We start from the raw sequence: 55,413 nt of genomic DNA on the forward strand, positions 1-55,413 counted from the left end.
CGGCCGAGCCGGCTGCGCCACCGGCGGCAGGGCAGGCCTCTCCATCGGCCGAGAAATCTGCTGCGCCTCCTGCGGAGGCCCCCGCGGCACCTGTCGAGAAGCCCGCGGCGGCAACCGACAAGCCCGCGGATGATGCGCGTGAGAGCGACACCCGCGAGGCGATGTGCCTGATGATCGAGTCGGCGGCGCGGGCGAACGATCTGCCGCTCGAGTTCTTCGCGCGCGTGATCTGGCAGGAGAGCCGCTTCCAGGCCGATGCGGTCGGTCCCATGACCCGGAGCGGCCAGCGTGCGCAGGGCATCGCGCAGTTCATGCCGGGCACCGCAAACGAGCGCGGGTTGCTCGATCCGCTCGATCCGGTGCAGGCGCTGCCGAAGTCGGCGGAATTCCTCAGCGAGCTGCGCAACCAGTTCGGCAATCTCGGCCTTGCGGCCGCCGCCTACAATGCCGGCCCGCGCCGGATCCAGGACTGGCTCGCCGGCTCCGGATACATGCCGCAGGAGACGCGCAACTACGTCTCCGCCATCACCGGCTCCAGCGTCGACGACTGGGCTGCTGCCGCCCGCAACAAGGGCAAGATGCCGGAGCGTCCGCCGACCAAGAGCTGCCGCGAGCTGATGGCGCTGTTGAAGCGCGCGCCCAATCCGTTCGTGGCCGGGCTCGAACAGCACATCACGCTGTCGGCGGCCAAGGTGTGGGGCGTGCAGCTCGCCGCCGGCTTCAGCCGCGACAAGGCGCTGGCGATGTATGCCCGCGCCATGAAGCGGTTGTCGAACGTGATCGGCGATCAGGATCCGAGCCTGCTCGGCTCACGGCTGCGCAGCCGCGGCAGCGCGACGTTCTACCAGGTGCGCATCGGCGCCGACACGCGCCCCGAAGCCGACGGCCTGTGCAGCCGCATCCGCAAGGCGGGCGGCGCGTGCTTCGTGCTGAAGAACCGGGCGTGATCTCTCCGCGTCATTGCGAGCGAAGCGAAGCAATCCATGCTTCCGCGGAACGGATAGATAGATGGATTGCTTCGTCGCTACGCTCCTCGCAATGACGCTTGGGGCTACTGCATACCGGCCCTGTGCAGCCACTTGCTTGACCCTGCGTTGTCAGCGCCCTAAGCCGCCGACATTACAAAACCATCCGGCTCCCCGTGGCGCTTCCTCCGCTCGATTCTCCGCAATGGCAGACTTCGTTCCGCGCCTTCCTGTGGGGCGCGCGATCGATCGGCGCGACGGTACTGACCCTCGTGCTGTTTGCGACCTATCTCGGCATCGGCGCGCTGGCGCATGATTCCGGCTTCTCGCTCGGCTGGACCCTGGCGAGCACCGCGTTCGTGTGGGCGGGGCCCGCGCAGATCATCGTGATCACGACGCTCGGCTCCGGCGCCACCGTGCTGCAATCGGCGATCGCGGTCACCGTCAGCGCGATCAGGCTGTTTCCGATGGTGGTCTCGGTGTTGCCGTTGATGCGCACCGAACAGACCAAGCGCCGGCATCTGATCCTGGTGGCGCATCTCACCGCGGTGACGCTGTGGGTCGAATGCTACCGCTTCCTGCCGCAGGTGCCGCGCAACCGGCGGATCGCCTTCATCCACGGGCTCGGCTTGGGGCTGGTCTCGGTCTGCCTGATCGCCAACACGATCGGCTATGCGCTCGCGGCCAACCTCACCCCGCTACTGGCCGCCGGCATGCTGATGCTGACGCCGCTTGCGTTTCTGTTCTCCACTGCGCGCAACTGCCGCGAGCTCGCCGACGTCATCGCGCTGGTGCTCGGGCTCTTGCTGTTCCCGCTGGCCGCGATGCTGAACAGCGGCGTCGATATCCTGGTCAGCGGCGTCGTCGCGGGAACAATCGCCTATGGCGTGCACCGGGCGAGGGCGGGCATCGTGAGGGCGCGCGCGTGACCGGCTTCATCGGAGACTGGCACGCGCTTGCTATCCTGTTCGTGGCGGGCGTCATCCCCAACCAGATCTGGCGCATGCTCGGCCTGTGGTTCGGCGGCGGCATCGACGAGAATTCCGAGCTGCTGGTCTGGGTGAGGGCGGTCGCCACCGCGATCCTCGCCGGGATCATTGCGCAGATCGTGGTGCAGCCGCCGGGCGCGCTTGCCAGCGTGCCGGACTGGCTGCGCTACAGCGCCGTCGCCGCAGGCTTTGCGGCGTTCATGCTGGCGCGGAAATCGATCTTCGCCGGCGTGATCGTGGGCGAGGTCGTCGTGATTGCGGGCAAATACTGGCTCGGCTGATTGCGGCGAGCGCATTATCCGCTACTCTCATTCCCCAAGAACAAAACAATGGGGAAACGGCATGCAGCGGCGCGCATCATCGCTATTCATTGTTGCTCTGACAGCGTTGCTGACGGTGGCGTTGCCGGTGCACGCCGCCGACTATCCGACGCGACCGATCAAGCTCATCGTGCCCTATGCCGCGGGCGGACCGACCGACGTGCTGGGCCGCATCGTCGGCGAATATCTCGGGCGCGATCTCAAGCAGGTGGTCGTGGTCGAGAACAAGGCCGGCGCGCAGGGCGCGATCGGCGCCGAGGCCGTGGCGCGCTCCGATCCCGACGGCTACACGTTGTTCGTGACGGCGGCCTCGATCTTCGTGCTCAATCCGCTGCTCTACAAGAAGCTGCCCTACGATCCGGCGAGGGATTTTCGCCTGCTGTCTGTGATCACGGACGCGCCGATGATCATGGAGGTGAATCCGGCCGTGCCTGCCAAGACCATCGCGGAGTTCGTCGCCTACGCCAAGACGAATCCCGGCAAGCTCAATTTCGGCTCGGCCGGCACCGGCGGCACGGTTCATCTCGCCGGCGAAATGTTCAAGCAGATGGCCGGCGTCGAGATGACCCACGTGCCCTACAAGGGCGCCGGACCCGCGCTGCAGGATTTGCTGTCCGGCAACATCCAGCTGATGTTCGACACGCTCGGCACCGCGCTGCCGCCGGTCAAATCGGGTATGCTGCGCGCACTCGGCGTCAGCTCGACCGAGCGCATTCCAGACTTGCCCGATCTGCCGACGATTGCCGAGAGCGGCTATCCGGATTATGCGGTCAGCGTCTGGTATGGTATCGCTGCGCCGTCGAAAGTGCCTGACGAGATCGCCGGCAAGATCAAGGCGAGCCTCGATCGGGCCTTGAACGACGAGGCGTTCCGCGCTTCGCTGGTCAGGATCGGCTTTCCGCCGCTGCGCGCGACGAGCCAGGCGGAGATCGGCAAATTCGTGGATGCCGATCGCGCGCGGTGGGCGGGCGTGGTCAAGGCGCTGAACATATCGCTGGATTGACACATGGTACGTGAAATGGAATTGCGCCAGGGCGAGGTTTCCGTCGACATGCCGTCGGCGCGCGACGCCGGGCTTGTGTTCATCGGCCGCATCCGAACGCCCTGGACCTCACGGCTGGCGACGCCGCGACAGGGGCGTCATGACGGTCCGGTGTGCCGGCTCGAGATTTTCGAGCCGTGGGTCGCTGCGATCAAGGGCGTCGATTTCTACTCGAATCTCGAGGTGCTGTACTGGCTGCACCAGTCGCGCCGCGACATCGTGCTGCAAAGCCCGAAGAACAACGGCAACACCCGCGGCACCTTCTCGCTGCGCTCGCCGGTGCGTCCGAATCCGATCGGCACCTCGATCGTGAAGCTGGTCGGTGTCGAGGGCAACGTCATCCTGGTGCGCGGCCTCGACTGCCTCGACGAGACGCCGCTGATCGACGTCAAGCCCGACCGCTGCGAGTTCACGCCACTGGCGCCGCCGCAGGCGGGCGATTTCGAGACGGAGTAAGTCGTCATTCCCCGGTGCGCAATTGCGCACCTGAGGGCGTCGCGTAGCGACGAACCCGGAATCCATCGAACCGCAAGTGCGGTCGCTTGTTAGTTCAATATCTGGGGAGGAATGGATTCCGGGTTCGATGCTTCGCATCGCCCCGGAATGACGCCGATGGCTTCACTTCAACGCCGCGATCAGCTTCGCGGCATTCGCCTCCAGCACCTTGCCGTCTTCCTTGTGGCTCGCGGGCGGCAGCAGCGCGACGCCATCCTTGCGCGGCATCACGTGCATGTGGAGATGGAAGACGACCTGGCCGCCGGCGGGCTCGTTGAACTGCTGCACGGTGATGCCGTCGGCCTCGAACGCCTTCATCGATGCAGCGGCGATCTTGTGCGCGGCGCGCGCGACATGGGCGTAGTCGTCGGGCGTGATGTCGAGGATGTTGCGGGCAGGGGCCTTCGGGATCACCAGCGTATGCCCGGGCGAGCGCGGCATGATGTCGAGGAAAGCGAGCACGTGCTCGTTCTCATAGACCTTGTAGCAGGGAAACTCGCCGCGCAGGATCTTTGCGAAGGGATTGTTGTTGTCATAGGCGGCGGGCATGGCGGCGGCTCCTCGATTTTTTAGAAGGCTAATGTCCCGGTCGCGGCTGAAACGTCAAGCGTCGTCCTCGACGGTCTTCCGGAACGGACCGGCCTCGGTGAGCTCGCGGCCGACTTCGGCGACGTAATCGCGCTCGCGCTTGAGGTAATCGGCGATGGCGCGGCGCAATCCCGGATCGGCGATGAAATGCGCCGAGTGCGTCGTCTGCGGCAGGTAGCCGCGCGCCAGCTTGTGCTCGCCCTGCGCGCCGGCCTCGACCACCTTGAGCCCGCGCTGAACCGCGAAATCGATCGCCTGATAGTAGCAGACCTCGAAATGCAGGAACGGGTGGTGCTCGATCGCGCCCCAGTTGCGGCCGAACAGCGTGTCCGAGCCGATGAAGTTGATCGCACCGGCGATCCAGCGGCCGTTGCGCTTGGCCATGACAAGCAGGACATCCCGGCTCATGCTCTCGCCGATCAGCGAGAAGAATTCCCGGGTGAGGTATGGCCGGCCCCATTTGCGCGAGCCCGTCTCCATGTAGAACTCGAAGAACGCGTCCCACGCGTCCTCGGTGATGTCGGAGCCGGTCAGCCAGTGGATGGTGATCCCGGCCGCAAGCGCCTCGCGGCGTTCGCGCTTGATGCCCTTGCGATGACGGGAGTTCAGCGAACCGAGAAAATCGTCGAAGGTCGTGTAGCCCTGATTGTGCCAGTGGAACTGCTGGTCGGTCCGCTGCAGGAAGCCGTGCCCGCCGAGAAACTTTGCCTCGTCCTCGCGGGCAAAGGTGACGTGGACCGAGGAGGCTTCGGTGGCGTTGCAGAGCGCCCGCAGGCCGCGCGCCAGCGCCGAGCCGATCACTTCGCGGTCGACGCCGTCGCGGATCAGAAGCCGCGGCCCGGTCGCGGGCGTGAAGGGGACGGAGACCTGGAGCTTCGGATAGTAGCTGCCGCCGGCGCGGTGATAGGCCTCGGCCCAGCCTCGATCGAACACGTATTCGCCCTGCGAGTGCGATTTCAGATAGCAGGGCACGACGCCGACGACCCGGCCGTCGAGCTTTGCCACCAGATGCCGCGGGCCCCAGCCGGTCCGTGGGCAGGCCGAATTGGAGGCTTCGGCGGCAGCGAAAAAGGCATGGGAAACGAAGGGGTTATAGCTCGAACTTGCGGCGGTCTGGCAATCGCCTGCGGCAGCGGGCGAAGCCAGCGTGTCGAGGTTATGGATGCTGTCCGCATCCGCCTTGGGATTGGCGCAGGCGTCCCATTCGGCGGCTGGAATGCCGCCGATGTCAGCCACGGCCTCTAGGGTAATTTCAGAAGACGCCATCGAGAATGAAGACCGGTGCCTCTTTTGAGCATGATCTTGCCGGAACAGCTGGCTCCACTTCCGGATCATGCTCTGCATTCCGCCATCGCCGATGACGACCAACCACTGCCAACATCGTGCGTTGCAGCAGCGAGTTCAAGACTGCCGGCAACATGTCAGGTTCCCGGCACAAACCCCTCGAAGATCATCTGATCGGCGTAACGGGCCGCGCGCGCACGCTGTTCCGCGGTCCGCACGGTCCAGGCCAGCAGCGGGCAGCCGAACACGTTGCGGGCGATCCAGGGCGCCGGCGCCGGCAGCTGATTGACCCAGAAGGCAACGAAATGCGGCTCGGTCCTGAAGCCGTGGCGCAGGTACAGCATGCCGTCGCGCTGCGCCCGTGTCAGCTTGGTCCATGAGCTGTCGTCATAGGTGCGCTGGGCCGTGATGCCGCGCCGCAAGGCCGGCATGGTCTCGCGCAACGCCAGCACCTGATCGGGATCAAAGGACATGCCGACGACAGGGCCGGAATAGGACGCCAGCACCTCGGCCATCCGGGCTACCAGCCTGCGGTCGCCGTCGAAATGGCTCTTCACCTCGACCACCAGCGGAACGCGGCCGGCGACCAGCGCACAGAGGTCGCCGAGCGTCATCATCTGCTCGGACGTGTTCTTGAACTTGACTGCTTTCAGCTCGGCCGCGGTCTTGGTCGCGAGCAGGCCCGAACCTTCGGTGAGGCGACCGAGCGCATCGTCATGATGCACCATCGCCTCGCCATCGGCGGTGAGCTGGATATCGCACTCGATGGCGAAGTTGCCGGCAACCGCAGCGTTGGCCGCGGCCGGCATGTTCTCGATGATACCGCGTGCGGCATCATGCAGGCCGCGGTGGGCGACCGGCCGTTTCGTCAGCCAATCAGGGGCGCGCACGATCAGGCGACTTCGAACACGCCTTCGACCTCGACCGCGGCGTCCGCGGGCAGCGAGGCAACGCCGACGGTGGTGCGGGCATGCCGGCCCTTGTCGCCGAACGCCGCGACCATCAGGTCGGAGGCGCCGTTCAGGACCTTCGGTCCGTCGAAGAAATCGGGCGCCGAGTTGATGAAGCCGCCGAGCCGCACCACGCGCACGACCTTGTCGAGATCGCCGAGCGCCGCCTTGACCTGGGCCAGCAGGTTGATCGCACAGCCTTGCGCCGCGGCGACGCCTTGCTCGAGCGTGACGCCGGCCCCTAACTTGCCCTTGGCGATCAGCTTGCCTTCGGCGTTGAAGCAGACCTGGCCCGAGACGAACAGCAGGTTTCCGCTGCGGACGAAGGGGACATAGTTTGCGACCGGGGCGGTCGGTTCAGGAAGTGTGATGCCCTGTGACGCCAGTTTCTGTTCGACGGTACCCGCCATCTTTGTTCCCCAATTGGATTGCACGAAAGCTTGAAACGCGGTCAGGGCCAAGCTTGTGTCGATTGTTTCGCGCATCGTGCCGCCGGTTGCAAGCGACTGTAAGGGTACGCGGAGTGGCGCCGTGACATGCGGAATCGCACGAAAAATTGCCGAAAATGACGGCATTTTTGCTGCGCACATTGCAATTTTGTAAAACCTGCCCCAGTTGCGGCGCAATACCACCGTCACTATTGTGGCGAATCCCTGCCTCCTTGAGGAAAGCCATGACCTTGCCGTTTGGGAATCCGTCGCGTGCCCTGGTGCTCACGATCGCGGTAGCCGCAGGATCCAGTCTGGTTCATGGGTCCGCCGCCGCTACGGCTAGCGGTCCGTTTCTCGCGCATCAGGCGCTGTACGATCTCAGCCTCGTGAAATCGCGCGGCTCCAATTCGGTCAGCGATGCGCGCGGGCGCATCCTCTACAATTTCTCCGGCAACTCCTGCGAAGGCTACACCTCCGAATTCCGCCAGGTCTCCGAACTCGACAGCGGCGAGGGCAAGGTGACGCTGTCAGATCTGCGCTCCTCATCCTGGGAGGATGCGTCGGGCAAGAGCTACCGCTTCAAGATCGACACGCGGATGAACGACAGTGAATCGTCTCCGGTCGACGGCATCGCCGAGCGCGTCGGCGATCATATCACCGTGAAGCTGACCCAGCCGGTGAAGAAGACGTTCAATCTCGACGGCAAGATCGTGTTCCCGACCGAGCAGATCCAGCACATCATCGCGGCCGCCCGTGACGGCAAATCGGTGCTCGAGCAGACCGTCTATGACGGCTCCGACAATGGCGAGAAGGTCTACAACACGCTGACGGTGATCGGCCGGCCGCTCGCAGGCGACCGCGCGCCCTCATCGCCCGATCCGTCGACGGCGAGCGATGCGATGAAAACCATGACGCGCTGGCCGGTGACGGTGAGCTATTACGACAGCGATGCGCGGGCGAAGGACGGCGAGCAGACGCCGGTGTATGCGATGTCGTTCGAGCTGTACGAGAACGGCGTCTCCCGCGCGCTGGTGCTGGATTACAACGATTTCGTGATCTCGGGCGCGCTCGACAAGTTCGACGTCAGGGATTCCAAACCCTGCAAGTGAGGGACTGGCGATCGCCACCCACTCGGCGTCGTCCCGGCGAAGGCCGGGACCCATAGCCACCGACGGTGATTATTGGCGCGACGCGGGGGCCAGGGTTTGCTTCAACAACTCGACCCTGTGGTAATGGGTCCCGGCCTTCGCCGGGACGACGGCGGAGCGAGCCTGCGCACCTTGCCACACTGCTCTGGCCCGAACCACCCGAGACGAGTACGCTTCGCAAAACACGCGTCTCAGGGAGGCACATCATGAGCAAATCAGACCATCTTCGCCCCAGCGGCCTGCATCACAATCCAGCTTACTCCCACGTCGTAGTCGCCTCGGGCGCGCGCACCATCTACATTTCCGGACAGGTATCCACCGACGAGGAGGGCCGGGTGGTCGGCGCCGGCGATCTTGCCGCGCAGACGACCCAGGTGATGCAGAACCTCGGTACGGCGCTGAAGGCGGCCGGCGCGAGCTATTCCAACATCGTCAAGATCACGACCTTCGTCGTCGGCTACAAGCCGGAGCTTCGCCCGATCATCGGCAAGGCGCGCTCGGCGTTCTTCGAGGGCATGGAGCCGCCGGCCTCTACGCTCGTCGGTGTCACCGCGCTCGCGGCCCCGGAGTGGCTGATCGAGATCGAGGCGATCGCGGTCGCGGATTAAGAAGACTCTCTCCGTCATTGCGAGAAGCGAAGCGACGAAGCAATCCATAGCGCCGCAAGCGGCAAGGTGGATTGCTTCGCTGCGCTCGCAATGACGGAGGCCTTACTCCTCCGCGTTCTTTTGCGGTCCCTCATAGGCGATGCCCCGGATCACGGCGGCATTGCCGAACTTCTTGCGCAGATTGTCCATTGCGCGTTCGGCGTGGGCCGAGCGGCGGTCGAGCATGTCGGAATCGTTGGCCTGCGAGCCCGGGCGCAGGGCGCTGACGCCGGCGCCCATCAGGCGGAAGGCGGTACCGTCGATCTCCTTGACCAGCATCTCGCGTGTCACGGCAAAGATCTTTGCGGCAAGCTGGGTCGGGGTCTGGATCGATTGTGAACGGGTGCGCTGGCGGAAATCGGCAGTCTTCAGCTTCAGTGTGATGGTGCAGCCGGAGAGGTCGCTGCTCTTCAGCCGCGCCGAGGTTTTCTCCGACAGCTTCCACAGCAGCTTTTCCAGGGTCGCAAAATCGCGGATGTCGGTCTCGAAGGTGGTCTCGCTCGAAATGGTCTTGGCGCCGCGGTCGGGTACCACGCTGCGGTCGTCGATGCCGCGCGCCAGCCGCCACAACCTGCGGCCTTCGCTCGCGAACTGCTTCATCAGTTCGTTCTCGTCGGCGCGCTGCAAATCGGCGATGACGCGGAAGCCGCGCTGCACGAGCTTCTCCTGCGTCGCCGGGCCGACGCCGTAGATGAAGCCGACCGGCTTGCTTGCCAGCATCTCGCGCGCCTCGTCCTGGTCGAGCGTGGCGAAGCCCCTGGGCTTGTCGAGGTCGGAGGCGATCTTGGCGAGGAACTTGTTGCAGGACAGCCCGACCGACACTGTGATGCCGATGTCGCGCTCGACGTCGCGGGCGAATTTGGCGAGCACCTTGGCCGGGATCATGCCGTGGACGCGCTGCGTGCCGGAGAGATCGAGGAACGCTTCGTCGATCGACAACGGCTCGACCAGCGGCGTCAGCGCCTGCATCGCGTGCCGCACCTCGCGCCCGACCCGGACATATTTCGCCATGTCCGGTGAGATCACGGTCGCATCCGGGCAGAGTTCCAGCGCCTTGAACATCGGCATCGCGGAACGGACGCCGTAGGTGCGCGCGATGTAGCAGGCGGCCGACACCACGCCGCGCTTGCCGCCGCCGATGACGACCGGGCGGTCGGCGATCTCGGGATTGTCGCGCTTCTCGACGGTGGCGTAGAACGCGTCGCAATCGATATGCGCCAGCGCCAGCGCGGGCAGGGTGCGATGCCGGACCAGCCGCGGCGAGCCGCAATGGCCGCATCGCTTCACCTTGATATCGAGATCGCCGAGGCAGTCTCGGCAGAAACTGAGGGGGCCGTCGGATGCCGCCGCTGCCGTCGTCACGGCACGTCGCGCTCCCATCTCGGGTCACCCAGCGCCTGGTGGGCGGCAGCGATGTTGGTCGGGTGCAACTCGGAGGCCGCGGCGAATGCCTTCACGGTGGCATCGTCACGCATCACGAAATCGAGCACGCTCGCAAGAAATTGAGGATTGGACGCCGCGTTCCGCAGCGTCTCCGGACCGATTCCGGTTTCAGCCAGGAACAAGCCCAGCCGCTCGGGATCGCCGGCAATGAAGCCGAGCGCCTGAATCGCAACGATTTCAGCGACTTCCCGCGGGTTGTGAACAGGCTTTTTCAACGCGCCGGTTTGCCTTTCCGTTAACTTATGGTCTCTATTGAGAGACCCATCATGCCCGAGTCTTCCGCGTGTGTTCAAGCAACGGAAACCACGCTACGGAAGTTGGACTTTCGGGTTAACGGGTTAGAGCGATTCTGGCGCTAGTTTGAATTCACATTTTCGACGCGCTCCGCGCGCGGTGCGTGAGGTGCCGCAGCCGGGCCTGTTTCCTAAGTCTGGGAGGGACGGGATGGCCAAAACCGTCCTGATCGTGGAGGACAACGAGCTCAACATGAAGCTCTTTCGCGATCTGTTGGAAGCGCACGGCTATCAGACTTCGGGTACCAGCAATGGCTTCGAAGCGCTCGATCTCGTCCGCAAGCTGCGCCCCGACCTCATCCTGATGGATATTCAGCTGCCCCAGGTTTCCGGCCTCGAAGTCACGCGCTGGATCAAGGACGATCCCGATCTGCGCACGATTCCGGTGGTCGCGGTCACCGCCTTCGCCATGAAGGGCGACGAAGAACGCATCCGCGAGGGCGGCTGCGAAGCCTATTTGTCCAAGCCGATCTCGGTCGGAAAATTTATTGAGACTGTCCGACGCTTTATCGGATAGGGGAGTTGTGGTGCAATGTCCGCGCGTATCCTCGTCGTCGATGACGTTCCGGCGAACGTCAAGCTGTTGGAAGCCCGTCTGTCGGCCGAATATTTCGATGTGCTGACCGCTTCCAACGGGACCGAGGCGCTGGAAATCTGTGCACGCGCCGAATGCGACATCATCCTGCTCGACGTCATGATGCCGGATATGGATGGTTTCGAGGTCTGTCGCCGGCTGAAGTCGAATCCGGCGACCCATTTCATTCCCGTCGTCATCGTCACCGCGCTCGACAGTCCTGCCGATCGCGTGCGCGGGCTGGAGTCCGGCGCGGATGATTTCCTGACCAAGCCGGTGTCCGACGTCGTGCTGATCGCGCGCGTGCGCTCGCTGACGCGGCTGAAGATGATGACCGACGAGCTGCGCATGCGCGCCATCACCTCGCTCGAGATCGGCATGCAGGCGCCCGAGCGCAGCGCGATCGCCGACAAGGGCACCGGCGGCCGCATCCTGCTGGTCGACGACCGGCCGTCATCCTACGAGAAGCTGGCCCCGATTCTCTCCGCCGAGCACACCGTCGACGTCGAGACCAATCCGTCGGAAGCCCTGTTCCACGCCGCCGAGGGCAACTACGACCTCCTTATCGTGTCGCTCAGCCTCGACAATTTCGACGGCCTGCGCCTGTGCAGCCAGGCCCGCTCGCTCGAGCGCACGCGCCAGGTTCCGATCCTCGCGATTTCAGATGCCGACAACAACGCGCGGCTGATGCGCGGGCTCGAGATCGGCGTCAACGACTACCTGCTGCGTCCGGTCGACAAGAACGAATTGCTGGCGCGTGCGCGCACCCAGATCCGCCGCCGCCGCTACACCGATCATCTGCGTGACAACGTGCAGAACTCGATCGAGATGGCGATCACGGATGCGCTGACCGGTCTCAACAACCGGCGCTACATGGAGAACCATCTCGCGACGCTGGCGGAGCAGGCCTCGATCCGCGGCAAGCCGCTGGCGCTGATGATCCTCGACATCGATTACTTCAAGGCGATCAACGACACCTACGGCCACGACGCCGGCGACGATGTGCTGCGCGAATTCGCCGTTCGCATCCGCAAGTCGATCCGCGGCATCGATCTCGCCTGCCGCTATGGCGGCGAGGAGTTCGTGATCGTGATGCCGGAGACCGATCTGCACGTCGCCGGCATGGTCGCCGAGCGGCTGCGCCGCTCGATCGCGGGTGAGCCGTTTGCCGTCGACAAGGGCGGCAAACGGATTACGGTCACGATCTCGATCGGGCTCACCACGCTGGAGCGCAAGGGCGAGCAGGTCTCCGACGTGCTCAAGCGCGCCGACACCGCGCTCTATCGCGCCAAGCACGACGGCCGCAACCGCGTGGTCTCGGCCGCGGCGTAGCGCGCGTCGCACTCTCCGTATCAACAGTCGTCATACCCCGCGAAAGCGGGGTATCCAGTACGCCGCGGCCTCACGTCTCGAGCGTCACCGCCTCTGGAATACTGGGTCGCCCGCCTTCGCGGGCGACGACAGGAACGCTAACGCCCGTGCCTCACTGCGTCATACGCCATTCTCTTGAACTCGAACGAGAATGGATGGACGAACGCCATCTGACGCTGCGCCATCATCACGCCGGCGATGCCCTTTTTGGGAGAAATCCACCACTGCGTGCCTGCGACGCCGCCCCAGTAGAATTCGCCGGCCGCATCGGGATGATCGATCGGCGAGGGGTTGAGGATCAGACCACCGGCAAGTCCGTGCGCCTTGCCGGGCTGTTCGCCCATCATCGCGAAGCGGATCCACTGTCCTTCGGGCAACTGATTGGACGTCATCGCGGCGATCGTGTCCGGCTTCAGCAGCGTCGGTCCTCCCGGCAGCAGGCTGCGGATCAGTGCAACCATGTCGGGCAGCGTCGAGACCAGGCCACCGCCGCCATTGAGCCTCGCGATCGGGCGCAGATAGGCGCCGGGGAAGGGCGCATTGTCGGTGCGGGTGAGGCCGGGTTTCATCGGCTCCATGAGGTCCGCCCCCGCGTAGTACGCGACGAGGCGACGCTGGTCCTGTTCGGGGACGACGAAGCCGGTATCGACCATGCCGAGCGGATCGAGGATGCGCGCCTTGATGAAATTGTCGAAGCGCTGGCCGCTGACGACTTCCACGAGGCGTGCGATCACGTCGATCGCGAGCGAGTATTCCCACGACGTGCCCGGCTGATAGATCAGCGGCAGATCGGCCAGCACATCCACCATCTGAGCCAAGGTCGTATTCGGGTTGTGCACGCCGCGCTCGTTCAGCGCCTTGAAGATGACGGTGCCGGGATCGAAGAAGCCGTAGCTCAAGCCGGCGCTGTGGCTCAGCAACTGGCGGATGGTGATCGAACTTTGCGCCGGCTCGGTGTCATCGATCGACGTCGCGCCCGGGCGCAACACCCTGCGGTTTCCGAGTTGCGGAATGAAGGTCTCGATCGGGTCGTCGAGCCGGAAGCGGCCGTCCTCAAACAGCAACAGCGCCGCGCAGGAGGTGATCAGTTTGGTGTTCGAGAAGACCCGGAAGATGTGGTCGGTGCGCAGCGGCGTTTGCGCTTCCTTGTCGGCCCATCCGACGCAGCCCGTGTCGGCGACGTCGCGCCCGACCAGAACTGTCCAGGAGATGCCGGACAGAAGATCGTTGTCGATATAGCGCTGCATGGCGGCGCGCGCCGGCGCGAAATCGTAGCCGGTGGCCGTCACCTTCAGATCTTCCATGATCGTTCCCCAGTTGTGCCGCAGTTTGTCGTGCGGTCGCCGTCAATCTCGCCGGACGGAATATGCAGATGGAAATGCCGTCGCATGCCGTCAACGCTAACAACCAAACCGGACTTGCCTACGCAACCGGATTTATCAGGTGCGCTTCTTGTCCGCAGGCGCCGGGCTCTCAACCTTGACCCCTGCGTTCGTCAGCAGCACACGGGCGGCTTCCTTGGCCGCGCGCGCCATTGCCGGATCGTCGCGCACCAGGTCCTGCGCGATCGAGCCGTCGACCAAGAGCGTGAGCTGGGTCGCAAGTCCCTCGGCATCGGCGACGCCGAGCTGCCGCAGCAGATCGCGAAACCAGACCCGGCGGCTTTCCTTGAAGGCAATTGCGATATTCCGGAAGGTGCGGTCCTCGTCCTCCGGACCGAGTTCGGCTACCGCGTTGACGAACGGGCAGCCCCGAAAGTCCTTTGCCGAGAAGCGCCGCTCCAGCGAATCGAAGGTCGCGAGAATCTGCTCGGCCGGCGGCTTGCCCGAGGGACGGGGCTGTACGAAGCGGTGCTGCAGATAGGCCTCGATCAGCGCGTCCTTCGACGGGAAGTGATTGTAGAGCGTGCGCTTGCTGATACCGATCTCGGCCGCGATGGTGTCCACGCCGATGGCGCGAATGCCCTGCAGGTAAAACAGTTTGTCGGCGGTCTCGAGGATCCGCTCTTTCATGGTCTGTTTGGGAGGCGGGGAAGCCATGCGCCGGCCGTGATCCTCTTCGCTTGACAGTTGGTCTCCTGTATAGCCTAAGTACACAGGTCTGTGTAACCAAAACATGCGTGAATCGCAGGCCATGGCACTCGTGCCGCGCCGTCATGGGAGAACAAGAACAATGCCCCTGCTGCAGGTCCTGCGTCCCACGCTTCCCATTCTGATCGGTGCCTCCATCATGCTCACGCTGAGCATGGGGCTGCGGCAGAGCCTCGGCATCTTCATGCAGCCGCTGACGCACGACATCGGTATCTCGGTGTCGCATTTCACGCTGGCGCTCGCCGTGCAGAACCTCGCCTGGGGCTTTCTGCAGCCGCTCGCAGGCGCGATGACGGTGCGTTACGGCTTCCGCCCGATCATGGTGGTCGGTGCGCTGGCCTATATCGCCGGCCTCGTGCTGATGACGACGGCGCATGGGCTCGTCGGCATCATGATCGGCGCCGGTGTGCTGATCGGCCTTTCGCTCGCCTGCACCGCGAATGCGATCGCCATGTCGGTCGCGGCGCGCGCGGTGTCGGAGACGGCGCGCTCGACCGTGCTCGGCATGGTCTCCGCCGCGGGCTCGCTCGGTGCACTGCTGTCGGCGCCGATCGGCCAGATGCTCAATGAAGGTTTTGGCTGGCGCGTCGGACTTGCCGGATTCGTGATCCTGTCGATCGGGATGATTCCCGCCGCGTTGTATGCCGGTCGCGTCGACAAGATTCCGCTGCCGAAGCCGGCGGCCGACGATATCGGCAATGCGACTGCGGCGACCGCGGCCAAGACTGCGTTCGGCAACGCATCCTTCGTGGTGATGACCTGTGCCTACATGGTCTGCGGCATGCAGCTCGTCTTCCTCACCACGCATTTGCCGTCCTATCTGGCGATCTGCGGGCTCGACCCGATGCTGAGCGCGCAGACGCTCGGCATGATCGGCGGCTTCAACGTGCTGGGCTCGCTGTTCTTCGGCTGGGCCGGCCAGCGCTGGAACAAGCTGGCGCTGCTGGGCGGGATCTACATCCTGCGTTCGCTGGCACTCGCCTGGTACTTCATGCTGCCGGCGACGCCGGGCTCGACGCTGCTGTTCGGCGCCATCATGGGCTTCCTCTGGATGGGCGTCGGTCCGCTGGTCGCGGGCGCGGTGGCCGAGATGTTCGGGCTGCGTTGGCAGGCGATGATCCAGGGTCTTGCCTTCATGAGCCACCAGGTCGGCAGCTTCCTCGGCGCGTACGGAGGAGGGGTGATCTACGACTCGCTCGGCTCCTACACGATGGCCTGGCGGATCGGCGTTGCGCTCGGCCTCGCCGGCGGCATCATCCAGCTTGCCTTCGCACTGATCCGGCCGGCGCAACCGCCGGTGCTCAAGGCCGCATAGCTTCCGATCCCGGTAAACCGGCAACTGCCCCATGCGTGGGCAGTCGCCGGTTGCTGCCTAATTTTCCATCGAAGGCTTGCTGCGAGAACGTGCAGTGGAGCGCGAAGCCGTTCTGCGCGCGGATCGAATTTGTAGTGTGTTCAACGTGTTGATCGGCATGCACCGGTGGCACGAATCTTGATTGAATTGGCTACAAATCGTGCCGGAAGCCGTCGCTGCGGATTCCGGCGTGGGGACCTATGGGAAGGGCTGGCCACGATGAGGCTAGTCGCCGTCATTCTCCCGCCATCCGCGCACCACGGCCTTCGCCGCGCCGCTGAGCAGTGGCCCGTTGTGCCTCGCATCCGGCCTGATGCCGCAGCGACTTCGCTGCTTCGCGCTTTCAGCGTCGCCGGCGCCGGAACGCGCTGCGCCCATTCCGAACACCAGCATTTCTTGTGATGGGAGGACGATGATGGAGTCTGCGACATACACGCGCCCGAAGCTCGTGAGAATCATGGTTGCGCTGCTGGGAGTGGCGTTTCTCTGCCTGTTGTTCAGCAACCTGGCGCTGGCTGAGGATGCGGCGGCGCCGCCGGCCTGCGGCGGCAAGATTCTCGAGAAATGCACGCCGAATTCCGGCGACACCGCCTGGATGCTTACGTCAGTCGCGCTCGTCCTGATGATGACGATCCCGGGCCTCGGCCTGTTCTACGGCGGCATGGTGCGCAAGAAGAATGTCGGCGATACCGTGATGACCAGCTTCGCCGTCACCTGCCTGGTCACGATCCTGTTTGCGGTCCTGACCTACAGTCTGGCGTTTCGCGCCGGCACGCCGTTTATCGGCGGCCTGGATCGCATGTTCCTCAAGGACATCCTGAGCGACATCGGCAAGGGTGGCATCGGCAATCCCAATCCACTCGCCGCGACCATCCCCGAGTCCGTCTACATCTGCTTCCAGATGACGTTCGCCATCATCACGCCAGCGCTGATCGCCGGCGCGTTCGCCGAGCGGATGAAGTTCTCCGCGATGCTCTGGTTCATCGGGCTGTGGGCGATCTTCGTCTACGCGCCGATCGCGCATTGGGTCTGGGGGCCCGACGGCATATTCTCCGCGGGTAACGATGCTGCGTATGTCAAGGTTCTCGATTTCGCCGGCGGAACCGTCGTCCACATCAATGCCGGCGTCGCCGGCCTGATGTGCGCCATCATGCTCGGCAAGCGCGTCGAGACGGGGCCGGCGCACAACATGGTGCTGACCTTCATCGGCGCATCGTTGTTATGGGTCGGCTGGTTCGGCTTCAATGCCGGCTCCGCTGTCACGGCTGGAATGCAGGCGGGCATGGCGATGCTGGTGACCCAGATCGCGACCGCTGTGGCGGGCTTCACCTGGATGCTGGTGGAATGGGCGTTGAAGGGCAAGCCGACCGTCGTCGGCATCTGCTCGGGGGCCGTTGCGGGCCTCGTCGCGATCACGCCGGCCTCCGGATTCGTCGGGCCGGTCGGCGCCTTCGCCATCGGCATCGCCGCCGGTGTCTGCTGCTACTGGGGATGCACCGGCTTGAAGCGCATGTTCAGCTACGACGATGCGCTGGACTGCTTCGGCGTCCACGCCCTCGGCGGCATCGTCGGGGCGCTGCTGACCGGCGTTTTCGCGGTCGAGCAGTATGGCGGAACGGCCGGGGTTCTGGAGGGAAATGCCGGACAGTTTCTCAATCAGTGCATCGGCGTCGCGACGGTTTTCGTGTATGATGCCGTCGTGAGCCTGATCATCCTGTTCGTGATCAATCTCTTCGTCGGGCTTCGCGTCACACGGGATATCGAGCGCGAAGGGTTGGATCTGGCACTGCACGGCGAGGTCGTGCAGTAGACTTTGGCGGCATTCCGCACGGCCGGCGATCTTCGCCGGCCGGCGCGGATCAAAGCTGTTCGAGGTGATCCGATGAACTGGTTCTATTGGAACACAGCGTGGTCGCTGTTCTTCAGCCTCGTTTGGTTCATGACCATCACGCACAATCCAGATGCACGCATCGCGGACGCGCATCTGCCCGATGAGGCGTTCCGCGGCCGCTAGCTGCGGTAGTAGCGCCACATTCTGAGGAACGTCCGGTGGATCTCGTCGGGCGTCCGGTCGAATGGCTCGAGATCGACGCGGACCACGCCACGATGGTCCATGCGCCATGGCAGGCGCATCAGGAGCCGATAGGCCGGCCGCTTGCGCCAATCGGCCACCAGCGCGCTGCCGAGCGGCCCGCTGAGTGCGATCTGCAACTCGTGAACGGTCATCGCGCGCTCGGCGATCTCGACGAGGTCGATGCGCGTGATGGCGCGCCAGCGGATCAGCCCGAAGGCCTGGATGAAAATGCCGTACTGGTTGGCCCCAATGGTCGGACGACCGGCCTCCAGCAGGGGAATGTTGTAATAGGTGAAGCCGCCAGCCGCCGCTGCCGGCGCCAGCCAATAGATCGCGCCGGTGATCCAGGTCGCGGTCAGAAAGATCGCGGCCAGGGCGGCCGTGGCATAGACCGGAAAGTAGATGTCCTCGCGGCCGTACGCGACCGAGTAGCCGCCGACGTTTCCCTCGTCCAAGCTTGCGATCATGTGAGCCCTGCGCCCGAGGCTTGCCCGGGAAACATGCGGGATGACGCTTGGCTACAAAGCAAAAACGGGGCCGCGAGGGCCCCGTTCGAACACCGAAAGCAAGCGATCTTACTTGATCTTGGATTCCTTGAACTCGACGTGCTTGCGCGCGACCGGGTCGTACTTCTTCTTGACCAGCTTGTCGGTCATGGTGCGCGAATTCTTCTTGGCAACGTAATAGAAGCCGGTGTCGGCCGTCGACACGAGCTTGACCTTGATGGTGACCGCCTTGGCCATGTGCAAAACCTCGAAAATCGGGGGATATCGGGAGCCGGCCAAATCGGCCCGCGTTTGGCCGGGAAACTAGCTGCAAACCGCTCAAAGTCAAGGATTTCCGAGCCAAAACCACCCCGATTCCGGGTCAATTACCCCTCGAAGAACTGATTTTTCGGCCTTGGCAGGCCCAAATTCTCGCGCAGCGTCCGTCCCTCGTACTCCTTCCGGAAAATCCCGCGCTTCTGCAACTCGGGAACGACCCTGTCGACGAAGTCGAACAGGCCCTGCGGCAGATAGGGGAACATGATGTTGAACCCATCACTGCCACGCCCCTCCAGCCATTCCTCCATCTGGTCGGCGATGGTCTGCGGCGTGCCGACGAAGGCGAGCCCGCCATAACCGCCGACGCGCTGCGCGAGCTGGCGCACGGTGAGCTTGTCGCGCGCGGCGACATCGACGAGCCGCTGCCGCCCGCTCTTGCTGGCATTGGTTTCCGGGATCGGCGGCAATTGCCCGTCGGGATCGAAGCCGGACGCGTCGGTGCCGAGGATCACCGAGAGCGAGGCGATCGCGCTGTCGTAGTGCACGCGGCTGTCGAGCAGCGCGCGCTTCTCCTTGGCTTCCTCGACGCTGTCGCCGACCACCACGAAGGCGCCGGGCAGGATCTTCAGATGCTCGGGATCGCGGCCGATGGTCTCCATGCGACCCTTGATGTCGGCATAGAGCTTCTGTCCGTCGGCGAGGCTGCCGCCGCCGGTGAACACGGCTTCCGCCGTCTCGGCCGCAAGCTGCCTGCCGTCATCGGATGCACCGGCCTGCACGATGACCGGCCAGCCTTGCACCGGGCGGGCGATGTTCAGCGGGCCGCGGACCGAGAGATATTTGCCCTTGTGATTGAGCACATGCATCTTGTCGGGATCGACGAACAGCCCGGACTCGACATCGCGCACGAAGGCATCGTCGGCGAAGGAATCCCACAGGCCGGTGACGACGTCGTAGAACTCGCGGGCGCGCTTGTAGCGCTCGGCATGCTCCATGTGGTCGTCGAGCCCGAAATTCAGCGCCGCGTCCGGATTGGATGTGGTGACGATATTCCAGCCGGCGCGGCCGCCGGAGATGTGGTCGAGCGAGGCGAAGCGCCGTGCGACGTGATAGGGCTCGTCGAAGGTGGTCGAGCCGGTTGCGATCAGGCCGATATTTTCGGTGACGGCTGCCAGCGCCGAGAGCAGCGTGAACGGCTCGAACGAGGTCACGGTGTGGCTGCGCTTCAGCGCATTGATCGGCATGTTCAGCACGGCCAGATGGTCGGCCATGAAGAAGGCGTCGAACTTGCCGGCCTCGAGCTTCCGGATCAGCTGCTTGATATGGTCGAAGTTGAAATTGGCGTCGGGCCAGGCCCCGGGATAGCGCCAGGCGCCGGTGTGAATGCTGATCGGCCGCATGAATGCGCCGAGCTTGAGTTGACGCTTCGCCATTGCCCCGTTCCGTTCTTGATGTCGTTAGCGGATCAGATAGGGAGGCGTTTCGCGGCGCGCCATTGGGAAGATTATTTTGTTTTTGCTGGTTGTCTCAGCATCGTCATTCCGGGGCGGCGCGCAGCGACGAACCGGGAATCCATTCTTCAACCGTTGTGCGGCTCGATGGATTCCGGGCTCGCGCCAAGAGGCGCGCCCCGGAATGACAATTGACGGTGTGCGCTCCTCACGCCCCCAACACGTCCTTGTGCATCTTGCCACCATAGAAATGGAAGAACGGCACCGATGCGTCGTGGCGGAGCGGGCCGGTGGCGAGACGGCGGTCGAGCTCGGCGAGCACGTTCTTGGTCATGGCATGCGCGTCGGCGAGCGGCTCGGAGCCGATCTCGACCCAGACGAGCTCGACCAGTTCGGCATCGGCATGCACCACGCCTTCAACGCGATGCGCGATCGTCGAGGCGTCCGCAGTGAAGAAGCGGGTGTCGAAGCGGCGGACGCGGCCGGGCGGGGTGATCGCGCGCGCGATCAGGAACAGCCCGGACGGATCGGGCAACAGACCGGCGTCGGCGAACGGCGCCCAGGGACCGTCGAGCTTCTGCGACTTCTCGACCTTGCGGCCGAGGCAGAGCCCGGTCTCTTCGCAGGCTTCGCGGATCGCCGCGTTGGCGAGCGCGCGTGCGCGGCCGGGCGTGATCTTCGGGCTGCCCTTCAGGAGATTGGCTTCGAGCTCCGGCGTGATTGGGGCTGCGACCGGCACGCGGTTGTCGGCCTTGTCGACGCGGCCGCCGGGGAAGACGAATTTGCCCGGCATGAACACCACCTTGTCGTGGCGCTTGCCGACCAGCACCTTCGGCTTGGCGCCGGAGCGATCGATCAGGATCAGCGTCGCGGCATCCTTCGGCCGGAAATACGCGTGATGATCGGCTTCTTTTTCGCCCTGGTGGACGACGGCGGCGGGTGCGACGGCTTCAGTCATTTCATCCCTTTCATTTCTTCTTGTGGTCCGGTTTAGCTAGACCGGCGGGATGTCGCTAGGGGGATTCTCGTCAAAGCCATGCATGCGCAGGGCCCATTGCAAGCCGATCACGGCTCCTTTCACCGGCTGCAACAATGCGAGCGATGCGAACAGCGTGAGCGGCAGATAGATCGCAAGCTGCAGCCACACCGGCGGCGAATAGTCGGTCTCGATCCAGAGCGCGGTCGGTACCACGATATGGCCGACAATGACGATGACGAGATAGGCGGGCAGATCGTCGGCGCGATGCGGCGTGAAGTCGAGATCGCAGACCGGGCAATGCCCGTCGCATTTGAGAAACTTGCGGAACAGTTTGCCTTTTCCGCAACGCGGACAACGGCCGCGGAACCCGCGCCTCATCGCGCTCCACACGTCGCGCTTCTCGGGCTCGGTCGCGTCGCGAGTCCAGACCACCGTCGGCGGTGTCACGTCCATGACTTCACATCCATGACTTGCCTCGCTTCGATTTGCCGGATTTCTGCTTCGCCGGCTTGCGGTCCTTCTTGTTGCGCGCCTTCCGTTCCTTATGCGCCTTCTTGCCGGAGCCCTTACCGGGTCCCTTGCTGTGTCCCTTGCCAAATCCCGCCGCGCGACGCTCAGGCCGTGAGCCGTCGCGTGTTCTGCCGCGCGGAATTGTCTGACCGTCGGATAATAGCTCAAATCGTAGCGCGCCCGCCACAGGAGCTGCCTCGACCAGCCGCACGTCGACGACGTCGCCGAGCCGATACATGGTGCCGCTGCGCGTCCCGATCAGCGCGTGGCGGGTTTCGTCGTAGTTGAAATATTCGCTGCCGATGGTGCGGATCGGGATCAGGCCGTCGGCGCCGGTGTCGTCGAGCTTCACGAACAGGCCGGCGCGCGTCACGCCGGAAATGCGGCCCTGGAACGAGGCGCCGACCTTGTCGGCGAGGAAATGCGCGATCAGCCGGTCGGTGGTCTCGCGCTCCGCCTTCATCGCGCGGCGCTCGGTGACGGAAATCTGCGCGGCGACCTCGGCCAGCGTCTCCACGCTCTCATCCGTCGGCAAGGCGCCTTCTCCGAGGCCGAGCGCGCGGATCAGCGCGCGATGCACGATCAGATCGGCGTAGCGGCGGATCGGCGAGGTGAAGTGCGCGTAGCGGCGCAGGTTGAGGCCGAAATGGCCGTAGTTCTCGGCGGAGTATTCGGCCTGCGCCTGCGAACGCAGCACCACCTCGTTGACCAGCGGCTCGTAATCCTCGCCCGAGACTTGCGCCAGCACGCGGTTGAATTGCGCAGGCCGCAGCGCGCCCTGCTTGGTAAAGGGCAGGTCGAGCGTCTTCAGGAATTCCTGGAGGTTGTGGACCTTCTCCTGGCTCGGCTCGTCATGCACGCGGTAGATCAGCGGCAGCGCCTTCTTCTCGAGCATCTCGGCCGCGGCGACGTTGGCGAGGATCATGAATTCCTCGATCAGCCGGTGCGCATCGAGCCGCTGCGGCACGATCACCCGATCGACGGTGCCGTCGCCCTTCAGCAGGATCTTGCGCTCGGGCAGATCGAGATCGAGCGGGTCGCGTTCGTTGCGTGCGAGCTTGACCAGCTCATAGGCCGACCACAGCGGCCTCAGAATCGGATCGAGCAGGGGACCTGTCGTGTCGTCGGGCCTGCCGTCGATCGCGGCCTGCGCCTGCGCGTAAGCGAGTTTTGCAGCCGAGCGCATCAGCACGCGATGGAACGTGTGCGAGCGCTTGCGGCCGTCGGCGCCGATCACCATGCGCACCGCGAGCGCGCCGCGCGGCTCGCCCGGCACCAGCGAGCAGAGATTGTTGGAGATGCGCTCGGGCAGCATCGGCACGACGCGATCAGGGAAATACACCGAGTTGCCGCGCTGGAGCGCGTCGCGGTCGAGCGCCGAGCCGGGCCGCACATAGAAGGCGACGTCGGCGATCGCGACATGGACGATGAAGCCGCCCTTGTTGTTCGGATCAGGATCGACTTCCGCATGCACGGCGTCGTCGTGGTCCTTGGCGTCAGGCGGGTCGATGGTGACGAGCGGCACGTCGCGCCAGTCCTCGCGGCCCTGCAAGGTCGCAGGCTTGGCGTCTTCGGCTTCGCGAAGCGCGGAGGACGAAAACACCTGCGGAATGTCGTGGGTGTTGATCGCGATCAAGCTGATCGCCTTCTCGCTCGCGATCGAGCCGAGCCGCTCCTTGACGCGGGCGGAGGCGAGCCCAAAGCTGCGGGTGCGGATCAGGTCGACGCTGATCAGGTCGCCGTCCTGGGCGCCGCCGGTATCTGGCTTGGCGATATTGAGCTCGCGGCCGGCCTGCTTCTTGTCGACCGGGACCAGGCGCCCGCCGCCGTCAGGATTGCGGCGAAAGATGCCGAGGATGCGCGTGCGCCCGTGATCGATCACCTTGATGACGCGGCCGCGATAGGGCGTGCCGTCGTGCTCGCCGGTTACTTCCACGCGCAGCAGCGCGCGGTCGCCGACGCCCGCCGTGGTGCCGGGCTTCGGCTGCCGCGGCGTCTCGATGCGGATTTTGGGAGCGGTGCCGTTCTCTTCGGTGTCCCACTCGGCGGGCGTTGCGATCAACTCGCCGTCGCTGTCGCGGCCGGTGATGTCGGCGAGCACGGTCGGCGGCAGCGCCGCCGGCTCGTGGATCTTGCGGCCGCGTTTTGCAACTGTGCCGTCGTCGGCGAGCTCGCGGAGGATCCGCTTCAGCTCGATGCGGTCGTCGTTCTTCAGGCCGAACTGGCGCGCGATCTCGCGGGTGCCGACCTTGCCTGGATTGGCGCGGATGAAGGCGACGATGGCGTCCCGGCCCGGAAAGCCATGGTCGGGTTTTCGTTTCACTTATCCTCGTGCCTTGCCGGCGCTTTTCTTCGCGGGCGCTTTCCCAGGTGCCGCCGACTTTGCCGCCGTGGTCTTGGCGCCAGAGGCGACCGGCGCGCGCGCCTTGCTGGTCGCATCCGATTTGGGTTTCGCGGCTGCCTTCTTCGAGGCGGCCTTCTTGGCGGGCTTGGCCTCGGCGTCAGCCTCGGTCTTCTCGGCCTTGGCTTTTGCGGCCTTGGCGGGCTTCTCCGCCTTCGCCTTCTTGGCCTTCTTGCCGCCGCCCTTGGCCGCGCGTTCGTCGATCAGCGCGATCGCTTCCGCGAGCGTGACCTCGTCGGGCGTGCGGTCGCTCGGGATCGTCGCGTTGACGCCACCCGCCGCGACATAGGCACCGTAGCGGCCGTTCTTCAGCGCGACCGCGCCGAGCGTCGGATGATCGCCGAGCGGCTTGCCGGGATCGGCGCCGAAGCGGCGGCCGCTCGGACCCTTCGCGATCTTCTCCGCGATCAGCGTGACGGCGCGGTTCAATCCGATATCGAAGACCTCGTCGCCGGCCTCGAGGCTGGCATAGGTCTTCTCGTGCTTCACGAACGGCCCGAACCGGCCGAGGCCGGCGACGATCGGTTCTCCCGTCTCCGGGTGCTTGCCGATCTCGCGCGGCAGCGACAACAGCTTCAGCGCCAGTTCGAGATCGACATCGGCGGGCGAGGTGCCCTTCGGAATGCCCGCGCGCTTCGGCTTCTCGCCCTCGGCGTAATCCTTCTGCTCGCCGAGCTGGATATAGGGACCGAAGCGGCCGGCCTTCACCGTGACGTCGAACCCGGTGTCGGGATCGGTGCCGAGAACGCGGTCGGCGCTTTCAGCGCTGTCGGCCGCGAGCGGCCTTGTGTAGCGGCATTCCGGATAGTTCGAGCAGCCGACGAAGGCGCCGAACTTGCCGGCCTTCAGATTGAGCTTGCCGGTGCCGCAGGTCGGGCACTGCCTGGGATCGCCGCCGTCCGCGCGCGGCGGATAGATATGCGGGCCCAGCATCTCGTCGAGGACATCGAGCACCTCGGAGACGCGCAGATCCTTGATGTCGTTCACCGCACCGGTGAAGCCGCTCCAGAAGTCCTTCAGTACCTGCTGCCAGGAGATCTCGTTGTTGGAGACGCGATCGAGCTGTTCCTCGAGATCGGCGGTGAAGTCGTATTCGACGTAGCGCGAGAAGAAGTTTTCGAGGAACGCGACTACGACGCGGCCCTTGTCCTCGCCGTGCAGCCGCTTCTTCTCCAGCTTGACGTAGCCGCGGTCCTTCAAGACCTGCAGGATCGAGGCGTAGGTCGAGGGACGGCCGATGCCGAGTTCTTCCATCCGCTTCACCAACGATGCTTCCGAGAAGCGCGGCGGTGGCTCGGTGAAATGCTGGTTGACGGCAAGGCTCTGGCGCTTCACGGCCTCGCCTTCGCTCATCGCGGGCAGGCGGCGCGAATCCTCGTCCTCCTCGTCGTCACGGCTTTCCTGGTAGAGCGCGAGGAAGCCGTCGAACTTGACGACCTGTCCGGAGGCGCGCAGCTCCAGTACGCGGGCGCCGGCCTTGGCCTCGATGTCGACGGTGGTGCGTTCGAGTTCAGCGGATTCCATCTGGCTCGCAATGGTGCGCTTCCAGATCAATTCGTAGAGCCGCGCCTGATCGGCATCGAGCCTTCGGCCGATGGTGGCCGGACGGCGCGACAGATCGGTCGGGCGGATCGCTTCGTGGGCTTCCTGCGCGTTCTTGGCCTTGGCCTGGTACTGGCGCGGTGCGTCCGGCACATAGGCGTTGCCGTAATCCTCGCCGATCACCTTGCGCGCCTGCGTGATCGCTGACGGATCGATCTGCACGCCGTCGGTTCGCATATAGGTGATCAGACCGGTGGTCTCGCCGCCGATGTCGATACCTTCATACAGCCGCTGCGCGATGCGCATGGTGTGCGCTGGCGCAAAGCCCAGCTTGCGGCTCGCTTCCTGTTGCAAAGTCGAGGTGGTGAAGGGCGCCTGCGGATTGCGCCGCGCCGGCTTGGCCTCGACGGTTGCAACCTTGAAGAGGGCGGCCTCGATCGCCTTCTTGAAATCCTCGGCTTCCGCGCCGGAGCCGATGTCGAGGCGGGCGATCTTCTTGCCGTCGGCGCCGACCAGCCGCGCTTCGAAGGCCTCGCCGCGCGGCGTCAGCAGCGTCGCGACCAGCGACCAGTATTCCCTCGGCACGAACTTCTCGATCTCGAGCTCGCGGTCGCAGACCAGCCGCAGCGCGACCGACTGCACGCGGCCGGCGGAGCGGGCGCCGGGCAGCTTGCGCCACAGCACCGGCGAGAGGGTGAAACCGACCAGATAATCCAGCGCGCGGCGCGCCATATAGGCGTCGACCAGCGCGCCGTCGATCTGGCGCGGCGCCCTCATGGCATCGGTGACGGCCTGCTTGGTGATGGCGTTGAACACCACGCGCTCGACCTTCTGGTCCTTCAGCGCGCGCTTCTCCTTCATCACCTCCAGCACATGCCAGGAGATCGCTTCGCCCTCGCGATCAGGGTCGGTTGCGAGAATCAGGCGGTCGGCACCCTTGAGCGCCTTGGCGATGTCGTTCAGCCGGCTCGCGGCCTTGGCATCGACTTCCCAGATCATCTGGAAATTGGCGTCCGGATCGACGGAACCGTTCTTGGCCGGGAGGTCGCGAACATGGCCGAACGACGCCAGGACCTCGTACGAGGACCCGAGATATTTGTTAATCGTCTTGGCCTTGGCCGGCGACTCCACAATGACGATATTCATGTCATTCCAATAGCTTACGGGAAAACCTGAAGGCGGGTTCCGCTAGACTCGCGACCTGCCGTGTCGGGGCGAACATGGGTGCTGGGGCGGTCGGTGTCAAATAGCCAGATATTGAAGGGAGAGCCCAAGCTGTGGAGTTCCTATCCCAAGGGTTGAAAAATACGTCCTAGAGTTGCGGCCGGAAACGGCGTATCTCTTTATATATAGGGTGGGAATCGGATTAGGCCTTTTGAGCAGTACAGGGGGCGGCCGGAAGCGCAAGCCGTCCGACCGGCGGCGGCCGGAGGGCGATGAGGCAGGTGGGGAGGGCAGCCCGGATGACGCCCTGGTCCTGATCGCAGCGGCCGCGACCGAACTCGCCAAACTCGCCCAGCGCCACAAATTCGAAGTTCTCGACCATCTGCTCGCGATGGCCCGGCTGGAAGCCGACGAACAGTTGCGCGCGCGCAGCCGGCGGAAGCTGTCGTGAAGACTTGGGTCGCCGGGCACGACTCGTTTCCCACGTCGTTCCTGCGAAAACGTCGTGTCGCATCGTCATTCCCCGGTGCGCAATCGCGCACCGGGGGAATGACGGCGGATAGTGCTACGCCGACGCGCGCCGGCTTGCCTTGCGCGCAGGCCGCAGTTTCAGCGTCGTGTCGGCCGCACCCAGCACGCGTCCGTCCTGCGAATAGAGCGCGAGCTTCTTCACCGGCCTGCCCTTGTCGCGGTCGACATGATGGTCGCGATCTCGTCCGGGTGCTCGTCGAACTCCTCGGTCCATTGCCGCAGCGCGACCAGGATCGGAAAGATGCCGTGGCCCTTCGGCGTCAGCACATATTCCCGATAGGCGCTGCCGTCGGAGGCGGGGACCGTCTTCAGAATGCCGCGCTCGACCAGCGCGCGCAGCCGCGTGGTCAGGATGTTCTTGGCAAGCCCGAGGCTTGCCTGGAATTCGCCGAAGCGGCGGCGGCCGAGGCTGGCGTCGCGGATGATCAGGAGCGACCACCAGTCGCCGAACACGTCGAGCGCGCGCGCCACCGGGCAGCTGTCGCCTGCAAGGCTGGTTCTCTTCACCACGCATCTCCAGGAATTTGGGCCATCACGGCCTTGTGTGGTTGCAATATTAAACCTCTTGCCCTAGGTAGGCAACGAAGTTTAATAATGCAACCAACTGGAGGCGGACATGAGACTGGCAAACAAGACGGCGTTGATCACCGGCGGCAACAGCGGCATCGGCCTTGCGACAGCAAAGCTGTTCGTGGCCGAGGGCGCCAAGGTCGTCATCACCGGACGCAACAAGGAGACGCTTGCGGCGGCGGCCAAGGAGCTCGGGCCGAACGCACTCGCCGTGGTGGCCGACGCCACCGACGTCGCGGCGCTGGAAGCCGCGGTGAAGCAGGGGGCGGAGAAGTTCGGCAAATACGACGTGCTGTTCGCCAATGCCGGCATTCCCGGCCAGACGCCGGTCGGCGGCACTACGCTCGCCGCATTCGAAAACGTGATCCGCACCAATCTCACCGGCGTGTTCTTCACCGTGCAGGCGGTCGCGCCCTATCTCAACGACGGCGCTTCGGTCATTCTCAACGGCTCGGTGATTTCGGTGCTCGGCAATCCCGGTTACTCGGCCTACGCCGCGAGCAAGGCCGGCGTGCGTGCGATGGCGCGCGTGATGGCATCAGAACTGTCGCCGCGCGGGATCCGCGTCAACGTGGTGGCGCCGGGCGCTGTACGTACGCCGATCTGGGGCGCGGCGATCGCAACGCCCGAGGCCGAAAAGGCGTTCGAGCAGCGGATCGGCAAGACTACGCCGCTCGGGCGGATCGGTGAACCCGATCATATCTCGAAGACCGTGTTGTTCCTGGCGTCCGATGATGCTGCGCATGTGCAGGGGCAGGAACTGTTCATCGACGGCGGTGCGACGGCGTCGCCCGCCGGCGCGCCGATCTATCGCGGCTAGAGCCTTTCGGCGCCAGATAAGCCGGAACGAGCTCTTCGCTCGAAGACGCGCTACATTGTTTCTCATTGTAACGAACGGCCGGTGTGAAGCGCTTCACACCGGCCGATTTTGTCCGCGACTATCATCACGCGTATTGAACCTTTGGCGTACTCCCCGGACTCCCGAATGGGCGGGGATTTTTTTCACCACGGAATCATTTTGGAGTTTCTTCATGCCGAAAGCAGCCCGCATTTCGACGCCGGTCCCGGTTTCGTCGTCATCCGAGAATTCAGACTCGGAACAATTTGTAGTAGTCGCGCTGTTTTCTGGAATTGGTTTGTTGATTTCGCTGGTTGCCGTCATCTGCGGCATTCAAGGCGTGTGGTTCTGAGTTCCATCGATGGATGATGCGCGGGGTAAGCCCGTGCATGATGCGCCCCGCCTGGTTCCAGAGATTGCTCCGCCCCAACAACTGTCATACCCCGCGTATGCGGGGTATGCAGTACGCCGCGGCGGCGTGTCACTACGCCGCGTTTGAAATACCGGGTCACCGCTTTCGCTTTCGCGGGTGACGACAGCGGTTCTGGAACTAGGCCGCGTTCAGGCTGCCGGCGACCTGTAGCGCGCCCGCGACTGCTTTCTCGCGATGCTCAGGGCCGACCTGGACGCCGTCGGCCGGGATGAACTCGACATTCCTGACGCCGATGAAGCCGAACACCCCGCGCAGATAGGTCTCAAGATGCTCGAGCGCCGCCATCGGCGTGTCGGCGCCGTAATAGCCGCCGCGCGAGATGGCGATGATGACGCGCTTGTTGCCGGCCAGTCCTTCGACGCCGCCGGCGCCGTATTTGAAGGTCTTGCCTGCGACCATGATGCGATCGATCCAGGCCTTGAGCTGGGACGGGATGGTGAAATTGTACATGGGAGCGCCGATCACGACGATGTCGGCGGCGAGGAACTCGTCCAGCACGGCCTGGCCGGTCGCAATGTCATCACGCACCGACGGGTCCGGGGCCGCGCCCTGGCTGGCGGCAAGGTGCAGGCCGGAGAGGTGGGCAAGCGGGGTCTGGGTGAGGTCGCGGTAGCTCACGATGAGGCCGGGATTGGCTTGGCGCAGCCGCTCGACGGCGGCGGCAGAGACCTGGCGGCTGACGGAGTGGGGGCCGAGGACCGAGGAATCGATGTGCAGAAGTTTCATGGCTGGGGTCACCTTCGGTATAGGTTTGTAACTGGCGCTATATGAGTGACCGTCCTAAATCTCCGCAAGAACGCACATTTTTGAAACCCGAGCACACCAATGAGACCTGAGAACATTGATGTAACCGGCCCGCCGCCGCGGCCCAGTCCCGACCACAGTGATTGCCGCGCGGTCGCCTCCGTGCTGGCGCGGGTCGGCGACAAATGGAGTGTGTTCGTGATCATGATGCTGATCGATGGGCCGAAGCGGTTCAACGAATTGAAGCGCATGATCAACGGCATCTCGCAGCGGATGCTGACGCTCACGCTGCGCGGCCTGGAGCGTGACGGGCTGGTGACCCGCACGGTGTTCCCGACTATCCCGCCGCGGGTCGACTATGAGCTGACCGAACTTGGCCGCGGGCTGGCGGAGCCGGTGAAGGCGCTCGGCCAGTGGGCGTTCACGCATCTGCCGGAGATCGAGGGTGCGCGAAGCGATTTTGATGCGCGAAATGCGGAGTGAATGTCATCCGTCACCCGCGCTTTGTTGAACCGTCATCCTGAGAGCCTGCGTAGCAGGCGGTCTTGAAGGGTGCACGGCCACCAGCCGGGCCGTGCATCCTTCGAGGCTCGCCCAGCGGCGCAATTGCGCCGCAAGGCTCGCACCTCCAGCGACATAGGCAAAGCCTTTGCGCGGGGATGACGGTGACAGAGCGGCGTGAGCCTTTTATTCGCGCGGCTAAATCATCGACACCTGTCCGCCGCCGTGACGCTCGAGCTTGCCGGCGAGCTCGAGCTCGAGCAGCACGGCACGGACAATCGCAGGCGAGACGTCGGCCATCCGGATCAGATCGTCGAGGCTGATCGGGCTCGGCCCAAGCAGATTGATGATGCGGGCGCGATCGCCGCCATCGGTGGCAAAATCCAGCGGCTCGTCGTCTTCGCGCGCGCCGAGCATGACCGGCCGCTCCATGATCGGCGTCACAGCGTTGATGACGTCGGCGGCTTCGGTGACCAGCGTGGCGCCTTGCTTGATCAAATCGTTGGCGCCGGCGGCGCGCGGATCAATCGGCGAGCCCGGCACCGCGAACACCTCGCGGCCCTGTTCGGCCGCCATCCGCGCCGTGATCAGCGAGCCGGAACGATGCGCCGCTTCGACGACCACGACGCCGAGCGATGCGCCCGAGATCAGCCGGTTGCGGCGGGGAAAGTCACGCGCCCGCGGCACGTGGCCGAGCGGCATCTCCGAGATCGCCGCGCCCTGTTCGAGCAGGGCGGCGAGCAGATCCTCGTGCTCCGGCGGGTAGATCCGGTCGTGGCCGCCGGCCAGCACGGCGACCGTGCCGCTGGCAACGGTGGCGCGATGCGCGGCCTGGTCGATGCCGCGGGCAAGGCCGGAGATCACGATGAAGCCGGCGTCGCCGAGATCGCGTGCCAGTTGTCCGGCAAATTTCAGTCCCGCGCCGGAAGCATTGCGGGAGCCGACGATTGCTATCATCGGGCGCATCAGGGCGTCGCGCGCGCCGCGCACGGCAAGCAGCGGCGGCGCGTCGTCGATGGTGGCGAGCCGCGCCGGATAATGCGCTTCCTCCGGCGCGACGAGATCGATGCCGAACCTGTTACAGGCCGCGAGCTCCGCAGCTGCGTCGGCCTCGCTGCAGATGCGCCCAGGTCCGGATGCGCCGCCGCGGCGCGCGAGATCGGGCAGGCGCTCCAGCGCGTGCGCCGCATCGCCAAAATGGCGGAGCAGCGATGCAAAGGTGCGCGGACCGACATTGTCGGAGCGGATCAGCCGCAGGCGGTTGAGCCGTTCGGTGTCGGTGAGTTTTGTCGGGCTGGGCGAGCGGTCATGCATGGGGGTACAGCTTCGCCCAACCTGAGATTGCGATCAACTGCGACATTGGCGCAGCCGTGCGCGACGCGCTACAAGCGCTTGGCCAGGAAGCCGCCAAGAAGCCTCGAAGAAACAGGAAGTCCGCGATGATCTCACTTGCCGATCTGCAACGCCGCATCGAGTCCGGCGAATTGTCCGTCGACGCCGCCATCACGCAGACGCGGGATGCCATCGCGGCGCAGGAAAAGACCATCGGCGCCTTTGTCAGCCTCGACGAGAGCGCGCGTGCGCAGCAAGCCGGGCCGCTGCGTGGGATTGCGGTCGGGATCAAGGACATCATCGACACCGCCGATTTCCCGACCGAGATGGGCGCCGCGATCTATCGCGGACACCAGCCGCGCGCCGATGCGCCTGTCGTGATGGCGCTGAGGCAGGCCGGCGCGACCATCATCGGCAAGACCACGACGACGGCGTTCGCGGCGAACGATCCGACGCCGACGCTCAATCCGCGCAATCACGCTCACACGCCGGGCGGATCGTCGTCCGGCTCGGCCGCCGCGGTCGCCGCCGGAATGATCCCGCTGGCATTGGGTACGCAGACCGGCGGCTCGGTGATCCGGCCGGCCTCGTTCTGCGGCGTCGCCGCGATCAAGCCGAGCTACCGGCTGCTGCCGACTGTCGGCGTGAAGTGCTTCTCCTGGACGCTCGATACCGTGGGGTTGTTCGGCGCCGGCGTGCGCGATGTCGCGCTGGGGCTCGCTGCGATGACCAGGCGGCCCGAAATGGTCGTGCCGTCGAAGACCGCTGTGCCACGCATCGGCGTGGTGACGCAGGCCTTCGCCGGCGCGCCAGAGCCATCCGGCGCGGCGGCATTGCAGACGGCCGCGCGTGCCGCGGAGCAGGCGGGCGCAACCGTGCGCGAGATCGCGGTGCCCGAGATCGTCGCCGAAGCCTGGCGGATCCATCCGGTGGTGCAGGAGTTCGAGGCGCACCAGTCGTTCGCCTGGGAACTTGCCGAGCACTACGACGCGATGCCGCCGCTGCTGCGCGGCCGGCTCGACGAGAGCAAGGGCGGCACGCCGGCCGAGTATGACGCGGCGATGGACGTCACGCTGCGCGCGCGGCAGGCGCTGGCCGCGATCCTTGCCGAGGTCGATGTGCTGCTGACGCTGTCGGCGCCGGGGGCTGCGCCTGAAGGCTTGGCGTCGACCGGCGATCCCCGTTACAATCGGCTCTGGACCCTGATGGGCGTGCCCTGCGTCAATGTGCCGACGCTGACTGCCGAGGGCGGTTTGCCGGTCGGCGTGACCGTGATCGCGGGCTTTGGCGATGATGCGAAGGCGCTTGCGGCGGCGAGTTTTGTCGAGGATGCGCTGGGGCGATAGGTCCTCGTCATTCCCCGGTGCGCAATTGCGCACCTGAGGGCGATGCGAAGCATCGAACCCGGAATCCATTTCACAACGACACCCGCGGCCCGATGGATTCCGGGTTCCCGCTTCGCGAGCCCCGGAATGACAGCGTGGGCTACTTCCTCTCGCCGATCTTGCCTTCGGTGCCGGCCTGCAGGCGCTTGATGTTCTCGCGGTGCATGTAGAACAGCAGCAGCGTCAGCACAGCGAACAGCGAGGCGAGCGCGTTGTGGCCGAACCACCACAGGAACAGCGGCGTCACGAACGCGGCGATCAGCGCCGACAGCGATGAGTAGCGCGTCGTGTATGCGGTGCCGAGCCAGATCACGGCAAAGATCAGCGCCGCCGGCCAGAACAGGCCGAGCAGCACGCCGATATAGGTCGCGACGCCCTTGCCGCCGCGAAACTTGAGCCAGACCGGGAAGAGGTGGCCGAGAAACGCGCCCAGCGCCGCCAGCATCGCGGCGTTCGGGCCGTCGATGGTGCCCGCGATGATGACGGCGACCGTGCCCTTGAGCATGTCGCCGAGCAGCGTCGCCGCGGCGAGGCCCTTGTGGCCGGTGCGCAGGACGTTGGTGGCGCCGATATTGCCCGAGCCGACCGTGCGCAGATCCTGGGTGCCGGCGAGCCTGGTGAGGATCATGCCGAACGGGATCGAGCCCAGGAGATAGCCGATCAGGAAGGCGATCAGCAGCAACGCGTCAGCGGACATCGCGGTGGCTCCCTGGACGGTCGGTCCGGTCCATTTTGGACAATTCCGTCAATGAAATATTAACCATCGATCCGCACCATGCGCTTGAAAATGAGGGAGCTTATCATGGCTTCTGTTCGCAGGCGGCTGGAGCAGCTTTTCTTTGTGGTTTACGTCGCAGCCATCGTCGTCGGGACGACGATGGAAGCGATGTCGCAACTCGCGTCGCGCTAGGTTCCACCCCGATTTAGACGTGCTCGTACACGGTGCGTCCGCCGACGATGGTCCGCGTCACGCGACCCGAGAAGCGGGCGTCGTCGAACGGCGTATTCTTGCACAGTGACTTGAGATCGTCGCGGTCGAGCACCCAGGGCGTGTCGGCGTCGATCACGATCACGTCGGCCGGCGCACCCGCACGCAGCGTGCCGCCGGGCAGGCCGAGCAGTTCGGCCGGCCGGGTCGACATCGCCCGGATCAGCGTCTTGAACTCCATCTCACCATTGTGGATCAGCCTGAGCGCCGCCGGCAGCATGGTCTGCAGGCCGACCGCGCCGCTCGCCGCTTCCGCGAACGGCAGCCGCTTGACCTCGACGTCCTGCGGATTGTGATCGCTCATCACCACGTCGATCAGCCCGGAGGCCAGCGCCGCGACCAGCGCCTTGCGGTCCTCCTCGGTGCGCAGCGGCGGCGCCAGCTTGAGGAAGGTGCGGTAGGGGCCGATGTCGTTCTCGTTCAGCGTCACGTGGTTGATCGAAACCGAGGCCGAGACATTGTAGCCGCTATCGCGGGCGCGCTTGAGGATATCAAGCGACTCGGTCGAGGTCAGCGACGCCGCGTGATAGCGCCCGCCGGTAAGGCCCGCGAGCCGCATGTCGCGCTCGAGCATGATCGACTCCGCGGCGGTCGGAATGCCGGCAAGGCCGAGCCGGGTCGCGAACTCGCCTTCGTTCATCACGCCTTCGCCCACCAGGTGCGGGTCCTCGGTGTGATGCACGATCAGCGCGTCGAAATCGCGGGCGTAGGTCAGCGCCCGCCGCATCACCTGGGCGTTGGTGACGCTGCGGTCGCCGTCGGTGAAGGCGACGGCGCCGGCGGCCTTCAACAGGCCGATCTCGGTCATCTCCTGGCCCTGCATGCCCTTGGTCAACGCCGCCATCGGGTGGATATTGACGATCGCGGTGTCGCGGGCGCGGCGCAGCACGAAGTCGACGGTCGCGGAATTGTCGATCACCGGCGAGGTGTCGGGCTGACAGATGATGGTGGTGATGCCGCCGGCGGCAGCCGCCTGGCTGGCGGAGGCAAAGGTCTCGCGATGACTGGCGCCGGGTTCGCCGACGAAGGCGCGCATGTCGATCAGGCCGGGGGCCACGATCTTGCCGGCGCAGTTGACGATGTCGGTGCCTTCGGGAACGCCGGCGGCGCCGATGCCGCGCTTGGTGTCGCGGATCACGCCTTCGGCGATCAGGACATCGCCCGGACCATCGAAGTCGCGGGAGGGATCGATGACGCGGGCGTTGGCGAGGAGGATGGGGCGGCGGTCAATCAGCATGGCGTCACGCGTTCGGCAGGTTGCGGGCGAGCGCTTCGAGCACTGCCATGCGCACCGCCACACCCATTTCGACTTGTTCACGGATCAGCGATTGCGCGCCGTCGGCAACGAAGGTGTCGATCTCGACACCGCGGTTCATCGGGCCCGGATGCATCACCAGCGCATCGGGCTTGGCGTAACCGAGCTTCTTCTGGTCGAGGCCGAAATAGTGGAAATATTCGCCCGACGACGGCACGAACGAGCCGTTCATGCGCTCGCGCTGCAACCGCAGCATCATCACGATGTCGGCGCCGTTCAGCCCCTCGCGCATGTCGCGCGCGACCTCGACGCCCATCCGCTCGATGCCCGGCGGCAGCAAGGTGGAGGGGGCCACAACGCGGACGCGGGCGCCCATGGTGTTGAGCAGGAAGATGTTCGAGCGCGCCACCCGCGAATGCAGCACGTCGCCGCAGATCGCGATCGTCAGCCCCTCGATCCGGCCCTTGTTGCGGCGGATGGTCAGCGCATCGAGCAGCGCCTGGGTCGGGTGCTCGTGGGCGCCGTCGCCGGCATTGATCACGGAACCGTCAACCTTGCGCGCCAGCAGCTCGACCGCGCCGGAGGCATGGTGGCGCACCACCAGGATGTCCGGGTGCATCGCGTTCAGCGTCACCGCGGTATCCATCAAGGTCTCGCCCTTGCGGGTCGACATCGATGACACCGACATGTTCATGACGTCGGCGCCCAGGCGTTTTCCGGCGATCTCGAACGAGGACTGGGTCCGGGTCGAGGCCTCGAAGAACAGGTTGACCTGGGTGCGGCCGCGCAGACTGGCGCGTTTCTTGTCGACCTGGCGGTTGAGCTCGACATACTCCTCGGAGAGGTCGAGCAGACCGGTGATGTCGTCGGCGGAAAGGCCCTCGATGCCTAGCAGATGCCGGTGGCCGAGGACAAAAGTCGATTTTAATGATGGGGTCATTAAAGCGAGAGCTATAGGCGCGGACGGCCGGTGGGGCAAGCGCGAAGAGGGCTCGGAGGAGTTTTCCCCGAGTAAGATATGCTGCGTCATGCCCGGCTTGTCCCGGGCATCCGCGCCTTGCTTTTGCGGGCGTTTCCGGAACAAGACGTGGATGGCCGGGATAGACCCGGCGATGACGCCGGGGCGAGAACCCATGAAAATTGTCGTGATCGGTGCCGCCGTCATTGGCCTGGTTTCGCCTGCCTTCGCTCAGAAGCTTCCCGGCGACTTCGCGTTCCTGCGCGACATCGACCCGACCATCATCCAGGACATCCGCTACGCCAGCTCGAACAATTTCATGGGCCGGCCGATCGCGGGCTATGGCGCGGCGGAATGCGTGGTGAAGCGGGACGTCGGGCTTCGGCTCAAGGCCGTGCAGCAGGATCTGGCCCGGCAAAAGCTGTCGCTGAAGATGTTCGATTGCTACCGGCCGGCCCGCGCGGTCGCGGACATGGTGGCGTGGTCGAGGAACGGCAAGGAGACCGCCGCCGAGCGGCGCTACAACCCGGCCTTCTCAAAGGTGGATCTGTTCCGCCTCGGCTACATCGCCACCCATTCCGGCCATTCGACCGGCGCTGCGCTCGATGTCACCCTGGTCGACCTGACCGCCGACAATTCGGGCAAGTTCGATCCAGCCAAGGACTATGCCGACTGCACTGCTCCGGCAGCGGCACGTGCTCCGGAGGGCAGCGTCGACATGGGCACCGGCTATGACTGCTCGGACGCGAAGGGCCACACAGCTTCCGGCTCGATCACGCCGACGCAGAAGCGCTGGCGCAACCGGCTGGTTGCGGCGATGGCCCGGCAGGGGTTCGCGAACTATTCCAAGGAATGGTGGCACTTCTCGCTGCCGGGGGCGGGCGGAGCGGCCTATGATTTCCCGGTCACTCGCGCGCACTAGCGCCGGATTTCCTCAAATTCAAGACATTTCGGCAAGACAAACCTTGCCATCGCATAAGTGGCTGAATGCGCTTTCAACACTCCTTAATTGTGGCCGTATGAAGTGCGGCCATTGCGGGAGCACGAAGCATGCGTTTAGCAGTCTTTGCACTTGTTGCCGTCGGCGCCGCCGGCATCGCGATCTACGATCAATACGACAAGGGTACGAATTATCAGCGTGTCGATGCACGCATCAGCGCCGTCAACGACCAATGCTATCTGGAGAAGGTCGAGCGCGGTGTCATCACCAAGACGACGTGGACCTCCGACCTGACCCGCTGCGAAGTCGCGGAGCTGCTGCGCAAGGAGCATCCCAAGTGGCACGGCTATGACCTGAGGCACAAAATCGAGGTGCGTGTGGTCTACGTCTCGCCGGTCGATGGCATCTCGCATCAGTCGAGCCTGGAGATGTCCTACTTCCCCAACGGCAAGCCGCTGCGCGCCGGCGACGTGTTTCCGGTGCTGGCCTCCAAGACCAAGGCTGACAAGACCCGCATGGTCTGATCGTCGCGGCGGTTCGGAAGGATCGGAGTTCAACGATGCGGCTTGGCCTCTACGGGATCATCGCCATCGGCGTCGCGGGCCTCTATGCCTACATCGAGCTCGACAAGCGGGTGAACTTCCGTCCGATCGACGCGCGCGTCAGCAGCGTCAAAGAGCAATGCTACATGGAAAAGACGGAAGGAAATCGGAGCTCGGCGTCCGATCTCCTGCCGTGCGAACTGACTGAGCTTCTGGTGCGCAACCATCCGAAATGGCAGGGCTATGACATCAAGCACAAGATCGAGATCCGGTTTGCCTACATCTCACCGGTGGACGGCGCCGCACATGAATCGAACCTGCAACTGGCGGCGTATCCCGATGACCGGCCGCTGCACGCCGGCGACATCTTTCCGGTCCAGGCGTCCCGGAAGGAGGCCAACAGGACCCGGGCCAACGATTGGCTGGACCGGCGGCTCGGCCGCGATGCGCCCAGACACGGAAGCATCTAGGGCCGACGGCCACCCGATCGGCGCTAAACGCCGATAAACCCGCGGCGCAGCAATCCCGCCAGAGCGCCGCGAAGACTGGCGACGCCGGCAATGTTATCTTGAGACGCGCTGAAGAGCCGCACCACCAGGCGCTGATGCTGTTCGGCGCTCGGCTCAAGGCGCGCCAGCACCGTGTGGCCGGAGCGCGAGACCATGGAAACGTCGATCCATCCCAGCCCCTCCAGGTGAATTTTATAGCGCCAGCCGGCAAGCTCGAGCGTCTCGCCAGCCCCGCCCACGAGCCGCACCGAGGATGGCGATATTGCGAGCAGGCGGCACGAAAGGATTTTTCCTTCGTCGGCGAGCCAGACAAGCTCGTCCGTCTCGAACATGTGACTGGAACGCGGCACTTCGAAGCAGACCAGAAACGCGATGAAGGCGATCAGCATCGCGATGGCCGCCCACAACAGGTTGAAGAAATCGAGAGAGGATATCTCGTCGGCGGCGTACGGGGAGATGAACTCCCATATGATGCTGGCGGCAGAGCTTGCCGCGATCAACCCAAAGATGGCGGCGAGCTTCCACTGAACGCGCGGCGCGGATCGATCGCCTCCCTTGTCGGTGATTTTGAAGGGGCGTCCGAATGGCTTGAAGATGGCAGTGAACAGGGTTGCGGTCACCGCAAAGCAGGTGACGGCGTGGGTCGCCTCCATGAACAATGGCAGCGTCCGCGCGCGCGATATCCAGCTCATGTAGACAATTTGCGCGAGCAGGGCCGGCATGCCGTAGCGCAGGAAGGAATGATAGTCGGCCTCGAACGCGGGCAGCCCGCCGAACCAATAGATTGTCGGCGCGATCAACAGCAGCACCATGAATGGTTTGGAGAGCCAGTTCAGCACGCCGTGCAGATAGTGCCAGCGCTCGGTGAAGCGGAAGCCGCGGCCAAATAGCGGTCCGTTGCGCAGCAGGGCGACCTGGATGGTGCCGAGGCACCAGCGAGCTCGCTGAGTGACATATTCCGGAATGCCTTCGGCTGAAAGTCCGAAACTGAGCGGCTCGTTGAGCCAGACTGTGCGATAGCCGTGCGCCAGCATGGTGTAGGTGAGATTGATATCCTCCGAGACGGCCTGGTCGGGAAAGCCGCTGATCTCATTCAGACGGTCGCGGCGAACGACAAAGGAGGTGCCGACGCAGAATGCGCAGCCCCACGCATCCTTGGCCGGTTGAAAGATGTCGAAAAAGAAGCGCTGATCGTCGACCCAGCTCTTTTCGGCCAGCAGATTATGTTGGATCGGATCAGCGTTATAGTAAAATTGCGGGGTCTGCACGATCGCCACCTCCGGATCGGACAGCAGCAGGCCGATCGTGCGCTTCAAGAAGTCTTGCCGTGGCGCGAAATCCGCATCGAGCACCAGAATGACAGGCGCATTGGTCACGCGAGCGGTTGCGATCAACCCGTTATTGAGATTGCCCGCCTTGGCGCCCTTGTTGTCGGGCCGCGTCAGGTGACGTGCACCGACCCGATCGCAATATTCCCGCAGCCAGTCGCGTCTCGTATCATCGAGGACCCAGACCGTCGCATCGGCATAGTCGAGCGCCAGTGCGCTCAGGATCGACCGCTCGAGGATTTCGAGCGGTTCATCGTAGGTGCAGATGAAGATGTCGACGGCCGGACTGCGATTTTCCGAAGCCAAGAGCTGTTGTGAGGCGTCGGCCTGCGCGGTGCGGTCGGTACTGCGGAACAGGATGACGATCGAGATCAGCGTGTACAGGATCGCGAGCGATTCGAACGCAATGAAGAGCCGCGGCCAAAGACTTTGCGCCGACAGCTCAAATGGCGGCAGCGTATCGTTCCACCGCCACAGCGTGTAAACGGCCAGAAGGGCCGCCGTCGTCGCCCCGAACAGGATGCGGTGGCTGGCACGCAGCGGCTCCAGCAGTCGCGCCATGACCAGAAGGCCGAGCAAAATGCCGACGTCGATGGTCAGGATCGATGAATTATCAGCGGCAGTCGGAAACATCAGCGTATCCTCTTCCCGGTGAACGGATTCCAGCCCGTTTCAGCCAGCGCGGCCCACGCAGTCGCGCCGAGATGCGGGCGGCGGTAATAGAAAAAGTCGGGATCGCCACCGGTTGGATCGATCGATAATCCCGTCGTCAGTCGCGCCGGGCGTGCGGCATTGAGCAGGCCGGATGACGTCTGGTCCGCCTTTAGGTTACCCAGAAGCCGATCGCTCTCGTGTGTGTCGCCGACGATCCGGTAGGCCAAGGCGGCCTGCGCCGTGCCCTCCACCCAGAGGCCATCGCGATCGCCGTTGAAATCAAAGCCGCCATTGACCCCGAGGTGATCTTTCGCGAAACCGAGCGTGTTCTTCCACGCCGGGGGCGATTCAGGGATTGCCATCCAGGGCCAAAGCTGGGCGTCGAGCGCGAGCAAACCTTCGTTCGCAAGGCTGCCGTCAGGCTTGGTCCCAAGCAGGAAATGATCCCCGCGAAAAGCGCGATCGAGCAGTCGCTTGGCCTGTCCGGCCGCGCCGTCGTATTTCTGGTCGCCAGTCAGGCGAAACAGCCAACGTGCAGCGGCGTGAACGTCGGCGTTGTGCTCGGTCGACATCCAGGTGAGCTTGACCTGCTTCGGATCGTAGCCGTGGAAGCCGCCGTAAAAGCCATCCTGCGAAGCGGTTGTGTCGATCACCCAATCGATCAGGCGCCTTGCATCGGCGAGATATTGTGGATTCCCGGTTGCCTGATGCAGCGTCAGCAATGCCAATGCGGCCCAGGCCACGTTTCCGGTGGAGCTGCCGTCCTGCGCCGCGTCCTCCGCCCAGATATTGGCATGTCCATCCCACCAGCCGGGCAGATCGGGAACGACCTTGTTCAGCGCGCCGGCACGGTAGGCATTGCGCACGCGGCCATCATCGAAGCTGCGATCCTTGGCAACGGCGCGGCTCAGCGCGTTGCCGATCGGTCTTGCATCCGACACGTTGCCGCAGGCAATCAGCGCAATGGCGGCGAGCGCGTTGTCGTAGACGAACGCCGTCGTGGCGAGACCCGCCGGAAGCATCGATTCATCCGTGCCGGGGTCATAGCTCCGGATGAAAACCGCGTCGGCCGCGCTTGCGCGCGGGGCGACGGCCCTTTTCAACCCAGCGCAGAAAGCGTTTGCGGTTGGGGCGGTGTGGCCCGCTGCGGGCGCGCCCAGGACGACCGCGCATAGCGTCATCACGATGGCAGACTTCATCGCGATACGAGGGCACGAGTTCCGGGCGATCCATTCTCACCGGCGGTTGGCTGCTGCGGTTGCGAGGCCCGGAATGCATCCTGCAGACGAGCGATGCCAGAACGCCGCGCATCCGCGTCCGATGACGTGCTCTGCGCGGTGCTGATGGTGCCTGCGTCGTCCCGAATCCACGAAGCGACGAAATGGCCGAGCCGTCGCCACGTGACCGACATCGAGGGGACTACGCCATTCTCGCGCGTCACTGTCACCCATTGGCCGACCGGACAAGCGGACGCCTCTGCCGTCGCTGCTTGCTGCACCGGTCCGCCGTCGTTCGCCGCGTCCGGGGTAATGATGGCGTAGAGCTCGCGCCGCTCGGTTTGCGGGAACGGAACGGCAAAGCGTTCATCGGTCTTGTCGCTGGTCTTCGGCACAACCGCAGTGACGACGCCGGATCGCAACGAACTCCCGTCGATGCGGACGCGCGTGCCGGGCGTCATGCTCTGGCCCTGCCGGTAGGAGAAGATGGCGACAATAAAGGGCTTATCACAGTTGATGACGGAGCTGATGGTGTCACCGGCGCTCACGTGCCGTCCCATCGCGGCTCCGACGGTCAATACCTTGCCCTGGCCGCGCGCAAGGACTTTGGCGTCGGCCAAAGTCGCCAGCCGTTTTTGTTCGGCGTCGATCAGCTGCTCCAGGTCGGCAAGCACGGCGGTTTGCTGCTTTTCCTCGATTTTCATCCGCATGGCGTCCAGATCGATGTCCCTGCGTTTCTGAGCCAGATTATTGAGAGCTACCAATTCGTCGCCGATATAGATGCCCTTGCTCAGAGCGTTGAGCTGTGCCGTCTTTTGATTCAGCTTGGCCACTTCTGCATCCGCGCCATGCATGGCCGCCGCATATTGCTGGGTCGTCGGCCTCAGCATGTCCATGCTCGCGGCATTGCGTGTCACCATGTTGGTCTGTCTGTCGACCAGGGCTTTCTTTTCACTTGTCGCAGCGTTGGATTGAGCAACGCGGGCGCGAAGCTCCTCGATCTGCGACTGGAACTGCCCCTTGAGCTGGTTTGTCTGGTCAGCGAGCTCGCCGTCGAGAGACGAAACATAGTTGACGTCCGAGTCGTATTTTGAGCGTGTCGCATCGAGCTTCTGCCGTGCGTCGGACGCCTTTTCCTGCAACGAGATGAGTGTCCCGCGGTCAAGTCTTGGATTGCTGATTTGCGCCAGCGTGTCGCCATCGTGGACGTCACGGCCGGGGAGCGCGGTCAACAGATCGATTTCGCCACTGATTGGGGCCGTCAGAAGCGTAACGGGTGCGTTGATCACGGCGCGATCGGATTGATCTGCGATGATCGGCGGCGCTACCGCCGTCAGCATCAGGATAGACAGCAATCCCGCGACGCCAACCGCGGATATTCTCAGTATTCCCTGATGTTTCCGCACGGTGCCGCGGGTGTCGGATCTGTCAATCATCAGCTCTCTTTCGGTTGGGAGATTGGGAGGCCTTCGGAGCGCACTGCTTGTGGTTGGCGGACTGTTTTTCGCGGCGCCGGTTAGCGACTGCAACAATGCTGACCGCATTTGGTTGCTACCAAAAATGAGGCGATGAAAATTGCAGCAAGAACGGTGGACCACAAGGGAAGTGGTTTCCAAACTGGAGGGCAGGTTCCAACTGCAAGGACGGGTGGTCAGTCGAGGTCAAAAGGGCGCTCGCAGCTTTCCGCGCCCCTGGCGACGCCGGTATTGCGCCGCTATTGGCGCGGGCATCAGCCGCGCGGGGCAAATCAGCCCAATTCATGAATAGGGGGCCCAGCGAAAACCGTATTTTTCGCTGCCCGGCACATCCTTGCGGGCTATGATCCCCCCGATTCCAATGCGCGACGATTGGCCCGATATCCCGACCGTTGTAGGACCAAGCGCGCAGCGAGACCCATTGCCGAGGAGACCATGACGCAGGCTCCGTTTGCCACCCACGACGTGCTCAACCAGTCGCCGCCGTTTTGGAACGTCGACCTGTTCGCGACCGACGCGCCGCTGGTCGCGGCCGTCGCCGCCAATGGCGGGGCAGCGGCTGCCGCTGAGCTGTCGGATTTCGGCAAGCATTGGGGCTCCGCCGTTATGGCCGAGCGCGGCCGTATCGCCAACGAGAACACGCCGAAACTGCGCACCTTCGACGCCAGGGGCAATCGCCGCGACGACGTCGAGTTTCATCCGGCCTATCACGAGCTGATGGCGCATTCCGCGCATGCCGGCGTGCACAATTCGACCTGGACCGCCGATGGCAAATCGGCCGGCGGCGCGGCCGAGGTGGTGCGCGCGGCAAAATTCTATATCGCGGCCCAGGTCGAGACTGGCCATCTCTGCCCGATCACGATGACGCGCGCGTCGGTCGCGGCGCTGGCCTCGCAGCCCGACATTCTGGCGAAGACGATGCCTGTGATCGGCACGCGCGCCTACGATCCGGGCTTCGCGCCATGGTGGACCAAGCGCGGCATGACGCTCGGCATGGGCATGACGGAAAAACAGGGCGGCACCGATGTGCGCGCCAACATGACCCGCGCCGCGCGCGACGGTGACGGCTATCGCATCACCGGGCACAAATGGTTCATGTCGGCGCCGATGTGCGACGCGTTCCTGGTGCTGGCGCAGGCCAAGGACGGCTTGAGCTGCTTCTTCATGCCGCGCTTCGCGCCCGACGGCACCGTCAACGCGATCCACTTCCAGCGCCTGAAGGACAAGCTCGGCAACCGCTCCAATGCCTCGTCCGAGGTCGAATTCCACGGCGCCCATGCCGAATTGATCGGCGAGGAGGGCAAGGGCATCCGCACCATCATCCAGATGGTGCAGCTGACGCGGCAGGATTGCGCGATCGCATCCGCAGGGCTGATGCGCTCCGGGCTGGCGCACGCGCTCAATCACGCGCGGCATCGCAGCGTGTTCCAGAAGCATCTCGCCGACCAGCCGCTGATGCAGGCGGTGCTCTCGGACATGGCGCTGCATGTCGAGGCGTCGATCGCGCTGGTGATGCGGCTCTGCCGCGCGTTCGACCGCGCGCCCACCGATGCGGGCGAGGCCGCCTATATGCGGCTGCTGACGCCGGCGATCAAATACTGGACCTGCAAGAGCGCGCCTGGCTTCGTTTACGAGGCGATGGAGTGCCTCGGTGGCAACGGCTATGTCGAGGAAGGCATTCTGGCACGGCACTACCGGGAGTCGCCGGTCAACGCGATCTGGGAAGGCTCCGGCAACGTGATGTGCCTTGACGTGTTGCGCGCGCTCGGCCGCGAGGCCGATGCCGCGCTCGCCGTGCTGCGTGCGCTCGCCGACGAGACCAAGGGCCTGCCGGGCGCGGCCGAGACCGTTGCCTCGATCGGACAATCGTTCCGCCGCCCGGACAGCGAGCGCGTTGCGCGGCTTGCGGTCGAGCAGCTGGCGCTGCTCGCGGCCGCCGCGGCGCTCAACCAGGTCTCGCCAGGGAGTGCCGAGCTGTTCGCGGCGACACGGCTTGCCGAACGCCACGCCGGCATGTACGGCGCGGTGGACCTCTCCGATGCTGATCAACGCGCGCTGCTTGCGCGGGCGCTGCCATGAAGGTTTGCTGATGGACGCACTCAATCCCGATACTCCGCCGTCGGCGGTCGAGCCGCCGCCACTCCCGACGCGGGTCTGGAAGTTCTGGGGCACCGCGCTGTGGGGCCTGGTCATCTTCATCGCGATGTTCCTCGGCCAGGTCGCGGTCATCGTCTGGCGCATCGTCGCGCAGGGCGGGGAACTGTCGGCGGGGGGCATCACCCATGTGGTTGCCGACGGCCTGACGATCTCGCTCTCGGTGCTCGCCGGCCTGCCGATGGTGCTGCTGGTGCTGTGGTTCGCGATCCGCCGGACCAGGATATCGTTTGCCGACTATCTCGGGCTGCACTGGACGTCGTGGAGGAACGTCATCATCGGCGTCGTTTCGCTGATCGTGCTGGTCGGCGCCTGGGACATGGTGTCCCGCGCCGCCGGCCGCGAGGTGGCGCCGGGCTTCATGGGCGACGTGCTGAAATCAGCGCAGGAACACAGCGCGCTGTGGCTTCTGGTGATCGCCTTCGCCGTCGCCGCGCCGCTCTGGGAGGAACTGTTCGCGCGCGGCTGGCTCTATCGCGGCTGGTCGGAATCCCGGCTCGGCCCGTACGGCGCAATCCTGCTGTCGTCGATCGTCTGGACCGTGATGCACCTGCAATACGACTGGTTCTTCCTTTGCCAGGTGCTGACGATCGGGCTCCTGTTCGGCTATCTGCGCTTCCGCACCGGTTCGACCTGGCTGACCATCCTGCTGCACGGCCTGAACAATTTCGCGGCGACGATCCAGACCTGGTGGCTGGCGGGGTGATCGTCCGATATGTTAGGTTGAGCTCGGGCCCACCTTCGCTGCAAAATTGTTGCAGAAAAATCCACATGTCGAACTTTGAGAATGCCGGCGCGCGGATGCCTACATCGGCGCCGCCGCCCCGGACCTGGGACTTCTGGGAGACGGCGCTCGTCACTCTGATCGCCTACGGCGTCTATACGTTGGCATCAGGGTTAGCCTTGACGCAGATACTTGCTCTGCAAGACGGCGTAGCCAAGATGCCGCCGGCTCAATTGCGGGATTTCGCGGCCCAAGGACGATGGTCCGGCGCGGCCCTGATCATCGCGAGCCCGTGCACGATCGCCGTGCTTTGGATCGCGATCCGCGCGGCTGGCCGAGGGTTCTCCGAATACCTTGCGCTCAACTGGCCGAGCGCGACCGAGACGGCGATTGGCTTTGGGGTCTTCGCGGGCCTTTTGGTGCTTGAGTCGATTATCTCATGGTACATCGGAGCAGACTATGCACCGATGAATGGGTTTCTCATCGTCAGAAGCTCGGGTGGCTTGCTCATCCTCTTGATCGCAGGCTGCGTCGCTGGACCGATCATGGAGGAATTCATCATCCGCGGCTTTTTGTTTCGCGGTTGGTCACAGTCTTTCCCAGGTCCGATTGGAGCCATCATTTTGACGTCGATCGCCTGGGCGATGACGCATGTTCAATTCGACTTTTCTGGAAAATTCTTGATTTTCGGGATGGGGTTGGCTCTCGGATATTCTCGCTGGCGCAGCAACTCGACCTGGCTGACCGTGATGGTGCATTCGACCTTCAACATGTTCCTGTTGTTTACAACAGGCCCATACGTCTAACGCTCAACCGCAGCAATCACAGATCGGTCCTGTGATCGCGGCCAATTTCGCCGTTTTCTCAGCTTGCGCGCGCGGACCTCTCAGGAAGCCGACGAAGGGGATGCCAGCGCCCCCGTCAGAGTGCTATGATCTGGACCGATGAACGAGCGCGGGCCGGATCGAAACCAGGCAGCGGCGGCTGCCGTCGTGCGAGCTCTTCCCATGGCTACGTTGTTCCGAATTCTTCTGGCCGGCGTTTTCGCGCTGGCGTCGCTCGGCGCCATCACGCAGCAGGTGCGCGATGGGGGCGTGACCGACACCGAAATCCGGATCGGCAATCTGATGCCGTATAGCGGCACGCTGGAAATCTTCGGCCAGATCGGCAAGGCGGAGGCCGCCTATTTCGAGATGATCAACGAACGCGGCGGCATCAATGGCCGCAAGATCCGCTTCATGTCCTACGACGATCTGTCGGATGCCGCCAACGCCATGGATCTGACGCGCATTCTCGTCGAGACCGACAACGTGCTGTTGATGTTCGGCTCGTTCGGCACGCCGGGAAATCTGGCGGTGCGGAAGTATCTCAACGAACGGCAGGTGCCCCAGCTTTTCGTCGCCTCCGGCGATCAGGAGCTCAGCGAGCCCTCGCTCTATCCGTGGACCATGGGCTGGCAGCCCTCATACCGTGAGGAGGGGCGCATCTACGCCAAATACATCCAGGCGTTCTATCCCGGAAAGAAGATCGTGGCGCTCTGGGAGAACGACCAGTTCGGGCGGGAATTGTTCAAGGGGCTGGTGCAGGGGCTGGGTGACGTCGCCCACAACATCAGGGTCGACATCGCCTATGATGTCGACGACCAGCATCTGGATGGCCACATCTCGATCCTGAAGCAATCAGGCGCCGAGGTCTTCGTGTTTGCCGGCGTGCCGGAAAATGCCTCGAAGGTGATCCGCGCGGCGGCCGACCACGGCTGGCGGCCGGTGTTTGTCGTGAACCAGATGGCGTCTTCGATCGAGACGGTGCTCAAGCCGGCCGGCACGGAGAATGCAACCGGCGTCATCACCGCCGCCTTCCTGAAGGATGCGAGCGATCCCGCCTGGAGCGAAGAGCAGGGCGCCTGGCGCAGCTTCCTCGACAAGTATACCAAAGCCGGCGGCAAGGATGACGCCGCCGCGGTCTATGGCTACGCCGCCGCCGAGACGCTGGTCCAGGTGCTCAGGCAATGCGGCAACGACCTGTCGCGCGAAAACGTCATGAAGCAGGCCGCCGCGCTCAGGGATTATCAGGCGTCGGCCTTGCTCCCGGGCATCACGATCAACACCGGACACTTCCGTCCGGTCGAACAATTGCGGTTGCTGCAATTCGATGGCCGCAGCTGGCAGCCCATCGGCGACGTACTCGATACGGCGTTCACTGGATCGTCCGGAAAGTAGCGGCGAGCGGCGCAAGCCGCCGGCTGCTAAGGCCCGACCGCCGCAATCACGATCGGCATCGTGATCGCGGCCAAAATCGTCTGCAGCGTGATGATCTGGGCGAGCAGCGGTGCGTCGCCGCCCATCTGGCGCGCCAGCACATAGGCTGACGGCGAGGTCGGCACCGCGGCGCAGGCGGCGACGATGGCGAGATTGGCGCCGGTGACGCCGAACCACACCGCGAGTGCAACGGTCAGCACGGGCATCAGGACGAGCTTCAGCACCAGCGCGAGGCTGGCTGCGAGGCTGGGGCGGAAGATGCCTTCCAGATGCAGCCCGGCCCCGGTGACCAGCAGGCCGATCGCCAGCGAAGAGCCGCCCAGCGCATCCGCGACGTCGTGCCAGATTTTCGGCAGCGGGATATGCGCGACGTTGATGGCGAGCCCGATCACGCAGGCCCAGATCAGCGGGTTCTTCACGACCGTCATCACGACCGCGCCCGCCGAGCGTTTTCCAGACGAGGCATACTTCGCCAGCACCGCAACGCTGAAGACGTTGACCAGCGGAATAATCGCAACCATCGCGACCGACGCCAGCGCAAGTCCGACCTTGCCGTACAGATTGCCCGACACCGACAGCGCAACATAGGTCTGCCAGCGCGTGGCGCCCTGGAAGATCGAGGTGAAGGCGGGACCGTCGACCCCGGCGTGGGCGAGCGGGCCGCGCAGCGCCAGACACAGCAGGCACATCACGAGCGCCGCGAGCAGCAGCGCACCGCCGGCGCCTGCGACCGGTACCGTCGACAGATCGGCCTTCACCAGCGTCTGCACCAGCAGCACCGGGAACAGGACGTAGTAGGTTAGCTGCTCCAGCCCATGCCATTGCGTGTCGAGCCGCATCAGCGTGCGCTTCAGGACAACGCCCAGCACGATCAGGAGGAACACCGGCAGCAGCGCCGCGATCACCGCGGCCATCGTCAGCGCTCCCCGCGCAGCTTCGCCAGCCGGTCCAGCGCGCCCTGCAGGATGAAGATCGCGGCGTGCTCGTCGATCACCTCGGCTCGGCGGGCGCGGCTGACGTCCATCCCGATCAGCTCGCGCTCGACCGCCGCAGTCGACAGCCGCTCGTCCCACAGCCCGATCGCAAGGGGGGTGAGGCCGGCGAAGTTGCGGGCGAATGCCCGGGTCGACTGCGCGCGCGGCCCCTCGCTGCCGTCCATGTTGATCGGAAGCCCGAGCACGAAGCCTACGGCGTTGCGCTCGGCCGCGATTGTGAGCAGCCGTGCCGCGTCGAGCTTGAACTGCTTGCGCTGGATGGTCTCGACGCCGGTCGCGAGCCGCCGGTCCGGATCGGAGACGGCAACGCCGATGGTCTTGGTCCCGAGGTCGAGGCCGACAAGCGCGCCGCGCTCGGGCCAATGCGGTGCGGCTTCGATCAGGGGAAGGATGGGGGCGGGCATGGCCTTGCGCTTAGCACGCAGCCGCGCGCCGAGGCAAAGCCCGGCGACGGGCGGGCGTCCATGCGAAAATGCCGATCAGGCGGCGATCACCCGATCGTCGCCGGGAAGGCACGCGGCCAGTCCCTGTAACGCGCTGTACTGGTGCGCGGTGCGGCGCTGGATGAACAGCGTCTCGACACGCGCGTGCTGTGGATCGAGCTTGTGGATATGGATGTCGCGCTGGACGTGGTCGCGCGCGACGACGGCGCGCGGCAACAGCGTCACGCCCATGTCGGCGGCGACGCAGCCGACCATGCCGTCGAGCGTGCCAAGCTCGAAGCGCGCGGCCGACGGCCAGCCGAATTCGGTGAACACCTGTTCCAGGCGCTGCCGGTAGGTGCAGCCGGTGCGGAACACCAGCGCGGTCGGGCCCGACTCCGGCGTGCCGGCGCGCAGGGCGGCAAGCGATTTCCAGCGCTGCGCGGTGACGAGCACCAGTTCCTCGGTGAAGGCTGACGTCGCGATGAGTTCGGCGTGCTCGATCGGGCCGGCGACGAATGCGCCGTCGAGCGAGCCGTCGAGCACGGCGGCGACGAGATCGGCGGTCGGCGCGGTGCGCAAGGTCAGGCGCACCGCCGGATAACGGCGATGAAACTCGGCGAGCAGGGTCGGCAGCCGCACCGCAGCGGTCGTCTCCATCGAGCCGATCGACAGCGGTCCCTTCGGCTCGCCATCGTCGCGCGCGGCGAGAACCGCTTCGCGCGACAGCGCCGCCATGCGTTGCGCATACGGCAGCAGCCGGCGGCCGGCGCCGGTCAGCGACATGCCGCGGCTGTGACGCTCAAAGAGCGCAGTGCCGATCTCGGCCTCCAGCGCCTTGATGCGCTGGGTGACGTTGGACTGCACGGTATTGAGCTCGTCGGCGGCCTTGGTGATGCCGCCGAGGCGGGCGACCGTGGAAAAGGTGAGCAGGTCGGTCAATTCCATCTGGGATCACCGTTTCAAATCAGAGATGGGAGCGTTCTCTAGTATTCATTTTCACAGAATGTTAGGCGCGCTTAGGCTGCGAGTCCAGAACAGCAAATTCAAAACGGGGAGCGAGCGCATGTCGATCAGCACCGAATTGACGGCGCGTCTGGGCATCAAGCATCCGATCCTGGCGGCGCCGATGGCGATGATCGCGGGGAGTCGGCTGGTCAGGGCAGTGGGTGAGGCGGGCGGCTTCGGCATTTTGGGCGGCGGCTACGGAGACCGGGCCTGGCTCGAGGCCGAAACCGCAAAGCTGAAGGGGGCCGTAAAGCCGTTCGGCATCGGCTTCATCACCTGGAGCCTCGCCAGGCAGCCCGAGCTGATCGATATCGCGCTCGAGGCGCGGCCACGTGCGGTGATGCTGTCATTCGGCGATCCGGCGCCGTTCGCGCCAAAGATCAAGGCCGCGGGGGCGCTGCTGATCTGCCAGGTGCAGAGCGAGGAGATGGCGCAATCAGCGCTCGATTGCGGCGCCGACATCCTGATTGCGCAGGGCACCGAGGCCGGCGGTCACGGCGCCTCGCGCACCACGCTCGACATCGTGCCGGCGATTATTGATTTCGCCGCAGGGCGCGTCCCGGTCGTCGCAGCCGGCGGCATCGCGGATGGACGCGGCCTTGCGGCGATGATGATGCTCGGCGCGTCCGGCGTGCTGATGGGAACGCGGTTCTATGCCAGCGTCGAGGCTGACGCGCCCGAGCAGGCGAAGCAGTTGATCCGTGCGGCGAAGAGCGGCGAGACGGTGCGTGGCGTGGTGATGGACTGGTCGCGCAAGCTGATCTGGCCGGCGCCGTTTACCGCGCGCTCGCTCTCCAACGATCATCTGCGGCGCTGGAGCGGCCGCGAGATCGAGCTGATGCAGCGCGCGGACGAGGTCGCGGTGGAATACGTCGCCGCGCGGGCGGAGGGCAATTTCGATATCGCCGCGGTGTTTGCCGGCGAGTCCGTCGGCTTGATCCATGATATCGTTCCGGCGGCCGAGATCATCGGCCGCATCGTCGCCGAGGCCGAGCAGTCGTTGCAGGGCCGGCGCAACTTTCTTTCCTCTTTGACCTGAAACTAGCGCGAGACACACCATGTGGCCGGACCGTCGATTGATCGATCGCTTCAAGACCGAATTCCCGATCGTGCTGGCGCCGATGGCCGGCGTGATGGATGCTGAGCTGGTGATTGCGGTGGCGCAAGGCGGCGGCCTCGGCTCGCTGCCATGTGCGATGCTGTCGGCCGAGAAGGCGCGCGAGCAGGTCAACATCATCCGCCAGCGCGTGTCGGCGCCGGTCAATCTCAACTTCTTCTGCCACAAGGCGGTCGATGCCGATCCGGCGCGCGAGGCGACATGGCGGCAGCGATTGGCGCCTTACTATCGTGAGCACGGCCTCGATCCGGACGCGCCGATCAATGCCGCGAACCGTGCGCCGTTCGACGCGGCGTTCTGCGCCGTGGTCGAGGAGCTGAAGCCCGAGGTGGTCAGCTTCCATTTCGGCTTGCCGGAGCCGAAGTTGTTGCAGCGGGTGAAGGCGGCCGGCGCCATCGTGATGTCGTCGGCGACCACGGTGAAGGAGGCGATCTGGCTGGAAGAGAACGGCGCCGATGTCGTCATCGCGCAGGGCGCCGACGCCGGCGGCCATCGCGCCATGTTCCTAACCGAGAATATTTCCGAGCAGCCCGGCACGTTCTCGCTGCTGCCGCAGGTGGTCGATGCGGTGAAGGTGCCGGTGGTCGCTGCCGGCGGCATCGCCGACGGGCGCGGGATCGCGGCGGCCTTCGCGCTCGGCGCCGCGGCCGTTCAGATCGGCTCGGCCTATCTGCGCTGCCCGGAATCCAAGGTGACACCGCAGGGCCGTGTCGCGCTGGCGCAGGCGAGCGACGAATCGACCGTCATCACCAATGTGATGACCGGGCGTCCGGCACGCGGCGTCGCCAACCGCGTGATGCGCGAGGTCGGCCCGATCTCGCCGGATGCGCCGGCGTTTCCACACGCGGCGACCGCGCTCGGACCTCTGAAGGCGGCTGCCGAGAAACAGGGCAAGGTCGATTTCACCAATCTGTGGGCCGGGCAGGCGGTGCGGATGGGCAAGGAGATGCCGGCCGCCGAATTGACAAGAGCGCTGGCCGGGGCGGCGCTGGCGCGGATGGGCAAGCTGGCGGGTTGATTTCGCCTCCATCCGCGCAGTTTCGGTGTATGCCCAGCCTGCCGCCTCGCAATCGAGCTATGAAGGGCGGCAGTTCCATTTGGCGCAGCTGATCACCTGTTATCTGCGGTACGAAGTCCGTCCCGACAAGCTCGCCGACTTCGAGACTTATGGTGCGATGTGGCTGGAACTGATGCCGCGGTTTGGCGGCATTCATCACGGCTATTTCTTGCCGTCGGAGGGAGCAAGCGACGGTGCCCTGGCGATGTTCAGCTTTCCGAGCCTTGCGGCCTACGAGCAGTACCGCAAGGACTCAGCGCTGGATCCGGACGTTCAAAAGGCGATCGCCTTCGCGAGGGAGACGCGCTGCTTTGTCCGCTATGAACGGTCGTTCTTTCGACCATTGCTGCCGAAAGCTGCCTAGGCGCTCGAACGTCAGGCCAGGCAGGCCACATAGAGGATGGCAAAGCCGATCGCGGTCCCGATCGACCAGAGGGCAGGGTCCCAGCCTCCCGGCTTAGGCGTGGTTTCGAACGTGGACATAACGCGCTCCCGTACTGTTCTCTTTTGGGGGAGTAGGCACCGCGACTGTTTCAGGACGACTGCGCGGGGTCCGCAAACTGGTTTCTTCCCGGGATTTTGGAGCGGAAATCGTCGGCTGCCGGCGCCTGGCCGGCGATCCGGCGGGCTCTGAGGCCTGCCGCGGGCTCGCTGCGGTTGCGGCGCAAAACCGGCCTCTGCTATACGGCAGGCTGACCTTTCCGCCTGACCACCCGAGGCCCTATATAATGTCCGTAGACGCCACGACCGTCCGCCGCATCGCGCATCTGGCGCGGATTGCGGTCAGCGACGCCGAAGTTCCCCATCTCCAGGGGGAGCTGAATGCGATGCTGGCCTTTGTCGAGCAGCTGTCGGAAGTGAATATCGACGGTGTCGAGCCGATGACCTCGGTGACGCCGATGGAGATGAAGAAGCGCGCGGACGTGGTCAATGACGGCGAAATCGCTGACGCCATCGTCCGCAATGCACCCGACACAGTGAACGACTTCTTCCTGGTGCCGAAGGTGGTCGAGTAAAGCGCGATCGGATAATTACAATGTGTCTGCTCTGCGACGACGAGAAGGCCTACAAGGCCTACATGGATTTCCTCGATGCGGTGGAGCGCAAGGGGAAGGTCGCCGATCCCAACGCGGCGATGGACGCCGTGCTCGACCATCTCGAGGCGCTCGACGCCGCCCGCGCCAAAGAAAATGCCGAGCAAAATGCCAAAGCGCGGCAAGACGACCCCGCCAACGACAAGACCCTGTCTCCGTTCTTCTGCAGCCCGATCAATAAATGACCGATTTGACATCGCTGACCATCGCCGAGGCCCGTGAGGGCCTGGCGAGCAAATCTTTCACCGCCCGCGAACTGACCGATGCGCATCTCGTCGCCATCGAAGCTGCGCGCGTGCTCAATGCCTATGTGCTCGAGACGCCCGACCGCGCCCGCGAGATGGCCAAGGCCGCCGACGAGAAGATTGCGAAAGGCGAGGGCGGACCGCTCGCCGGCATTCCGCTCGGCATCAAGGACCTGTTCGCGACGCGCGACATCAGGACCACGGCGTGCTCGAAGATCCTCGGCAATTTCATTCCGCCCTACGAGTCGACGGTGACCTCGCAGCTCTGGCGCGACGGCGCGGTGCTGCTCGGCAAGCTCAACAATGACGAGTTCGCGATGGGCTCGTCGAACGAGACTTCGTGCTTCGGCCCGGTAACCAACCCGTGGCGCCGCGAGGGCTCGAACACCACGCTGGTGCCGGGCGGCTCGTCCGGCGGCTCGGCCTCGGCGGTGGCGGCTTCTCTCTGCATGGGCGCGACCGCGACCGACACCGGCGGCTCGATCCGCCAGCCTGCCGCGTTCACGGCGACCGTCGGCATCAAGCCGACCTACGGCCGCTGCTCGCGCTGGGGCATCGTGGCGTTTGCATCCTCGCTCGACCAGGCCGGCCCGATCGCGCGTACGACGCGCGATGCGGCGATCCTGATGCGCTCGATGGCGGGGCACGATCCCAAGGACACCACATCGGTCGATATCGCCGTGCCGGATTACGAAGCCGCGATCGGCAAGTCGGTGAAGGGCATGAAGATCGGCATCCCCAGGGAGTATCGGCTCGACGGAATGCCGGCCGAGATCGAGAAGCTCTGGAGCGAGGGCGCGCAGTGGCTGAAGGCCGCGGGCGCCGAGCTCGTCGAGGTGTCGCTGCCGCACACCAAATACGCGCTGCCGGCCTATTACATCGTGGCGCCGGCGGAGGCTTCGTCGAACCTCGCGCGTTACGACGGCGTGCGCTACGGGCTGCGCGAGCCGGGCAAGAACGTCATCGAGATGTACGAGAACACCCGCGCCGACGGCTTTGGCGACGAGGTGCGCCGCCGCGTGCTGATCGGCACCTATGTGCTCTCGGCCGGCTACTACGATGCCTATTATCTGCGTGCGCAGAAGGTGCGGACGCTGATCAAGAAGGATTTTGAGGACTGCTTCGCCAAGGGCGTGAGCGCGATCCTGACGCCGGCAACGCCGTCGGCGGCGTTCGGCATCGGCGAGAAGGGCGGCGCCGATCCGGTCGAGATGTATCTCAACGACATCTTCACTGTGACCGTGAACATGGCGGGCCTGCCGGGCATTGC

56 protein-coding genes and 1 pseudogene (1 of these 57 only partly in view) are annotated in these 55,413 nt (G+C 64.8%); 30 read left to right on the forward strand and 27 right to left on the reverse strand.

What is annotated here, in order from left to right; genetic code table 11:
• The 5 genes from H8A92_RS13145 to tsaA form a co-directional block, all read left to right on the forward strand.
• On the forward strand, window positions 1-947 hold a 947-nt coding region (locus H8A92_RS13145), incomplete at its 5' end, for a lytic transglycosylase domain-containing protein (protein WP_229196200.1).
• A 194-nt stretch (window positions 948-1,141) separates the two neighbouring features.
• Window positions 1,142-1,894: an AzlC family ABC transporter permease gene (locus H8A92_RS13150; RefSeq protein WP_229196201.1), complete on the forward strand. Its 753-nt coding sequence runs from the start codon at window positions 1,142-1,144 to the stop codon at window positions 1,892-1,894.
• Window positions 1,891-2,235: an AzlD domain-containing protein gene (locus H8A92_RS13155; RefSeq protein ID WP_229196202.1), complete on the forward strand. Its 345-nt coding sequence runs from the start codon at window positions 1,891-1,893 to the stop codon at window positions 2,233-2,235. Before H8A92_RS13150 ends, H8A92_RS13155 begins: the two co-directional genes overlap by 4 nt.
• 61 nt (window positions 2,236-2,296) lie before the next feature.
• Window positions 2,297-3,277, forward strand: coding sequence for a Bug family tripartite tricarboxylate transporter substrate binding protein (locus H8A92_RS13160; protein ID WP_229196203.1), 981 nt, complete (start codon window positions 2,297-2,299; stop codon window positions 3,275-3,277).
• 3 nt (window positions 3,278-3,280) lie between these two features.
• Window positions 3,281-3,772: a tRNA (N6-threonylcarbamoyladenosine(37)-N6)-methyltransferase TrmO gene (gene tsaA / locus H8A92_RS13165; protein WP_229196205.1), complete on the forward strand. Its 492-nt coding sequence runs from the start codon at window positions 3,281-3,283 to the stop codon at window positions 3,770-3,772.
• A gap of 162 nt (window positions 3,773-3,934) precedes the next feature.
• On the opposite strand, the gene H8A92_RS13170 is transcribed toward tsaA, so the two are convergent.
• The 4 genes from H8A92_RS13170 to H8A92_RS13185 form a co-directional block, all read right to left on the reverse strand.
• Window positions 3,935-4,360, reverse strand: coding sequence for an HIT family protein (locus H8A92_RS13170; RefSeq protein WP_076858058.1), 426 nt, complete (start codon window positions 4,358-4,360; stop codon window positions 3,935-3,937).
• A gap of 54 nt (window positions 4,361-4,414) precedes the next feature.
• On the reverse strand, window positions 4,415-5,665 hold the full coding sequence (locus H8A92_RS13175) for a GNAT family N-acetyltransferase (protein ID WP_229196207.1): 1,251 nt from the start codon (window positions 5,663-5,665) through the stop codon (window positions 4,415-4,417).
• A 155-nt stretch (window positions 5,666-5,820) separates the two neighbouring features.
• Window positions 5,821-6,573 (reverse strand): glycerophosphodiester phosphodiesterase family protein, encoded by a 753-nt coding sequence (locus H8A92_RS13180; protein ID WP_229196208.1) that lies wholly within the window; start codon window positions 6,571-6,573, stop codon window positions 5,821-5,823.
• A gap of 2 nt (window positions 6,574-6,575) precedes the next feature.
• Window positions 6,576-7,043, reverse strand: a complete 468-nt coding sequence (locus H8A92_RS13185) for a RidA family protein (RefSeq protein ID WP_229196210.1) — start codon at window positions 7,041-7,043, stop codon at window positions 6,576-6,578.
• A gap of 263 nt (window positions 7,044-7,306) precedes the next feature.
• Between H8A92_RS13185 and H8A92_RS13190 the strand changes: the two genes are divergently transcribed.
• Window positions 7,307-8,173: a cell envelope integrity EipB family protein gene (locus H8A92_RS13190; protein ID WP_229196212.1), complete on the forward strand. Its 867-nt coding sequence runs from the start codon at window positions 7,307-7,309 to the stop codon at window positions 8,171-8,173.
• 245 nt (window positions 8,174-8,418) lie between these two features.
• Entirely contained in the window at window positions 8,419-8,820 is a 402-nt protein-coding gene (locus H8A92_RS13195; protein WP_229196213.1) for a RidA family protein, read from the forward strand.
• A 102-nt stretch (window positions 8,821-8,922) separates the two neighbouring features.
• Here the strand turns inward: H8A92_RS13195 and H8A92_RS13200 are convergent, their stop codons facing one another.
• A complete protein-coding gene (locus tag H8A92_RS13200) occupies window positions 8,923-10,239 on the reverse strand; it encodes a DNA polymerase IV (RefSeq protein WP_229196214.1) in 1,317 nt (438 codons plus the stop codon).
• Entirely contained in the window at window positions 10,218-10,517 is a 300-nt protein-coding gene (locus H8A92_RS13205; protein ID WP_076858046.1) for a DUF3572 domain-containing protein, read from the reverse strand. The genes H8A92_RS13200 and H8A92_RS13205 overlap by 22 nt, the downstream gene beginning before the upstream one ends.
• A gap of 229 nt (window positions 10,518-10,746) precedes the next feature.
• Here H8A92_RS13205 and H8A92_RS13210 point away from each other — a divergent pair, with 229 nt between their 5' ends.
• Window positions 10,747-11,112 carry a response regulator gene (locus tag H8A92_RS13210; protein ID WP_016845968.1) on the forward strand — a complete coding sequence of 122 codons (366 nt, stop codon included), beginning with the start codon at window positions 10,747-10,749 and terminating at the stop codon, window positions 11,110-11,112.
• A 15-nt stretch (window positions 11,113-11,127) separates the two neighbouring features.
• Window positions 11,128-12,501: a PleD family two-component system response regulator gene (locus H8A92_RS13215; protein ID WP_229196215.1), complete on the forward strand. Its 1,374-nt coding sequence runs from the start codon at window positions 11,128-11,130 to the stop codon at window positions 12,499-12,501.
• Window positions 12,502-12,638: 137 nt separating this feature from the next.
• Here H8A92_RS13215 and H8A92_RS13220 read toward each other — a convergent pair whose 3' ends face one another.
• Both H8A92_RS13220 and H8A92_RS13225 read right to left on the reverse strand, forming a co-directional pair.
• Complete coding sequence (locus tag H8A92_RS13220; RefSeq protein ID WP_229196216.1) at window positions 12,639-13,844, reverse strand: serine hydrolase domain-containing protein; 1,206 nt, start codon at window positions 13,842-13,844, stop codon at window positions 12,639-12,641.
• Window positions 13,845-13,979: 135 nt separating this feature from the next.
• Complete coding sequence (locus H8A92_RS13225; RefSeq protein WP_229196217.1) at window positions 13,980-14,579, reverse strand: TetR/AcrR family transcriptional regulator; 600 nt, start codon at window positions 14,577-14,579, stop codon at window positions 13,980-13,982.
• 133 nt (window positions 14,580-14,712) lie between these two features.
• Here H8A92_RS13225 and H8A92_RS13230 point away from each other — a divergent pair, with 133 nt between their 5' ends.
• The 3 genes from H8A92_RS13230 to H8A92_RS40710 all read left to right on the forward strand — a co-directional run bounded on the left by H8A92_RS13230 (window position 14,713) and on the right by H8A92_RS40710 (window position 17,998).
• Window positions 14,713-15,945, forward strand: coding sequence for an MFS transporter (locus H8A92_RS13230; protein WP_229196218.1), 1,233 nt, complete (start codon window positions 14,713-14,715; stop codon window positions 15,943-15,945).
• 451 nt (window positions 15,946-16,396) lie between these two features.
• Window positions 16,397-17,794 (forward strand): ammonium transporter, encoded by a 1,398-nt coding sequence (locus H8A92_RS13235; RefSeq protein WP_274613354.1) that lies wholly within the window; start codon window positions 16,397-16,399, stop codon window positions 17,792-17,794.
• Between the two features lie 72 nt (window positions 17,795-17,866).
• Entirely contained in the window at window positions 17,867-17,998 is a 132-nt protein-coding gene (locus tag H8A92_RS40710) for an inositol phosphorylceramide synthase regulatory subunit KEI1 (protein WP_249795536.1), read from the forward strand.
• Here the strand turns inward: H8A92_RS40710 and H8A92_RS13240 are convergent.
• From H8A92_RS13240 to topA, 7 genes are all read right to left on the reverse strand, one after another.
• On the reverse strand, window positions 17,995-18,525 hold the full coding sequence (locus H8A92_RS13240) for a hypothetical protein (RefSeq protein ID WP_163149876.1): 531 nt from the start codon (window positions 18,523-18,525) through the stop codon (window positions 17,995-17,997). The two genes, H8A92_RS40710 and H8A92_RS13240, sit on opposite strands and share 4 nt — an antisense overlap.
• Before the next feature lie 108 nt (window positions 18,526-18,633).
• Window positions 18,634-18,801 carry a 50S ribosomal protein L33 gene (rpmG, locus tag H8A92_RS13245; RefSeq protein WP_027537094.1) on the reverse strand — a complete coding sequence of 56 codons (168 nt, stop codon included), beginning with the start codon at window positions 18,799-18,801 and terminating at the stop codon, window positions 18,634-18,636.
• Between the two features lie 128 nt (window positions 18,802-18,929).
• Complete coding sequence (locus H8A92_RS13250; protein ID WP_229196220.1) at window positions 18,930-20,255, reverse strand: LLM class flavin-dependent oxidoreductase; 1,326 nt, start codon at window positions 20,253-20,255, stop codon at window positions 18,930-18,932.
• Between the two features lie 226 nt (window positions 20,256-20,481).
• The gene (locus tag H8A92_RS13255) at window positions 20,482-21,231 is read right to left on the reverse strand and encodes an NUDIX hydrolase (RefSeq protein ID WP_229196222.1); all 750 of its coding nucleotides are present in this window, start codon (window positions 21,229-21,231) and stop codon (window positions 20,482-20,484) included.
• Window positions 21,232-21,267: 36 nt separating this feature from the next.
• Window positions 21,268-21,705 (reverse strand): DUF983 domain-containing protein, encoded by a 438-nt coding sequence (locus H8A92_RS13260; RefSeq protein WP_229196223.1) that lies wholly within the window; start codon window positions 21,703-21,705, stop codon window positions 21,268-21,270.
• A 4-nt stretch (window positions 21,706-21,709) separates the two neighbouring features.
• Window positions 21,710-24,085 carry a ribonuclease R gene (gene rnr, locus H8A92_RS13265; RefSeq protein ID WP_229196224.1) on the reverse strand — a complete coding sequence of 792 codons (2,376 nt, stop codon included), beginning with the start codon at window positions 24,083-24,085 and terminating at the stop codon, window positions 21,710-21,712.
• A complete protein-coding gene (topA, locus tag H8A92_RS13270) occupies window positions 24,086-26,851 on the reverse strand; it encodes a type I DNA topoisomerase (RefSeq protein WP_229196225.1) in 2,766 nt (921 codons plus the stop codon).
• Between the two features lie 229 nt (window positions 26,852-27,080).
• Between topA and H8A92_RS13275 the strand changes: the two genes are divergently transcribed.
• Window positions 27,081-27,320: a hypothetical protein gene (locus H8A92_RS13275; RefSeq protein WP_229196226.1), complete on the forward strand. Its 240-nt coding sequence runs from the start codon at window positions 27,081-27,083 to the stop codon at window positions 27,318-27,320.
• A gap of 114 nt (window positions 27,321-27,434) precedes the next feature.
• Here H8A92_RS13275 and H8A92_RS13280 read toward each other — a convergent pair.
• A pseudogene (locus H8A92_RS13280) lies at window positions 27,435-27,910 on the reverse strand (winged helix-turn-helix transcriptional regulator).
• 106 nt (window positions 27,911-28,016) lie between these two features.
• Here H8A92_RS13280 and H8A92_RS13285 point away from each other — a divergent pair.
• Both H8A92_RS13285 and H8A92_RS13290 read left to right on the forward strand, forming a co-directional pair.
• A complete protein-coding gene (locus H8A92_RS13285) occupies window positions 28,017-28,790 on the forward strand; it encodes a glucose 1-dehydrogenase (RefSeq protein WP_229196227.1) in 774 nt (257 codons plus the stop codon).
• A 211-nt stretch (window positions 28,791-29,001) separates the two neighbouring features.
• Window positions 29,002-29,160, forward strand: a complete 159-nt coding sequence (locus H8A92_RS13290; RefSeq protein WP_229196228.1) for a hypothetical protein — start codon at window positions 29,002-29,004, stop codon at window positions 29,158-29,160.
• Between the two features lie 198 nt (window positions 29,161-29,358).
• Here the strand turns inward: H8A92_RS13290 and H8A92_RS13295 are convergent, their stop codons facing one another.
• Window positions 29,359-29,967 (reverse strand): FMN-dependent NADH-azoreductase, encoded by a 609-nt coding sequence (locus H8A92_RS13295; protein ID WP_229196230.1) that lies wholly within the window; start codon window positions 29,965-29,967, stop codon window positions 29,359-29,361.
• A gap of 99 nt (window positions 29,968-30,066) precedes the next feature.
• Here H8A92_RS13295 and H8A92_RS13300 point away from each other — a divergent pair, with 99 nt between their 5' ends.
• Window positions 30,067-30,468 (forward strand): winged helix-turn-helix transcriptional regulator, encoded by a 402-nt coding sequence (locus tag H8A92_RS13300; RefSeq protein WP_229196231.1) that lies wholly within the window; start codon window positions 30,067-30,069, stop codon window positions 30,466-30,468.
• A 216-nt stretch (window positions 30,469-30,684) separates the two neighbouring features.
• Here the strand turns inward: H8A92_RS13300 and dprA are convergent, their stop codons facing one another.
• Entirely contained in the window at window positions 30,685-31,800 is a 1,116-nt protein-coding gene (dprA, locus tag H8A92_RS13305) for a DNA-processing protein DprA (protein ID WP_229196232.1), read from the reverse strand.
• 125 nt (window positions 31,801-31,925) lie between these two features.
• Here dprA and H8A92_RS13310 point away from each other — a divergent pair, with 125 nt between their 5' ends.
• Window positions 31,926-33,164 (forward strand): amidase, encoded by a 1,239-nt coding sequence (locus H8A92_RS13310; RefSeq protein ID WP_229196233.1) that lies wholly within the window; start codon window positions 31,926-31,928, stop codon window positions 33,162-33,164.
• 139 nt (window positions 33,165-33,303) lie between these two features.
• On the opposite strand, the gene plsY is transcribed toward H8A92_RS13310, so the two are convergent.
• The 3 genes from plsY to H8A92_RS13325 form a co-directional block, all read right to left on the reverse strand.
• Complete coding sequence (gene plsY, locus H8A92_RS13315; protein WP_229196234.1) at window positions 33,304-33,900, reverse strand: glycerol-3-phosphate 1-O-acyltransferase PlsY; 597 nt, start codon at window positions 33,898-33,900, stop codon at window positions 33,304-33,306.
• Window positions 33,901-34,126: 226 nt separating this feature from the next.
• Window positions 34,127-35,428 carry a dihydroorotase gene (locus H8A92_RS13320; protein WP_229196235.1) on the reverse strand — a complete coding sequence of 434 codons (1,302 nt, stop codon included), beginning with the start codon at window positions 35,426-35,428 and terminating at the stop codon, window positions 34,127-34,129.
• Window positions 35,429-35,432: 4 nt separating this feature from the next.
• On the reverse strand, window positions 35,433-36,386 hold the full coding sequence (locus H8A92_RS13325) for an aspartate carbamoyltransferase catalytic subunit (protein WP_194461022.1): 954 nt from the start codon (window positions 36,384-36,386) through the stop codon (window positions 35,433-35,435).
• 193 nt (window positions 36,387-36,579) lie between these two features.
• On the opposite strand from H8A92_RS13325, the gene H8A92_RS13330 reads away from it, so the two are divergent.
• The 3 genes from H8A92_RS13330 (at window position 36,580) to H8A92_RS13340 (ending at window position 38,356) form a co-directional block, all read left to right on the forward strand.
• A complete protein-coding gene (locus H8A92_RS13330) occupies window positions 36,580-37,326 on the forward strand; it encodes a M15 family metallopeptidase (protein WP_229196236.1) in 747 nt (248 codons plus the stop codon).
• A gap of 128 nt (window positions 37,327-37,454) precedes the next feature.
• Window positions 37,455-37,868, forward strand: a complete 414-nt coding sequence (locus H8A92_RS13335) for a hypothetical protein (protein ID WP_229196237.1) — start codon at window positions 37,455-37,457, stop codon at window positions 37,866-37,868.
• A 35-nt stretch (window positions 37,869-37,903) separates the two neighbouring features.
• On the forward strand, window positions 37,904-38,356 hold the full coding sequence (locus tag H8A92_RS13340; RefSeq protein WP_229196239.1) for a hypothetical protein: 453 nt from the start codon (window positions 37,904-37,906) through the stop codon (window positions 38,354-38,356).
• Window positions 38,357-38,379: 23 nt separating this feature from the next.
• On the opposite strand, the gene H8A92_RS13345 is transcribed toward H8A92_RS13340, so the two are convergent.
• The 3 genes from H8A92_RS13345 to H8A92_RS13355 are packed head-to-tail and all read right to left on the reverse strand — an operon-like array spanning window position 38,380 to window position 43,030.
• The gene (locus tag H8A92_RS13345; RefSeq protein ID WP_229196240.1) at window positions 38,380-40,356 is read right to left on the reverse strand and encodes a glycosyltransferase family 2 protein; all 1,977 of its coding nucleotides are present in this window, start codon (window positions 40,354-40,356) and stop codon (window positions 38,380-38,382) included.
• Window positions 40,356-41,558 carry a hypothetical protein gene (locus tag H8A92_RS13350; RefSeq protein ID WP_420831320.1) on the reverse strand — a complete coding sequence of 401 codons (1,203 nt, stop codon included), beginning with the start codon at window positions 41,556-41,558 and terminating at the stop codon, window positions 40,356-40,358. The genes H8A92_RS13345 and H8A92_RS13350 overlap by 1 nt, the downstream gene beginning before the upstream one ends.
• 14 nt (window positions 41,559-41,572) lie before the next feature.
• The gene (locus tag H8A92_RS13355; protein ID WP_229196243.1) at window positions 41,573-43,030 is read right to left on the reverse strand and encodes an HlyD family secretion protein; all 1,458 of its coding nucleotides are present in this window, start codon (window positions 43,028-43,030) and stop codon (window positions 41,573-41,575) included.
• 474 nt (window positions 43,031-43,504) lie between these two features.
• Here H8A92_RS13355 and H8A92_RS13360 point away from each other — a divergent pair, with 474 nt between their 5' ends.
• From H8A92_RS13360 to H8A92_RS13375, 4 genes are all read left to right on the forward strand, one after another.
• Window positions 43,505-45,148: an acyl-CoA dehydrogenase family protein gene (locus tag H8A92_RS13360; RefSeq protein WP_229196245.1), complete on the forward strand. Its 1,644-nt coding sequence runs from the start codon at window positions 43,505-43,507 to the stop codon at window positions 45,146-45,148.
• Between the two features lie 10 nt (window positions 45,149-45,158).
• Window positions 45,159-45,929 carry a CPBP family intramembrane glutamic endopeptidase gene (locus H8A92_RS13365; protein WP_229196247.1) on the forward strand — a complete coding sequence of 257 codons (771 nt, stop codon included), beginning with the start codon at window positions 45,159-45,161 and terminating at the stop codon, window positions 45,927-45,929.
• A gap of 65 nt (window positions 45,930-45,994) precedes the next feature.
• A complete protein-coding gene (locus H8A92_RS13370; protein ID WP_229196249.1) occupies window positions 45,995-46,753 on the forward strand; it encodes a CPBP family intramembrane glutamic endopeptidase in 759 nt (252 codons plus the stop codon).
• A gap of 201 nt (window positions 46,754-46,954) precedes the next feature.
• Window positions 46,955-48,166, forward strand: coding sequence for an ABC transporter substrate-binding protein (locus H8A92_RS13375; RefSeq protein ID WP_229196251.1), 1,212 nt, complete (start codon window positions 46,955-46,957; stop codon window positions 48,164-48,166).
• 26 nt (window positions 48,167-48,192) lie between these two features.
• Here the strand turns inward: H8A92_RS13375 and H8A92_RS13380 are convergent, their stop codons facing one another.
• The 3 genes from H8A92_RS13380 to H8A92_RS13390 form a co-directional block, all read right to left on the reverse strand.
• A complete protein-coding gene (locus H8A92_RS13380; RefSeq protein WP_229196253.1) occupies window positions 48,193-49,119 on the reverse strand; it encodes an AEC family transporter in 927 nt (308 codons plus the stop codon).
• A 2-nt stretch (window positions 49,120-49,121) separates the two neighbouring features.
• Window positions 49,122-49,604, reverse strand: a complete 483-nt coding sequence (ruvX, locus tag H8A92_RS13385; protein WP_229196256.1) for a Holliday junction resolvase RuvX — start codon at window positions 49,602-49,604, stop codon at window positions 49,122-49,124.
• Window positions 49,605-49,679: 75 nt separating this feature from the next.
• Window positions 49,680-50,570 (reverse strand): LysR family transcriptional regulator, encoded by an 891-nt coding sequence (locus H8A92_RS13390; protein WP_229196258.1) that lies wholly within the window; start codon window positions 50,568-50,570, stop codon window positions 49,680-49,682.
• Between the two features lie 58 nt (window positions 50,571-50,628).
• Here H8A92_RS13390 and H8A92_RS13395 point away from each other — a divergent pair, with 58 nt between their 5' ends.
• The 6 genes from H8A92_RS13395 to gatA all read left to right on the forward strand — a co-directional run.
• On the forward strand, window positions 50,629-51,669 hold the full coding sequence (locus H8A92_RS13395) for an NAD(P)H-dependent flavin oxidoreductase (RefSeq protein WP_274613357.1): 1,041 nt from the start codon (window positions 50,629-50,631) through the stop codon (window positions 51,667-51,669).
• A gap of 19 nt (window positions 51,670-51,688) precedes the next feature.
• Window positions 51,689-52,765, forward strand: coding sequence for an NAD(P)H-dependent flavin oxidoreductase (locus H8A92_RS13400; protein WP_229196262.1), 1,077 nt, complete (start codon window positions 51,689-51,691; stop codon window positions 52,763-52,765).
• Window positions 52,766-52,853: 88 nt separating this feature from the next.
• The gene (locus H8A92_RS13405; protein ID WP_229196276.1) at window positions 52,854-53,168 is read left to right on the forward strand and encodes an NIPSNAP family protein; all 315 of its coding nucleotides are present in this window, start codon (window positions 52,854-52,856) and stop codon (window positions 53,166-53,168) included.
• A gap of 364 nt (window positions 53,169-53,532) precedes the next feature.
• Complete coding sequence (gene gatC / locus H8A92_RS13410; protein ID WP_163149801.1) at window positions 53,533-53,820, forward strand: Asp-tRNA(Asn)/Glu-tRNA(Gln) amidotransferase subunit GatC; 288 nt, start codon at window positions 53,533-53,535, stop codon at window positions 53,818-53,820.
• 20 nt (window positions 53,821-53,840) lie between these two features.
• Window positions 53,841-54,083 carry a hypothetical protein gene (locus tag H8A92_RS13415; protein WP_229185350.1) on the forward strand — a complete coding sequence of 81 codons (243 nt, stop codon included), beginning with the start codon at window positions 53,841-53,843 and terminating at the stop codon, window positions 54,081-54,083.
• Window positions 54,080-55,413, forward strand: the 5' portion of a protein-coding gene (gene gatA, locus H8A92_RS13420; protein ID WP_229196263.1) for an Asp-tRNA(Asn)/Glu-tRNA(Gln) amidotransferase subunit GatA. Its footprint extends 142 nt past the window's final position; 1,334 of the gene's 1,476 nt are visible here — the first part of the coding sequence; it begins with the start codon at window positions 54,080-54,082; its stop codon lies beyond the right edge, outside the window. Before H8A92_RS13415 ends, gatA begins: the two co-directional genes overlap by 4 nt.

The organism is Bradyrhizobium acaciae (assembly GCF_020889785.1).
Lineage (GTDB): Bacteria > Pseudomonadota > Alphaproteobacteria > Rhizobiales > Xanthobacteraceae > Bradyrhizobium > Bradyrhizobium acaciae.

Excerpts from the sequence above, each read along its gene's own strand:
- H8A92_RS13160 (WP_229196203.1), top strand. The coding sequence starts at position 2,297 with ATGCAGCGGCGCGCATCATCGCTATTCATTGTTGCTCTGACAGCGTTG.
- tsaA (WP_229196205.1), top strand. The coding sequence starts at position 3,281 with ATGGTACGTGAAATGGAATTGCGCCAGGGCGAGGTTTCCGTCGACATG.
- H8A92_RS13170 (WP_076858058.1), bottom strand. The coding sequence starts at position 4,360 with ATGCCCGCCGCCTATGACAACAACAATCCCTTCGCAAAGATCCTGCGC.
- H8A92_RS13175 (WP_229196207.1), bottom strand. The coding sequence starts at position 5,665 with ATGGCGTCTTCTGAAATTACCCTAGAGGCCGTGGCTGACATCGGCGGC.
- H8A92_RS13185 (WP_229196210.1), bottom strand. The coding sequence starts at position 7,043 with ATGGCGGGTACCGTCGAACAGAAACTGGCGTCACAGGGCATCACACTT.
- H8A92_RS13190 (WP_229196212.1), top strand. The coding sequence starts at position 7,307 with ATGACCTTGCCGTTTGGGAATCCGTCGCGTGCCCTGGTGCTCACGATC.
- H8A92_RS13195 (WP_229196213.1), top strand. The coding sequence starts at position 8,419 with ATGAGCAAATCAGACCATCTTCGCCCCAGCGGCCTGCATCACAATCCA.
- H8A92_RS13200 (WP_229196214.1), bottom strand. The coding sequence starts at position 10,239 with ATGGGAGCGCGACGTGCCGTGACGACGGCAGCGGCGGCATCCGACGGC.
- H8A92_RS13210 (WP_016845968.1), top strand. The coding sequence starts at position 10,747 with ATGGCCAAAACCGTCCTGATCGTGGAGGACAACGAGCTCAACATGAAG.
- H8A92_RS13215 (WP_229196215.1), top strand. The coding sequence starts at position 11,128 with ATGTCCGCGCGTATCCTCGTCGTCGATGACGTTCCGGCGAACGTCAAG.
- H8A92_RS13220 (WP_229196216.1), bottom strand. The coding sequence starts at position 13,844 with ATGGAAGATCTGAAGGTGACGGCCACCGGCTACGATTTCGCGCCGGCG.
- H8A92_RS13225 (WP_229196217.1), bottom strand. The coding sequence starts at position 14,579 with ATGGCTTCCCCGCCTCCCAAACAGACCATGAAAGAGCGGATCCTCGAG.
- H8A92_RS13230 (WP_229196218.1), top strand. The coding sequence starts at position 14,713 with ATGCCCCTGCTGCAGGTCCTGCGTCCCACGCTTCCCATTCTGATCGGT.
- H8A92_RS13235 (WP_274613354.1), top strand. The coding sequence starts at position 16,397 with ATGATGGAGTCTGCGACATACACGCGCCCGAAGCTCGTGAGAATCATG.
- H8A92_RS40710 (WP_249795536.1), top strand. The coding sequence starts at position 17,867 with ATGAACTGGTTCTATTGGAACACAGCGTGGTCGCTGTTCTTCAGCCTC.
- H8A92_RS13240 (WP_163149876.1), bottom strand. The coding sequence starts at position 18,525 with ATGATCGCAAGCTTGGACGAGGGAAACGTCGGCGGCTACTCGGTCGCG.
- rpmG (WP_027537094.1), bottom strand. The coding sequence starts at position 18,801 with ATGGCCAAGGCGGTCACCATCAAGGTCAAGCTCGTGTCGACGGCCGAC.
- H8A92_RS13250 (WP_229196220.1), bottom strand. The coding sequence starts at position 20,255 with ATGGCGAAGCGTCAACTCAAGCTCGGCGCATTCATGCGGCCGATCAGC.
- H8A92_RS13255 (WP_229196222.1), bottom strand. The coding sequence starts at position 21,231 with ATGACTGAAGCCGTCGCACCCGCCGCCGTCGTCCACCAGGGCGAAAAA.
- H8A92_RS13260 (WP_229196223.1), bottom strand. The coding sequence starts at position 21,705 with ATGGACGTGACACCGCCGACGGTGGTCTGGACTCGCGACGCGACCGAG.
- topA (WP_229196225.1), bottom strand. The coding sequence starts at position 26,851 with ATGAATATCGTCATTGTGGAGTCGCCGGCCAAGGCCAAGACGATTAAC.
- H8A92_RS13285 (WP_229196227.1), top strand. The coding sequence starts at position 28,017 with ATGAGACTGGCAAACAAGACGGCGTTGATCACCGGCGGCAACAGCGGC.
- H8A92_RS13290 (WP_229196228.1), top strand. The coding sequence starts at position 29,002 with ATGCCGAAAGCAGCCCGCATTTCGACGCCGGTCCCGGTTTCGTCGTCA.
- H8A92_RS13295 (WP_229196230.1), bottom strand. The coding sequence starts at position 29,967 with ATGAAACTTCTGCACATCGATTCCTCGGTCCTCGGCCCCCACTCCGTC.
- H8A92_RS13300 (WP_229196231.1), top strand. The coding sequence starts at position 30,067 with ATGAGACCTGAGAACATTGATGTAACCGGCCCGCCGCCGCGGCCCAGT.
- dprA (WP_229196232.1), bottom strand. The coding sequence starts at position 31,800 with ATGCATGACCGCTCGCCCAGCCCGACAAAACTCACCGACACCGAACGG.
- H8A92_RS13310 (WP_229196233.1), top strand. The coding sequence starts at position 31,926 with ATGATCTCACTTGCCGATCTGCAACGCCGCATCGAGTCCGGCGAATTG.
- plsY (WP_229196234.1), bottom strand. The coding sequence starts at position 33,900 with ATGTCCGCTGACGCGTTGCTGCTGATCGCCTTCCTGATCGGCTATCTC.
- H8A92_RS13320 (WP_229196235.1), bottom strand. The coding sequence starts at position 35,428 with ATGCTGATTGACCGCCGCCCCATCCTCCTCGCCAACGCCCGCGTCATC.
- H8A92_RS13325 (WP_194461022.1), bottom strand. The coding sequence starts at position 36,386 with ATGACCCCATCATTAAAATCGACTTTTGTCCTCGGCCACCGGCATCTG.
- H8A92_RS13330 (WP_229196236.1), top strand. The coding sequence starts at position 36,580 with ATGAAAATTGTCGTGATCGGTGCCGCCGTCATTGGCCTGGTTTCGCCT.
- H8A92_RS13335 (WP_229196237.1), top strand. The coding sequence starts at position 37,455 with ATGCGTTTAGCAGTCTTTGCACTTGTTGCCGTCGGCGCCGCCGGCATC.
- H8A92_RS13340 (WP_229196239.1), top strand. The coding sequence starts at position 37,904 with ATGCGGCTTGGCCTCTACGGGATCATCGCCATCGGCGTCGCGGGCCTC.
- H8A92_RS13345 (WP_229196240.1), bottom strand. The coding sequence starts at position 40,356 with ATGTTTCCGACTGCCGCTGATAATTCATCGATCCTGACCATCGACGTC.
- H8A92_RS13350 (WP_420831320.1), bottom strand. The coding sequence starts at position 41,558 with ATGACGCTATGCGCGGTCGTCCTGGGCGCGCCCGCAGCGGGCCACACC.
- H8A92_RS13355 (WP_229196243.1), bottom strand. The coding sequence starts at position 43,030 with ATGATTGACAGATCCGACACCCGCGGCACCGTGCGGAAACATCAGGGA.
- H8A92_RS13360 (WP_229196245.1), top strand. The coding sequence starts at position 43,505 with ATGACGCAGGCTCCGTTTGCCACCCACGACGTGCTCAACCAGTCGCCG.
- H8A92_RS13365 (WP_229196247.1), top strand. The coding sequence starts at position 45,159 with ATGGACGCACTCAATCCCGATACTCCGCCGTCGGCGGTCGAGCCGCCG.
- H8A92_RS13370 (WP_229196249.1), top strand. The coding sequence starts at position 45,995 with ATGTCGAACTTTGAGAATGCCGGCGCGCGGATGCCTACATCGGCGCCG.
- H8A92_RS13375 (WP_229196251.1), top strand. The coding sequence starts at position 46,955 with ATGGCTACGTTGTTCCGAATTCTTCTGGCCGGCGTTTTCGCGCTGGCG.
- H8A92_RS13380 (WP_229196253.1), bottom strand. The coding sequence starts at position 49,119 with ATGGCCGCGGTGATCGCGGCGCTGCTGCCGGTGTTCCTCCTGATCGTG.
- ruvX (WP_229196256.1), bottom strand. The coding sequence starts at position 49,604 with ATGCCCGCCCCCATCCTTCCCCTGATCGAAGCCGCACCGCATTGGCCC.
- H8A92_RS13390 (WP_229196258.1), bottom strand. The coding sequence starts at position 50,570 with ATGGAATTGACCGACCTGCTCACCTTTTCCACGGTCGCCCGCCTCGGC.
- H8A92_RS13395 (WP_274613357.1), top strand. The coding sequence starts at position 50,629 with ATGTTAGGCGCGCTTAGGCTGCGAGTCCAGAACAGCAAATTCAAAACG.
- H8A92_RS13400 (WP_229196262.1), top strand. The coding sequence starts at position 51,689 with ATGTGGCCGGACCGTCGATTGATCGATCGCTTCAAGACCGAATTCCCG.
- gatC (WP_163149801.1), top strand. The coding sequence starts at position 53,533 with ATGTCCGTAGACGCCACGACCGTCCGCCGCATCGCGCATCTGGCGCGG.
- H8A92_RS13415 (WP_229185350.1), top strand. The coding sequence starts at position 53,841 with ATGTGTCTGCTCTGCGACGACGAGAAGGCCTACAAGGCCTACATGGAT.